General features: G+C 69.9%; 54 protein-coding genes (2 of these 54 cut by a window edge). 26 read left to right on the forward strand and 28 right to left on the reverse strand.

Annotated features, from left to right (window positions below; genetic code table 11):
• On the forward strand, window positions 1–1,302 hold the 3' portion of the coding sequence (locus IMZ11_RS01235; protein ID WP_228636851.1) for a cystathionine beta-synthase. The gene continues 69 nt to the left of window position 1, outside the view; the window shows 1,302 of its 1,371 coding nt (coding positions 70–1,371); the start codon falls outside the window, past its left edge; it ends in the stop codon at window positions 1,300–1,302.
• A gap of 29 nt (window positions 1,303–1,331) precedes the next feature.
• Window positions 1,332–2,471 (forward strand): cystathionine gamma-synthase, encoded by a 1,140-nt coding sequence (locus tag IMZ11_RS01240; RefSeq protein WP_228636852.1) that lies wholly within the window; start codon window positions 1,332–1,334, stop codon window positions 2,469–2,471.
• Between the two features lie 33 nt (window positions 2,472–2,504).
• Here IMZ11_RS01240 and IMZ11_RS01245 read toward each other — a convergent pair whose 3' ends face one another.
• Together IMZ11_RS01245 and IMZ11_RS01250 are read right to left on the reverse strand one after the other, a co-directional pair.
• Window positions 2,505–2,942, reverse strand: a complete 438-nt coding sequence (locus IMZ11_RS01245) for a hypothetical protein (RefSeq protein ID WP_061258247.1) — start codon at window positions 2,940–2,942, stop codon at window positions 2,505–2,507.
• Between the two features lie 51 nt (window positions 2,943–2,993).
• Window positions 2,994–3,239 (reverse strand): hypothetical protein, encoded by a 246-nt coding sequence (locus tag IMZ11_RS01250; protein WP_228636853.1) that lies wholly within the window; start codon window positions 3,237–3,239, stop codon window positions 2,994–2,996.
• 200 nt (window positions 3,240–3,439) lie between these two features.
• Here IMZ11_RS01250 and IMZ11_RS01255 point away from each other — a divergent pair, with 200 nt between their 5' ends.
• From IMZ11_RS01255 to IMZ11_RS01265, 3 genes are all read left to right on the forward strand, one after another.
• Window positions 3,440–4,222 (forward strand): GntR family transcriptional regulator, encoded by a 783-nt coding sequence (locus IMZ11_RS01255; RefSeq protein ID WP_228636854.1) that lies wholly within the window; start codon window positions 3,440–3,442, stop codon window positions 4,220–4,222.
• On the forward strand, window positions 4,219–4,848 hold the full coding sequence (locus IMZ11_RS01260; RefSeq protein ID WP_228636855.1) for a hypothetical protein: 630 nt from the start codon (window positions 4,219–4,221) through the stop codon (window positions 4,846–4,848). Before IMZ11_RS01255 ends, IMZ11_RS01260 begins: the two co-directional genes overlap by 4 nt.
• 62 nt (window positions 4,849–4,910) lie before the next feature.
• Complete coding sequence (locus IMZ11_RS01265) at window positions 4,911–5,315, forward strand: DUF6292 family protein (RefSeq protein WP_228636857.1); 405 nt, start codon at window positions 4,911–4,913, stop codon at window positions 5,313–5,315.
• A gap of 47 nt (window positions 5,316–5,362) precedes the next feature.
• On the opposite strand, the gene IMZ11_RS01270 is transcribed toward IMZ11_RS01265, so the two are convergent.
• The 3 genes from IMZ11_RS01270 to IMZ11_RS01280 form a co-directional block, all read right to left on the reverse strand.
• Complete coding sequence (locus IMZ11_RS01270) at window positions 5,363–7,345, reverse strand: VWA domain-containing protein (protein ID WP_228636859.1); 1,983 nt, start codon at window positions 7,343–7,345, stop codon at window positions 5,363–5,365.
• Between the two features lie 9 nt (window positions 7,346–7,354).
• Window positions 7,355–8,224 carry a hypothetical protein gene (locus IMZ11_RS01275; protein WP_228636861.1) on the reverse strand — a complete coding sequence of 290 codons (870 nt, stop codon included), beginning with the start codon at window positions 8,222–8,224 and terminating at the stop codon, window positions 7,355–7,357.
• Between the two features lie 92 nt (window positions 8,225–8,316).
• Window positions 8,317–9,726, reverse strand: a complete 1,410-nt coding sequence (locus IMZ11_RS01280) for a sigma 54-interacting transcriptional regulator (RefSeq protein WP_228636863.1) — start codon at window positions 9,724–9,726, stop codon at window positions 8,317–8,319.
• A 174-nt stretch (window positions 9,727–9,900) separates the two neighbouring features.
• Between IMZ11_RS01280 and IMZ11_RS01285 the strand changes: the two genes are divergently transcribed.
• Window positions 9,901–11,070: an FIST N-terminal domain-containing protein gene (locus IMZ11_RS01285; RefSeq protein ID WP_228636865.1), complete on the forward strand. Its 1,170-nt coding sequence runs from the start codon at window positions 9,901–9,903 to the stop codon at window positions 11,068–11,070.
• A 35-nt stretch (window positions 11,071–11,105) separates the two neighbouring features.
• Here the strand turns inward: IMZ11_RS01285 and IMZ11_RS01290 are convergent, their stop codons facing one another.
• The gene (locus IMZ11_RS01290) at window positions 11,106–12,470 is read right to left on the reverse strand and encodes an aminotransferase class V-fold PLP-dependent enzyme (RefSeq protein WP_228636867.1); all 1,365 of its coding nucleotides are present in this window, start codon (window positions 12,468–12,470) and stop codon (window positions 11,106–11,108) included.
• A 327-nt stretch (window positions 12,471–12,797) separates the two neighbouring features.
• Here IMZ11_RS01290 and IMZ11_RS01295 point away from each other — a divergent pair, with 327 nt between their 5' ends.
• The 3 genes from IMZ11_RS01295 to ilvA all read left to right on the forward strand — a co-directional run bounded on the left by IMZ11_RS01295 (window position 12,798) and on the right by ilvA (window position 15,366).
• Window positions 12,798–13,370, forward strand: coding sequence for an RNA polymerase sigma factor (locus IMZ11_RS01295; RefSeq protein ID WP_228636869.1), 573 nt, complete (start codon window positions 12,798–12,800; stop codon window positions 13,368–13,370).
• A complete protein-coding gene (locus tag IMZ11_RS01300) occupies window positions 13,367–14,050 on the forward strand; it encodes a hypothetical protein (RefSeq protein ID WP_228636871.1) in 684 nt (227 codons plus the stop codon). The genes IMZ11_RS01295 and IMZ11_RS01300 overlap by 4 nt, the downstream gene beginning before the upstream one ends.
• Before the next feature lie 101 nt (window positions 14,051–14,151).
• The gene (gene ilvA / locus IMZ11_RS01305; RefSeq protein ID WP_228636872.1) at window positions 14,152–15,366 is read left to right on the forward strand and encodes a threonine ammonia-lyase; all 1,215 of its coding nucleotides are present in this window, start codon (window positions 14,152–14,154) and stop codon (window positions 15,364–15,366) included.
• 90 nt (window positions 15,367–15,456) lie between these two features.
• Here ilvA and IMZ11_RS01310 read toward each other — a convergent pair whose 3' ends face one another.
• From IMZ11_RS01310 to hppD, 3 genes are read right to left on the reverse strand one after another with little or no spacing between them, the layout of a single operon-like run.
• A complete protein-coding gene (locus tag IMZ11_RS01310) occupies window positions 15,457–16,923 on the reverse strand; it encodes a M1 family metallopeptidase (protein WP_228636874.1) in 1,467 nt (488 codons plus the stop codon).
• A gap of 58 nt (window positions 16,924–16,981) precedes the next feature.
• Window positions 16,982–17,491 (reverse strand): RDD family protein, encoded by a 510-nt coding sequence (locus tag IMZ11_RS01315; RefSeq protein ID WP_228636876.1) that lies wholly within the window; start codon window positions 17,489–17,491, stop codon window positions 16,982–16,984.
• Between the two features lie 54 nt (window positions 17,492–17,545).
• Window positions 17,546–18,637: a 4-hydroxyphenylpyruvate dioxygenase gene (gene hppD / locus IMZ11_RS01320; protein ID WP_061258263.1), complete on the reverse strand. Its 1,092-nt coding sequence runs from the start codon at window positions 18,635–18,637 to the stop codon at window positions 17,546–17,548.
• A gap of 96 nt (window positions 18,638–18,733) precedes the next feature.
• Between hppD and IMZ11_RS01325 the strand changes: the two genes are divergently transcribed.
• Together IMZ11_RS01325 and IMZ11_RS01330 are read left to right on the forward strand one after the other, a co-directional pair.
• Window positions 18,734–19,204, forward strand: coding sequence for an Lrp/AsnC family transcriptional regulator (locus tag IMZ11_RS01325; RefSeq protein WP_228636877.1), 471 nt, complete (start codon window positions 18,734–18,736; stop codon window positions 19,202–19,204).
• A 229-nt stretch (window positions 19,205–19,433) separates the two neighbouring features.
• A complete protein-coding gene (locus IMZ11_RS01330; protein ID WP_228636879.1) occupies window positions 19,434–21,656 on the forward strand; it encodes a transglycosylase domain-containing protein in 2,223 nt (740 codons plus the stop codon).
• A 9-nt stretch (window positions 21,657–21,665) separates the two neighbouring features.
• On the opposite strand, the gene IMZ11_RS01335 is transcribed toward IMZ11_RS01330, so the two are convergent.
• The 3 genes from IMZ11_RS01335 to IMZ11_RS01345 form a co-directional block, all read right to left on the reverse strand.
• Complete coding sequence (locus IMZ11_RS01335; RefSeq protein WP_228636881.1) at window positions 21,666–23,651, reverse strand: thioredoxin domain-containing protein; 1,986 nt, start codon at window positions 23,649–23,651, stop codon at window positions 21,666–21,668.
• Between the two features lie 69 nt (window positions 23,652–23,720).
• Complete coding sequence (locus IMZ11_RS01340; RefSeq protein WP_228637100.1) at window positions 23,721–24,224, reverse strand: nucleotidyl transferase AbiEii/AbiGii toxin family protein; 504 nt, start codon at window positions 24,222–24,224, stop codon at window positions 23,721–23,723.
• A 9-nt stretch (window positions 24,225–24,233) separates the two neighbouring features.
• A complete protein-coding gene (locus IMZ11_RS01345; RefSeq protein ID WP_228636883.1) occupies window positions 24,234–24,836 on the reverse strand; it encodes a type IV toxin-antitoxin system AbiEi family antitoxin domain-containing protein in 603 nt (200 codons plus the stop codon).
• A 119-nt stretch (window positions 24,837–24,955) separates the two neighbouring features.
• Here IMZ11_RS01345 and IMZ11_RS01350 point away from each other — a divergent pair, with 119 nt between their 5' ends.
• On the forward strand, window positions 24,956–26,116 hold the full coding sequence (locus tag IMZ11_RS01350; RefSeq protein ID WP_228636885.1) for a hypothetical protein: 1,161 nt from the start codon (window positions 24,956–24,958) through the stop codon (window positions 26,114–26,116).
• Here the strand turns inward: IMZ11_RS01350 and IMZ11_RS01355 are convergent, their stop codons facing one another.
• Genes IMZ11_RS01355 through mca form a run of 3 tightly spaced genes read right to left on the reverse strand, consistent with a single transcriptional unit; the run spans window position 26,117 to window position 27,466 of the window.
• A complete protein-coding gene (locus IMZ11_RS01355; protein WP_228636887.1) occupies window positions 26,117–26,395 on the reverse strand; it encodes a GNAT family N-acetyltransferase in 279 nt (92 codons plus the stop codon).
• 3 nt (window positions 26,396–26,398) lie between these two features.
• Window positions 26,399–26,575: a hypothetical protein gene (locus IMZ11_RS01360; RefSeq protein WP_228636888.1), complete on the reverse strand. Its 177-nt coding sequence runs from the start codon at window positions 26,573–26,575 to the stop codon at window positions 26,399–26,401.
• A gap of 9 nt (window positions 26,576–26,584) precedes the next feature.
• Window positions 26,585–27,466 (reverse strand): mycothiol conjugate amidase Mca, encoded by an 882-nt coding sequence (gene mca, locus IMZ11_RS01365; RefSeq protein ID WP_228636890.1) that lies wholly within the window; start codon window positions 27,464–27,466, stop codon window positions 26,585–26,587.
• A gap of 117 nt (window positions 27,467–27,583) precedes the next feature.
• Here mca and IMZ11_RS01370 point away from each other — a divergent pair, with 117 nt between their 5' ends.
• From IMZ11_RS01370 to IMZ11_RS01380, 3 genes are all read left to right on the forward strand, one after another.
• Window positions 27,584–28,048 (forward strand): DUF4307 domain-containing protein, encoded by a 465-nt coding sequence (locus tag IMZ11_RS01370; RefSeq protein WP_228636892.1) that lies wholly within the window; start codon window positions 27,584–27,586, stop codon window positions 28,046–28,048.
• Between the two features lie 75 nt (window positions 28,049–28,123).
• Window positions 28,124–28,624: a transcription elongation factor GreA gene (gene greA, locus IMZ11_RS01375; protein ID WP_061258269.1), complete on the forward strand. Its 501-nt coding sequence runs from the start codon at window positions 28,124–28,126 to the stop codon at window positions 28,622–28,624.
• A 155-nt stretch (window positions 28,625–28,779) separates the two neighbouring features.
• Window positions 28,780–30,054: a C40 family peptidase gene (locus IMZ11_RS01380; protein ID WP_228636893.1), complete on the forward strand. Its 1,275-nt coding sequence runs from the start codon at window positions 28,780–28,782 to the stop codon at window positions 30,052–30,054.
• Between the two features lie 124 nt (window positions 30,055–30,178).
• Here IMZ11_RS01380 and IMZ11_RS01385 read toward each other — a convergent pair whose 3' ends face one another.
• Together IMZ11_RS01385 and IMZ11_RS01390 are read right to left on the reverse strand one after the other, a co-directional pair.
• On the reverse strand, window positions 30,179–30,904 hold the full coding sequence (locus IMZ11_RS01385; protein ID WP_228637102.1) for an ABC transporter substrate-binding protein: 726 nt from the start codon (window positions 30,902–30,904) through the stop codon (window positions 30,179–30,181).
• A 291-nt stretch (window positions 30,905–31,195) separates the two neighbouring features.
• Window positions 31,196–31,828 carry a TetR family transcriptional regulator gene (locus tag IMZ11_RS01390; protein ID WP_228636894.1) on the reverse strand — a complete coding sequence of 211 codons (633 nt, stop codon included), beginning with the start codon at window positions 31,826–31,828 and terminating at the stop codon, window positions 31,196–31,198.
• A 218-nt stretch (window positions 31,829–32,046) separates the two neighbouring features.
• Between IMZ11_RS01390 and IMZ11_RS01395 the strand changes: the two genes are divergently transcribed.
• From IMZ11_RS01395 to IMZ11_RS01415, 5 genes are all read left to right on the forward strand, one after another.
• Entirely contained in the window at window positions 32,047–32,565 is a 519-nt protein-coding gene (locus tag IMZ11_RS01395) for a hypothetical protein (RefSeq protein WP_305075843.1), read from the forward strand.
• Window positions 32,566–32,834: 269 nt separating this feature from the next.
• Window positions 32,835–34,631, forward strand: a complete 1,797-nt coding sequence (locus IMZ11_RS01400; RefSeq protein ID WP_228636897.1) for a phosphoenolpyruvate carboxykinase (GTP) — start codon at window positions 32,835–32,837, stop codon at window positions 34,629–34,631.
• A gap of 269 nt (window positions 34,632–34,900) precedes the next feature.
• Window positions 34,901–35,437, forward strand: a complete 537-nt coding sequence (locus tag IMZ11_RS01405) for a hypothetical protein (protein WP_228636899.1) — start codon at window positions 34,901–34,903, stop codon at window positions 35,435–35,437.
• Between the two features lie 39 nt (window positions 35,438–35,476).
• Complete coding sequence (locus tag IMZ11_RS01410; RefSeq protein WP_061258278.1) at window positions 35,477–36,250, forward strand: isoprenyl transferase; 774 nt, start codon at window positions 35,477–35,479, stop codon at window positions 36,248–36,250.
• 198 nt (window positions 36,251–36,448) lie between these two features.
• Entirely contained in the window at window positions 36,449–37,753 is a 1,305-nt protein-coding gene (locus IMZ11_RS01415; RefSeq protein WP_228636903.1) for a PhoH family protein, read from the forward strand.
• A gap of 18 nt (window positions 37,754–37,771) precedes the next feature.
• Here IMZ11_RS01415 and IMZ11_RS01420 read toward each other — a convergent pair whose 3' ends face one another.
• From IMZ11_RS01420 to IMZ11_RS01430, 3 genes are read right to left on the reverse strand one after another with little or no spacing between them, the layout of a single operon-like run.
• Window positions 37,772–38,341, reverse strand: a complete 570-nt coding sequence (locus IMZ11_RS01420; RefSeq protein WP_228636905.1) for a hypothetical protein — start codon at window positions 38,339–38,341, stop codon at window positions 37,772–37,774.
• Window positions 38,342–38,385: 44 nt separating this feature from the next.
• Entirely contained in the window at window positions 38,386–39,816 is a 1,431-nt protein-coding gene (locus tag IMZ11_RS01425; RefSeq protein ID WP_228636907.1) for a sensor histidine kinase, read from the reverse strand.
• Window positions 39,813–40,487: a response regulator transcription factor gene (locus tag IMZ11_RS01430; protein WP_082777222.1), complete on the reverse strand. Its 675-nt coding sequence runs from the start codon at window positions 40,485–40,487 to the stop codon at window positions 39,813–39,815. The genes IMZ11_RS01425 and IMZ11_RS01430 overlap by 4 nt, the downstream gene beginning before the upstream one ends.
• A gap of 371 nt (window positions 40,488–40,858) precedes the next feature.
• On the opposite strand from IMZ11_RS01430, the gene IMZ11_RS01435 reads away from it, so the two are divergent.
• The gene (locus tag IMZ11_RS01435) at window positions 40,859–41,452 is read left to right on the forward strand and encodes a lytic transglycosylase domain-containing protein (RefSeq protein ID WP_374461946.1); all 594 of its coding nucleotides are present in this window, start codon (window positions 40,859–40,861) and stop codon (window positions 41,450–41,452) included.
• Window positions 41,453–41,536: 84 nt separating this feature from the next.
• On the forward strand, window positions 41,537–43,465 hold the full coding sequence (locus IMZ11_RS01440; protein ID WP_228636910.1) for a glycosyltransferase family 2 protein: 1,929 nt from the start codon (window positions 41,537–41,539) through the stop codon (window positions 43,463–43,465).
• On the opposite strand, the gene IMZ11_RS01445 is transcribed toward IMZ11_RS01440, so the two are convergent.
• The 5 genes from IMZ11_RS01445 to IMZ11_RS01465 all read right to left on the reverse strand — a co-directional run bounded on the left by IMZ11_RS01445 (window position 43,447) and on the right by IMZ11_RS01465 (window position 50,152).
• A complete protein-coding gene (locus IMZ11_RS01445) occupies window positions 43,447–44,457 on the reverse strand; it encodes an alpha/beta fold hydrolase (protein ID WP_228636912.1) in 1,011 nt (336 codons plus the stop codon). The genes IMZ11_RS01440 and IMZ11_RS01445 overlap by 19 nt on opposite strands.
• A 48-nt stretch (window positions 44,458–44,505) precedes the next feature.
• On the reverse strand, window positions 44,506–45,849 hold the full coding sequence (locus IMZ11_RS01450) for an MFS transporter (RefSeq protein ID WP_228636915.1): 1,344 nt from the start codon (window positions 45,847–45,849) through the stop codon (window positions 44,506–44,508).
• 78 nt (window positions 45,850–45,927) lie between these two features.
• On the reverse strand, window positions 45,928–47,781 hold the full coding sequence (locus tag IMZ11_RS01455) for a helix-turn-helix domain-containing protein (protein WP_228636918.1): 1,854 nt from the start codon (window positions 47,779–47,781) through the stop codon (window positions 45,928–45,930).
• A 1-nt stretch (window position 47,782) separates the two neighbouring features.
• A complete protein-coding gene (locus IMZ11_RS01460) occupies window positions 47,783–48,577 on the reverse strand; it encodes a 3-hydroxybutyrate dehydrogenase (RefSeq protein WP_228636920.1) in 795 nt (264 codons plus the stop codon).
• Window positions 48,578–48,760: 183 nt separating this feature from the next.
• On the reverse strand, window positions 48,761–50,152 hold the full coding sequence (locus IMZ11_RS01465) for an aspartate ammonia-lyase (RefSeq protein ID WP_228636922.1): 1,392 nt from the start codon (window positions 50,150–50,152) through the stop codon (window positions 48,761–48,763).
• A gap of 143 nt (window positions 50,153–50,295) precedes the next feature.
• Between IMZ11_RS01465 and IMZ11_RS01470 the strand changes: the two genes are divergently transcribed.
• From IMZ11_RS01470 to IMZ11_RS01475, 3 genes are all read left to right on the forward strand, one after another.
• On the forward strand, window positions 50,296–51,357 hold the full coding sequence (locus IMZ11_RS01470) for a ThiF family adenylyltransferase (RefSeq protein ID WP_228636924.1): 1,062 nt from the start codon (window positions 50,296–50,298) through the stop codon (window positions 51,355–51,357).
• A 67-nt stretch (window positions 51,358–51,424) separates the two neighbouring features.
• Window positions 51,425–51,556 carry a hypothetical protein gene (locus tag IMZ11_RS44950; RefSeq protein ID WP_255705887.1) on the forward strand — a complete coding sequence of 44 codons (132 nt, stop codon included), beginning with the start codon at window positions 51,425–51,427 and terminating at the stop codon, window positions 51,554–51,556.
• A 128-nt stretch (window positions 51,557–51,684) separates the two neighbouring features.
• Window positions 51,685–52,278, forward strand: a complete 594-nt coding sequence (locus IMZ11_RS01475; RefSeq protein WP_228636926.1) for a DUF6879 family protein — start codon at window positions 51,685–51,687, stop codon at window positions 52,276–52,278.
• An 8-nt stretch (window positions 52,279–52,286) separates the two neighbouring features.
• On the opposite strand, the gene IMZ11_RS45885 is transcribed toward IMZ11_RS01475, so the two are convergent.
• A complete protein-coding gene (locus IMZ11_RS45885) occupies window positions 52,287–53,798 on the reverse strand; it encodes a serine/threonine-protein kinase (protein WP_305075844.1) in 1,512 nt (503 codons plus the stop codon).
• Window positions 53,799–53,840: 42 nt separating this feature from the next.
• Complete coding sequence (locus IMZ11_RS01485) at window positions 53,841–54,980, reverse strand: serine/threonine-protein kinase (protein ID WP_061258302.1); 1,140 nt, start codon at window positions 54,978–54,980, stop codon at window positions 53,841–53,843.
• Window positions 54,981–55,231: 251 nt separating this feature from the next.
• Here IMZ11_RS01485 and IMZ11_RS01490 point away from each other — a divergent pair, with 251 nt between their 5' ends.
• The gene (locus IMZ11_RS01490) at window positions 55,232–56,170 is read left to right on the forward strand and encodes a Yae1 family protein (RefSeq protein ID WP_228636928.1); all 939 of its coding nucleotides are present in this window, start codon (window positions 55,232–55,234) and stop codon (window positions 56,168–56,170) included.
• A 185-nt stretch (window positions 56,171–56,355) separates the two neighbouring features.
• On the opposite strand, the gene IMZ11_RS01495 is transcribed toward IMZ11_RS01490, so the two are convergent.
• Window positions 56,356–56,782, reverse strand: the 3' end of a protein-coding gene (locus IMZ11_RS01495) for a fumarate hydratase (protein ID WP_228636930.1). 1,229 nt of this gene lie beyond the right edge of the window; only the last 427 of its 1,656 coding nucleotides appear in the window; its start codon lies off the right edge, out of view — the gene reads right to left on this strand; it ends in the stop codon at window positions 56,356–56,358.

Consider the following 56,782-nt stretch of genomic DNA (forward strand, 5'->3'; position numbering starts at 1 on the left):
GCGGGTTTGCCCGCCCAGGTGCTCGCGAAAGTGGAATATTTCAACCCGGGCGGTTCGGTCAAGGACCGGATCGCGCTGCGGATGGTCGAGGCCGCCGAGAGGAGCGGCGCGCTGAAGCCCGGCGGCACGATCGTCGAGCCGACCTCGGGGAACACCGGTGTCGGGCTGGCCATCGTGGCCCAGGAGCGGGGCTACAAGTGCCTGTTCGTCTGTCCGGACAAGGTCGCCCAGGACAAGATCGCGGTGCTCAGGGCGTACGGCGCGGAAGTCGTGGTCTGCCCGACCGCCGTCTCGCCTGACCACCCCGACTCCTACTACTCGGTGTCCGACCGGCTGGCCCGCGAGACGCCGAACGCCTGGAAGCCCGACCAGTACTCCAACCCCGACAACCCCGAGAGCCACTACCACTCGACGGGCCCGGAGATCTGGGAGCAGACGGAGGGGCGGATCACCCACTTCGTCGCCGGCGTCGGGACGGGCGGCACGATCAGCGGCACCGGGCGCTACCTCAAGGAGGTCTCCGGCGGCCGAGTGAAGATCATCGGGGCCGACCCCGAGGGGTCGGTCTACTCCGGCGGCACGGGCCGGCCGTACCTCGTCGAGGGCGTCGGCGAGGACATCTGGCCCGCGACCTACGACACGACGATCTGCGACCAGGTGATCGCGGTCTCGGACAAGGACTCGTTCGGGATGACCCGCCGTCTCGCCCGCGAGGAGGCGCTGCTGGTCGGCGGGTCCTGCGGCATGGCCGTGGTCGCCGCGCTCCGCGTCGCACGGGACGCGCGGCCGGACGACGTCGTGGTCGTGCTGCTGCCGGACGGCGGCCGCGGCTACCTGTCCAAGATCTTCAACGACGAGTGGATGGCCGACTACGGGTTCCTGACGACGTCGAGCGACGAGGGTCTCGTCGGCGACGTGCTGGGGCGCAAGGGCACCAGACTGCCGGAGTTCGTGCACGTCCACCCGCACGAGTCGGTCGGTACGGCCATCTCCATCATGCGGGAGTACAGCGTGTCGCAGCTCCCGGTCATGAAGGAGGAGCCGCCCGTCATGGCGGCCGAGGTCGTCGGCTCGATCATCGAGCGCGACCTGCTCGAAGGGCTCTACCGCGGCAAGGTCGCCGCCGAGGACCCGCTGGGCGACCACATGTCCGCGCCGCTCCCGATGATCGGTTTCGGCGAGCCGGTCGCACGCGCGGTCGAGGCGCTGGAGAAGGCGGACGCGGCCGTGGTCCTCGACGACGGCAAGCCGGTCGGTCTCCTCACCCGCCAGGACCTGCTCGCGTTCCTGGCGTCGAATTGAGCGGCTCTCGGGAAGGTTACGCTCAGGCTATGAACGAAGGCTTCGAGACGCTGGCCATTCACGCAGGCCAGGAGGCGGATCCGCACACGGGTGCCGTCGTGCCGCCCATCTACGCCGTGTCCACGTACAAGCAGGACGGCGTGGGCGGGCTGCGCTCGGGTTACGAGTACAGCCGGTCGGCGAACCCGACCAGGACGGCCTTGGAAGAGTGCCTCGCCGCCGTCGAGGGAGGCGCCCGCGGCCTCGCGTTCGCCTCGGGGCTGGCGGCGGAGGACACCCTGCTTCGCACGGTGTGCGCCCCGGGTGACCACGTCCTGATCCCGGACGACGCCTACGGCGGCACCTTCCGGCTTTTTGCGAAGGTGCTCGAGCGGTGGGGCGTGTCCTACGACCCGGTGCCACTCGGCGACGTGGACGCGGTCCGCGCGGCGGTGCGCCCCGAGACCAAGGTGATCTGGGTCGAGACGCCCACCAACCCGCTGCTCGGGATCGCCGACATCGCCGCGCTGGCGTCGATCGCCCACGACGCGGGCGCGCTGCTGGTCGTGGACAACACGTTCGCCTCGCCGTACCTGCAGCAGCCGGTCGCGCTCGGCGCGGACGTGGTGGTCCACTCGACGACGAAGTACGTCGGGGGCCACTCGGACGTCGTCGGCGGCGCGCTGGTGGCCGCGTCGGCGGAGCTGGGCGAGCGGCTCGCCTACCACCAGAACGCCATGGGCGCGGTGGCCGGGCCCTTCGACGCCTGGCTGACCCTGCGCGGCCTCAAGACCCTTGCCGTACGGATGGACCGGCACTGCGACAACGCCGAGCGCGTGGTCGAACTGCTCGCGTCCCACCCGAAGGTGACCCAGGTCCTCTATCCGGGGCTGCCCGAGCACCCGGGGCACGAGGTCGCGGCGAAGCAGATGCGGCGCTTCGGCGGGATGGTGTCGTTCCGGGTCGCCGGAGGCGAGGAGGCCGCCGTCGAGGTGTGCAACCGGGCGAAGCTGTTCACGCTCGGCGAGTCGCTCGGCGGGGTCGAGTCCCTGATCGAGCACCCGGGGCGGATGACCCACGCGTCGGCCGCCGGCTCGCCGCTGGAGGTGCCCGCCGATCTCGTCCGGCTCTCTGTCGGCATCGAGACGGTCGGCGACCTGCTCGCCGACCTCTCCCAGGCGCTCGGCTGACCGGTCCTCGGCTGGCCGGCCCTCGCTGACCGGTCAGGGAGTCGGGTCGAAGAAGACCATCAGGAACAGGATCACCAGCCAGATCACGGCGGCGATGCCGCCCATGGCGGCGATCCTGCCGATCTGGACCCTGGCGTCGTCCTCCGTGCTCTCGCTCGACAGAGCGCGGATGGCGGCGCCTTCGTCGCGTTCGATGAAGACCATGAGCACGGCGGCGACGACGAACAGCGTCATCGACGCCGAGAGGTACGGCGCGCCCAGCTTGCTGCCGCCGAGGATGAGCCCGGTGATGAACACGCCCAGCGTCAACACGCCGAAGAGCCGGGTGCTCCGCCGGAGATAGCGCAGGACACCGAGGTCGCGCGTGCGGATGTAGCGCGGGACGGCACTGGTCACCGCGGTCAGGGGGCCGATGGCGAAGATCGCGAACCCGATGTGCAGCCACAGCAGCACCTTGCCGAGAAACGACATGTGGCCGAGGTTATCGCCTGGCTGATCGAATCGGGAGCACGGCCGATTCCCTCAGTGGTTCGCGGAGGCGCGACGGCACTTCGGGCAGTCGTGCCGAGGGTTGCTCACGTACCGGCAGGCCGTGTGGTCCACATAGAGGCCGAGGAGCCACCGTGTGCCCGAGGCGAGGTAGCCCGATCCGGGGTCCGTGGCGGATCCGCGCCGGTCCTCGACTCGGATGCCGATCACGATGACCGCGAACACGCCGATGATCCCGCCCATGATGATCAGCACTCCGACGGCCAACACCTGAGGCATCCCGTCCTCCCTTCCCGGTGATCTCGCGAGTCTTGACACGGAAGCGGTGGCACCGGTCCCGCGTCGTGAACTACGCTTTGTTCCTTCTGAGCCTGCTCACCGGTCTCATACCAATGAGTGGGCTCTGTATAAACGGGTACGGCAGTTTTGGACCGGAAAATCTAACCGGTGAGTAACCTTTGGGGAAGGGGAGGTGCGACGTGCCCCAGCCGCTGTACCGGCAGGTGGCAGACGCGCTCCGTCAGGAGATCAGCAGCGGTGAGCTGCAGCCCGGCGCGCAGCTTCCCTCCGAGCCGGAGCTGGAGAAGCGTCACGGGGTCTCACGCAACACCGTTCGGCTGGCCCTCGCGGCGCTGGCGAACGAGGGCCTCGTGGAGCCGCGCCAGGGGCGCGGGACCTTCGTGCGGGACCGCACCACCTTCATGGTGCTCGCTTCGGCCGAGGAAGGCGGCTCCGCGCGCGACGACAGGGACGCGTTCGTCGCCGCGGTCACCGTCGCGGGGCGCAACCCGGAGCAGGTCGACTTCCGGATGGAGGTCCGCACCGCGTCCTCCGAGGTGGCCGCTCGCCTCCAGGTCGACGAGGGGTCCCCGGTGGTCGTGCGCAGCATGCGCCGCCTGATCGACGGCCGCCCCTGGTCCATCCAGGAGTCCTTCTATCCCATGGACGTCGCCCAGGGGACGCGCCTCATGTCGCCCACCGACATCCCGTACGGAACGATCACCGAGATGGCGCGGCACGGTCACGCGCAGGTGGGATATCGCGACGAGGTGCTGAGCCGCATGCCCACCCACACCGAGGCCGCGTTTCTCGGCGTGGGAACGGGGGTTCCGGTGCTGGAGATGTTCCGCACCGCCTATTCGGCCCAGCGTGCGATCCGCCTCACGATCAACGTCTACGCCGGTGACAGCACCCAGTTGGCCTACGAGATCGGCGATGTCACGGCCGGCCAGGAGCCACCGCCCACCACGGAGCGGTCATGAGCTTCCGCCTGCGGCTGGCGCGCCGCGACGACGTCGACGACCTCATCTTCCTCCGGGACGAGGCCGCCACCTGGCTGCGTAAGAAGGGGTCGGACCAGTGGGCCGCGACGTGGCGAGGGGACGCCGACCACCGGCGCAGGCTCCTCGTGGGCGTCGATCTGCGCGCGACCTGGCTGGTGACGCTGGGGAACCATCCGGTCGCGACCGTCACCGTCTACGACGAGGACCATCCGGGAATCTGGCGACGGGCGCCGCATGGTCACGAGCCGGCGTTCTATCTGCACCGGCTGATCGTCTCCCGGCAGCCCGACGACTGCCGCGGCCTCGGAGGCCGTGTCCTCGACTGGGCGGCGGCCTGCGCCGAACTGGCCGGTGCCGGATGGCTCCGGGTCGACGTGTGGACCACCAACACCGGGTTGCACGACTACTACAAGGGCAAGGGGTTCGCCCCGGCCGGGCTGATCCCGATGGACGTCCTCGACGGGCTCGGGTGGAGCGACTATCCGTCGCGGGCGTTGTTCCAGCGAAAGCTGGCGCCGCGGAAAGATCCAAATTTCGCCATGGATGAGGCACGCGCCGCCCACCTCTGGGACGGCATGGGTTTCGAAATATCCAAATCCGGATAAAACGTCATTCAGACAATGAGGTCTGACTTGGTCCTGTCCACGGGCAGATCGGGAGGCCTGCCGTGACACAAACCCCGGAGCCGTACAGCCAGGAGTGGCTGAGGCTTCCCGTTTCCTATGTCCGTCAGGTCGCCGAGGCGCTGGGGGAGCGCGTCGCTCGCTGGTGGGACGACCCGTTCGATCCACGTGACGCGACGATCGAGCTCGCGGACGGCACCGCCCTCGTCTGGGACGAGGAGAGCGGCTGGCGGCACGGCCGGTTCGTCTCGGGCGAGCAGGGTGTGCGCACCGAGTTGGCCGACGTGCGCTATCTCGGCGGCGGTGTGCTGCCGGCGCCCACGCGCGTGGTGACCCTCCTCGACGACCCGGCGTACGGCGGTGCCTCGTGTCCGGAGTATCGCCGCCACACACACCTGGACGACGGATTCGACCAGGCGCTGGCGGGCTTCGTCCCGATCACCGCCTGACCCGACGGTCACCGCCTGACCCGACGGTCACCGCCTGAGGCGGCAGCTCACCGTCTGGTGCGGCGGCTGCGCAGGAAATCGCTGACGACGTACTCGCCGAGGCGCTCGGCGCTGGGGGAGAAGACCCTGCCCCCGTTGCGCCGGGCGACCTCGTCGACGAAGTCGCGCAGCCGTTCGTCGGCGGCCAGCATGAACACGTTGATGGTCGCTCGTCGCCGGGTCATCTTGTCGACCTCGGCGAGGGTGAGTGCGAGGGTCTCCGGCGACGGCGGCCAGTCGAAGCGTGGCACGCCGTTGCGCAGCAGGTGGGCCGTGGGCTCACCGTCGGTGACGACCAGGACCACCGGCTCGAAGTCCGGATGCCGGTCCAGGTGGCGGCCGGCGATCAACAGCGCGTGGTGCAGGTTGGTGCCCTGGACCATGTCCCACTCCAGACCGGCGAGCTCGTCGGCCCGGAGCACCCGCGCGTAGTTCGAGAATCCGATGATCTGCACGGCGTCCTGCGGGAACTTCGAGGTCACCAGCGCCTGGAGGGCGAGCGCCGTCTGCTTGGCCGCCGCCCAGGTGCCCCGCAGCGCCATGGAGTACGACAGGTCCACCAGGAGGCAGACCGCCGCGGCGGACCGCCGTTCGGTCTCCACGATCTCGAAGTCGTCGACCGAGAGGGTGACCGGGGCGCCGCCGCCACGCCGTACGCCGTTGACGATGGTGCGGACGACGTCGATGGGCTGCTCGTCGCCGAACCGCCAGGGCCGGGTGGACCCGGTCAGCTCGCCCGCGGCTCCGGCGTCCCGCTGGTCGTGGTCGCCGCGGCGGCTGGATTCGAGTGAGGAGAACGCCCGGCGGAGCGCGGTCTCGCCGAGCCGGCGCACGGCCTTCGGGGTGAGTTCGAGCTTGCCGCGGTGGCGACGGAGGTAGCCCTGGGCCTCCAGTTCGCGTTCGATCCGGCGGAGGGCCTCCAGGTCGTCCACGGCCGATCGGCCGAGCGCCCGGCGGATCGCCGCCTCGTCGATGTCGTCGAGCCGGGCTCCGGGGTAGTCCTGCCGGAGGGCGGATTCGAGCTCGCCAAGGTCCGCCAGCTCCTGCAGGGCGGTCACGGCGTCGCCCATGCCCATGGGGTCCTCGCCGGACAGTCGCTCGGGGGTCTCCCAGGCGAGATCGGGTCGCCGGGCGTACAGGCTCTCGCCGAGGCGGCGCATCTGCTCGGCCAGCCCGGCCTGTTCCAGCGTCTGCTCGATCAGCCCGGCCAGCTCGGCCCGCTGCTCCGGGGTCAGTGACGCCAGTAGCCGCTGCGCCGCCGCGGCCCGGCGGGCGAGCTGGTCGACGAGTTCCTCGAGATTCTGCGGATTCTCCGGGAACATGTCCCCGTATTTCCGCATAAATTCGGCGAAATCATCCGGGGTGTGTTCGCCGCGGGCGTCCCGATCGAGCATCTCGTTGAGATCCGTCATCATCTGGCGGATCCGCTCCATGGCGGCGGGGTCGGGGCTCGCGAGCGCGTCCCGCATGCCGCGGAACTGGCTGTCCAGGACCTCCCTGCGCAGCAGGTCGCGCAGTTCCTCGAACGTCCGGCGGGCGGCCGGCGACCGCCAGTCGTAGGAGCTCAGCTCCTGGATCGCCCGGGAGGTGTCGGAGGGAAGCGCGTCGAGCATCGCCTCCCGGAACCTCGCGTCGTCCGACGGATCGGGAGTGAGGCTCCCCGCGGGAGGATCTCCGGTCTCCCGCCGAAGCTCGGCCCGCTCCTGCCCGATCGCCTTGTCCAGCAGGGCGCGGGCCTGTTCCAGGGTCCCGTCGAGCCGGGTGTTCGACCGCAGCTCCCGGCGGCGCTGCCGTACCTGACGGAGCAGGTCGTCCAGCCCCCGGTGGTCGGGGGCTCCGGGGAGACCGCGTCTCAGCAGGTCGCGCAGCGCGTCCAGTGGTGTCGACCCGGACAGGATGGCGTCGCCCATGCCGTCCAGAGCCTCGCGCACGTCGTACGGCGGGGCCAGTGGATCAGGCCCGTCGTGATACTCCCCGTACAGGTAAGCCACGGGACCACGCTACCCGCATATATCGCCCTGACAGGGATAGACTTCGTGGATCTCCATGACCTCACCGCTCGCCGCGAGGTAGTCCACCTTCACCTGCATCTCCTTGAGCGCGTCGAGCGCCCCGGCGAGGTCGGTGGACGAGCACTGCCGCATCCCGATGCCGTCACGGTCGGTGCTGGTGGGCTGGACCGAGTTGTCTCCGCAGGAGCGTCCGACCCTGAAGAAGATCATCGTTCCGGTGTACGGCAGGGTGATCGGCGCGCCCGACTTCTTCGTGAAGGAGTACCCCATGCTGGGGACCCGCTTCACCGCGTACGGCGTGAACTGTACGGCGCCCTTGCCCGCGGGCGCGATCGTGCCGAACGCCGTCCGGGGGTCGTCCGGCGGATAGAGGAACTCCTGGGCCTGTACGGCGGCGCCCGAGGCCGGGTCGTACGTCACCCTGACGGGGACCGGGCCGAGGCTGAGCGTGAAGTCGAGGTCGTTCGCGGTGCAGCGGGTCGCGCCGAGCGCCTTGGCGTCGATCGCGATCTTCCCCTCGGTCTCCTTGAGGTCGCACGCGACGGTGATCCTGCGATAGTCCAGCGACGGGGCGAAGGTCACCCGGACGTCCTCGGCCGACCGGATCGCCTCGACGCGGTAGCGATTCTTGTCGCGGGTCGCCCTCCTGGGGCTGATGATCATCGTGCCGGGGCCGTCGGCGCGGGCGAAGCCGTACACCGTGCTCGCCGGCCGGGACGGCACGGCCGCCGGCGTCGTGGTCGTCATCGAGGACGCGGCGGCCGGGGACGAGGCGCCTTCGGCCTCCTGGCCGCATCCGCCGAGTGCCGCCACGGCCAGGGCCGCGAGGGCGAGCGAGGCGGGACCGCGCGTGATCATGATGGGTTCCCCCCGTGCTGGTAGCCGTTCGATGCACCCGTTCAGATGGGCCCACCGGACGAAAGGTTGCGCGGGGGAAGGTCACGATCCGGTCATGTCCTGTAGACGGCGCCTCCGGCGAGCTCGTCCTTGGAGAGGCGGCGCATGAGATAGAGCCCTTCGAGCGCGAACTCCAGCGCGGCCGCGGCGTGGCCGGGCGACTCGTCGCCCTCGCCCATGCCGAGCGTCGACATGATCTTGGCCAGGCCGTCCACCCGGCCGATGCGGCGCAGCAACTCGGTGGCGGGCACCAGCTCGCCCGACTCCACCTGGGCACCCTCGGAGAACCGGCCGAGCAGCCCGGTCAGGTCGGCGCCGCCCAGCGAGCCGCGGAACGTCTCGGCGGTCGCCCGGCGCAGGAGATGGGCGAGGACCTCGACCTCGCGTCCCTCCTCGCTCACCTCGAACTCGACCTTGCCGCGCAGCGTGTGCACGATCCCCGGGAGGTCGCACACCCGGACCACCGCGCGCTCCTCGCCCGCCAGCGCGGCCCGCCGTACGGCCGAGGCGGCGGCGGTCTCGGCGGCGGCGATCGAGAACCGCGCGGAGACGCCGGAGCGGCCGTCCACCGCCGTGGACTCGCGGACCAGCCGGGTGAACCTGGCGATGACCTCGACGAGGTGGTCGGGGAGGTCGGCGTTCAGCTCGTGCAGCGCGGCCTCCTGCCGGATCAGGACCAGCTCGTCGGCGATGCTGCGGGGATAGTGCGTACGGATCTCCGCGCCGAAGCGGTCCTTCAGCGGCGTGATGATGCGGCCGCGGTTGGTGTAATCCTCGGGGTTGGCGCTGGCGATCAGCAGGATGTCGAGCGGAAGACGCAGGTTGTAGCCCCGGACCTGGATGTCGCGCTCCTCCAGCACGTTGAGCAGCGAGACCTGGATGCGCTCGGCGAGGTCGGGCAGTTCGTTGACCGAGAAGACGCCCCGGTTGGTCCGTGGCACGAGGCCGTAGTGAACGGTCTCGGGGTCACCGAGCGTGCGGCCCTCGGCGATCTTGATCGGGTCCACGTCGCCGATGAGGTCGCCCACCGAGGTGTCCGGCGTGGCGAGCTTCTCGCCGTAGCGGTCGTCGCGGTGCCGCCAGGTCACGGGCAGGTCGTCGCCGTGCACGGCGGCCAGCCGCCGGCACCGTACGCAGACGGGGGCGTAGGGATGGTCGTTGATCTCGCAGCCCTTGACCACCGGCGTCCACTCGTCGAGCAGCCCGGCGACGGTGCGGATCAGCCGGGTCTTGCCCTGGCCGCGCTCGCCGAGGAGGACCAGGTCGTGGCCCGCGATGAGGGCGCGTTCCAGGTGCGGCAGCACGGATTCGTCGAAACCGACGATGCCGGGAAACCGGGGCTCTCCCGAACGCAGCCGGGCGAGGAGGTTCTCGCGGATCTCGGCCTTCACGGTCCGATGGACGTGTCCACTCTCGCGCAGCTCGCGCAGAGTGCTGGGAGCGGGTGCGGGCGATTTGTGCACGGAGACGAGACTACGTCGCCATCGGAAGATCCGGCACCTCGGTACGCATGGGGATCTTGACCATTGTGTGACGCCCGTTGTGCGTCGATCCCCCCTTAGTGGGGAGAATCGGGGCAAGAGGGCAATTAGCGACTCAGTAGTGACCCAGCAGTGTCGACAGGAGGAGGCGAGACGATGGCGGTTTTGACAAGCCGGTTCGCCGATGGTCTCGCCGTGGGCACCGATCTCGTGGAGACGGCCGAGGCCGCGATCCGGCAGGCCCTGGCCGGGCTTTCCGGACGCCCCGACCTCGTCTGCTTCTTCATCTGCGGAGACGATGCCGACGACGTCACGCGGGCCGGGCAGCGCGCCATGTCCCTGGTTTCCGGCGCACACGTGATCGGATGCAGCGCCACCGGGGTGATCGGGGACGCGCAGGGTGTGGAACTCAGACCCTCGGTCAGCGCGTGGGCCGCGTCCCTGGGCGACGCCGAGGTGACGACCTTCGCGCTGGAGACGCTCCGCACCGAGGACCGCTTCGTGGTCATCGGCCTGCCGGAACGGGGCCCGGAGGACAGGGTCGCCGTCCTGCTCGCCGATCCCTACACGTTCCCGACGGACGCGTTCGTCGAGCATTCGGGGGAGGTGCTCGGCAATCTGCCGATCATCGGCGGCCTGGCCAACGCGCTCGCGGGCCGCGACTCGGTACGGCTCTTCGCGGACGGCGAGACGTACACGGAAGGCGCGATCGGCGTCATCCTCGGCGGCTCGCTGAACGTGAGCACCGTGGTCAGCCAGGGCTGCCGCCCGATCGGACCGACGATGGTGGTCACCCGGTCAGAGGACAACCTGCTGCTCGAACTGGCCGGCCAGCCCGCGCTCGCCCGTCTCGAGGACATCGTGAGCGGGCTCGGCGAGGCGGACAGGGAGCTCGTCGCGTCCGGGCTGCAGATCGGCCTCGCCATGGACGAGTACGCGGAGCGTCACGAACGCGGAGACTTCCTCATCAGGGGTGTGCTCGGCATCGACCCCGAACGGGAGGCCGTCGCCATCGGAGACGTGGTGGAGATCGGCAGGACCGTCCGCTTCCAGGTGCGGGACGCCGAGACCGCGGACGAGGACCTGTACGAGCTGCTCGACGACTACGTCAACCAGGGCGGCCGGGTGGACGGCGCGCTGCTGTTCTCCTGCAACGGGCGTGGCTCCGCCATGTTCGGCTCGGCCGACCATGACGCCCTCGCCGTACGCGACACGCTCGGACCCATCGGCGTGGCGGGATTCTTCGCCGCAGGAGAGCTCGGACCGGTCGCCGGGCAGAACCACGTGCACGGGTTCACCGCGTCGATCCTGGTCTTCTCCTCCTAGCGCCGCTCCCGGCGCGGAGGCCGCTCGTTCCGAGGTCACGGGCGGGCGAGCTGCTCCAGCCGCTGGTGCAGGTGATCCACATAGTCCTCGGACTCGGGCTTCATCAGGACGCTGCGCAGGATCCGGGCCCCGTCCGCGTCCTGGATGATCTTCGGGTGCCGGGCGTCCATGGCGGCCGCACCGACCCGAAGCGTGCTCAGGAAGACCGGGTCCTCGGCGTCCGTCATCCCCGCCTGGAGGATCCTGGCGCTGGCCTCGTCGATCCGGCTCAGTGTGGCCGGCTCGGACACCGGGAAATAGCTGACGATGTCGAGCTCGGGCCGCTGGTACAGATCCAGGTGCTCGGACTCCTCGATCAGCTCGGCCCAGCGCACCGCCGCGCGCCGCCCGGCGGCCAGGACCTGCCCCAGGCCGTCCCGCGTCGATGGAAGAAGCTGGAAGGTGAGCCACAGGGCCGCCGCGGCGGCGCCGGCCCGGGAGCACTCCAGGCTGATCTCCCCGAGGTGCAGCTCCTCAGAGGTGAAGTAGGTGTACGGGGAGTCGTGGAGATAGAAGCGGCCCACGGCCGGGTCGCGGAACAACACCGCGCCGCAGCCGTACGGCTGGAGCCCGTGCTTGTGCGGGTCCACCACCACGGAGTCACACCGCGCGATCGCCCGCCAGGGCGCCTCGGGCAGTCCTTCCGGCCCGTCGGACCCGGCCAGCAGCGTGAAGAACCCTCCGTAGGCGGCGTCCACGTGGATCCGTACGTCATAGCGCTCGCGCAGGGCCAACGCCTCGTGGACGGGGTCGACCACGCCCAGGGCGGTGGTGCCCGCGGTGAGGACGACGGTGCCGACGCGTCCTGTGCGCAGCAGCTCCTCCAGCGCGTCGAGGTCCATGGCGCCGCGGCCGTCCACCGGCACAGGATGTCCCTCGATCCCGAGGACGCCGCACATCCGGCTGTGCGTGTAATGAGCCTCGGCGCTGTAGGCGACACCCCGGCCAGGGTGGAGTTCCCTGGCGACGAAGAGGGCCTCCAGATTGGCGATGGTGCCGCTCGTGGTGAGGTGCCCGAGATGGGGCTCGAAACCGAACATCGTCGCCAGCTGCGCGACCACCTCGCGCTCCATCGCGGCGGTGGCCGGGCCGCCGTCCAGCGCGTGGTTGTTGGGGTTGATCAGCATGGCTGTCAGGTAACCCACGACGGCCGCCGGGTGCGGCGGCTTGAGCATCTGCCCGGCATATCGCGGATGGAAGAACGGGTAGTTGTCCCGCAGCCGCTCAGTGAGCAGGCCGAACGCCGTACCGAAGCGCTCGTCGTCGATCCGCAGCGACGGATGCTGGGTGAACTGCCCGAACGTACGTGACCAGGTCTCGTTGGCGGTCACGGCCTCGTCGAGCCAGTGTCGCAGGTCCATGGGATGAGCTCCTGAGGGTCGGATCGGAGGGGCCGCTCGGGCCGGGCCCTCGCCGCACAGGCCGGACAATTCATTTGACGCCAAACAAAATACGCGCGCTCGGTCGGAACGCGCCAGAACCGGAAGGCGCCGGATCAGCCGGCGGCCCCGGTCGCCGCGAACTCCGCCGTCTCGGGGATCACGTTGGCGACCACGCCGGCGGCGGGAGCCTGACCCCGGAGAGGGCGGCCGCCGAGAACTGAGAGCGCTATGGGGGTGCGTGTAACGCTCGATCCCGGTCCGTCCAAGCAAGGGTGTATTCGGACGGACGACCAAGGAGCGACACTGGTGCGCCTGAGACAGACGGGATTGGCGGACATCGCCGATGATCCCGTGGCATTCGAAGCCTTCTATCGGCGCCATTTCGAGGCCGTGACCCGGTTCCTGGCACGGCGGGTGGGGGACCCGCACGCCGTGGCCGACCTGACGGCCGACGTGTTCCTCGCGGTGCTCGACTCGGCGCACACCTACCGGCCCGGCAAGGGCAGCGAGATCGCCTGGTTGTACGGCGTGGCGCGCAACACGATGCTGGCCGAGCGCCGCCGCTCGGCCAGGGAGTCACGCGCGAACAGCCGGATAGCGGGGCGGCGGCTGCTCGAAAGTGACGACGTGTCCCGGCTGGAAGACCGGATCGATGCCGAGTCTCCGGCCAGGCGGGCCATGGAGGCGATGGCCGGACTTCCCGAGAACGACCGGGCTCTTCTGGAGCTGGTGGCCGTCGACGGCCTCAGCCCGGCGGAGGCCGCCGCCGCGCTCGGCATCCGGCAGGGAACCGCCCGAGTCAGGCTCCACCGCGCGCGCCGCGCGCTCCGGCAGATCCCCGGCGTCGTGCCGCCCCTCGTGATGGAAGGACACCGATGAACGACACTTTCGAAGACCGCCTGCTCGCGGCGCTCAAGGCCGAGATGGCCGCCCGGCCGGAGGCGAGGCCCGTCGCGGCGGCGCGCCGGATGACCGGTCGCAGAGTCCTGACGGGGGCCGCCGTCCTCGGCGTCGCCGCCACCGCGGCCGTCGCCGTGCCGATGGTGATCGGCGCGCAGACCCCCGCGTACGCGCTGACGAAGAACGCCGACGGCTCGATCAACCTCAAGATCAACGACTTCCGGGATCCGGATCAGGTCGAGAAGGACCTGGCCGACATGGGGGTGCGCGCCGACATCACGTACCTGCCCCTGGGCAAGCGGTGCGCCGACGGCCGGGCGCCCTTCGTGGACGGCGACCGCACCGCCACGACCGCCGAGGAACTCCGGAGCAAGGAACCGGCCGTTCAGGAGGAACTGCGGAAGAGGGTGGAGAAGACGGCGTCCTCCAAGGCCATCCGGCCCAAGAACGGGATCACGATCTATCCCAAGCACATCAGGCCCGGCCAGATCGTGATGATCGAGGTCGCGGAGAATCCCGTCGAGCCGACGGTGGACAAACCGGGGGTCGCCTGGCAGTTCAGCGGCAGGCTGACGGAGGGGCCGGTCGAGCCCTGCCAGGTCGTCGACCAGCCCGGTGCGTTCGAGATCGGCGACGCCACGCCGCCGCCCGGCAGCTGACGCACGCCAGCGTCCTGACTCCATTGCGAGCCGTGGGCGCGGGTGCGGTTCGCGGCGGGCATTGGGGAACGTGGACGCCCGCGAGTGGGAGACTTTCGGGCATGGGTGCTCCACAGGTGACGTACGACGATGTCGTCGCCGCACGTGAACTTCTCGCCGGTGTGATCGTGCAGACTCCGGTCGTGCACTCCAGAGTGCTGTCCGAAATGCTCGGCGGCCCGGTCCATCTCAAGTGCGAGAACCTCCAGCGCGCCGGATCCTTCAAGGTGCGCGGGGCGTACGTCCGGATCGCGCGGCTCACCGACGAGGAGCGGGCCCGTGGTGTGGTCGCCGCCAGCGCGGGCAACCACGCCCAGGGGGTGGCGTTCGCCTCGGGGCTGCTCGGGGCGAAGTCGAGGGTCTACATGCCAGAGGGCGCCCCGCTGCCCAAGGTCGAGGCCACCCGCGCGTACGGCGCGGACGTCGTCTTCGCGGGGCACACGGTCGATGTGGCGCTGCAGGCGGCCAAGGACGACGCGGAGCGGTCGGGGGCGGTGTTCATCCACCCTTTCGATCACCCTGACGTGGTCGCCGGGCAGGGGACGATCGGGTTGGAGATCCTGGAGCAGTTCCCCGAAACCGGCACGATCGTCCTCCCCATCGGGGGTGGCGGGCTCGCGGCGGGCGTCGCCCTCGCGGTGAAGTCGCTCCGCCCCGGCATCAGGATCGTCGGCGTCCAGGCCGAACGCGCGGCGGCCTATCCGGTGTCACTCGCCGCCGGCCATCCGGTCATGGTGGAACCCACCTCCACGATGGCCGACGGCATCGCGGTCGGACGCCCAGGTGAGCTGCCGTTCGAGCTGATCCACTACCTGGTGGACAGCGTCGTCACGGTGTCGGAGGAGACGCTGTCCCGGGCGCTGCTGCTCTGCCTCGAACGCTCGAAGCTGGTCGTGGAGCCCGCTGGTGTGGCCGGGGTGGCCGCCCTGCTCGACCACCCGCACGCGTTCGAGCCGCCGGTGGTGGCGGTGCTCTCGGGCGGCAACATCGATCCGCTGCTGCTCTCCAAGGTGCTGCGGCACGGTCTCGCGGCGGCGGGGCGCTATCTCGCCTTCCGCATCCGGCTGACCGACCGGCCCGGCGCCCTGGCGGCGCTGCTCGCCAGGCTCGCGGACCTCGGCGCGAACGTGCTCGACGTGGTGCACGAGCGGGTCGCGCCGAGGCTCCATCTCGACGAGGCCGAGGTCCTGCTGCAACTGGAGACCCGTGGGCCCGCGCACTGCGACGAGGTCCTCGGCGCCCTGCGCCGCGACGGCTACAAGCTCAGCTTCGGCTAGCCTCGCCGCTCGGCGCTCGGCCGGCCCCGCCGCTCGCCGCTCGCCGCTCGGCGAGGCCGAGGCCGAGGCGGACGCGGCCGAGTGCTCAGGTCAGCCGAGCGCGGGGCGGGTGGGCTGGAAGAGCCAGGCGTCGAAGAGCGGGCCCAGCTTCTTGCCGGACGTCTTCTCCGCCATGGCGATGAACTCGTCCGTCGTGACATTTCCGTACTTGTAGGTCGCCGCCCACTTCTTGATCAGGGTGAAGAACGCGTCGTCGCCGATCTCTTTGCGCAGGGCGTGCAGCGTCATGGCGCCGCGCGTGTAGACGGAGTCGTTGAACAGGTCGTCGCGCTGGGCCTTGCCGGGCGGGTAGCTCCACATCGCGTTGGCCGTGTCGGCGTACGACTTCTGGAACATCTGGTCGGCGGTCGAGCCGCCCGAGTGCTCGGACCACAGCCACTCGGCGTACGACGCGAAGCCCTCGTTCAGCCACAGGTCCTGCCAGCGCTTGATGCTGAGGCTGTCGCCGAACCACTGGTGTGCCAGCTCGTGGGCGATGATGCCCGAATCGGGCGCGAAGCCGCCGTAGATGGGCTTGGTCTGGTTCTCCAGGGCGTATCCCGCCTCGTAGGCGTCCACCACGCCGCCGGTCGAGGAGAACGGGTACGGCCCGAACACCGTCGTCCAGTAATCGGTGATCTGGGCGGTCTTGGTGTAGAGGAGGTCGAGCGTGTTGCGGTACTTCGGGTCCGTCGCGGCGTAGACGGGGATGCCGCCCGGCGAGGTTCCGGTGCGGACGTCGAACTTCCCGGTCGTCATGGTCGCGAGATAGCTCGCCATGGGGTGCTTCTCACGCCACACGAACGTCGTCTTGCCGCCGCTGGTCGTCGGCTCGCCGACCTGCTCGCCGTTGGCGATCGCCGTCAGGCCCGCGGGGACGGTGATCTCGAAGTCGTACGTGGCCTTGTCGGAGGGGTGGTCGTTGGACGGGAACCATGTCTTGGCCCCGTCGGGCTCCGCGGTGACGAACGCCCCGTCGGGCGTCGGGATGAACCCGTAACTGCCCAGGTTGGAGGAGTTGCGTACCGGATCCGGCACGCCGGAGTAGTCGACGGTGACGGTGAAGGGCGCGTCCTTCGCGATCATCTTGGGCGCCGTGACGACCAGCTCGTCGCCATCCCGGGTGAACGTCGCGTCGGAGTTCCCCACGGTCACCCGGCTCACCGTGAACCCGTGCAGGTCCAGATCGAACCGTGACAGGTCCTGTACGGCTTTCGCCTGGATGGAGGTGCTGCCGGCGAGCATCTTGGACGCGGGATCGTAGGACAGCTTCAGCGTGTAGTGCCCAACGTCGTATCCGCCGTTGCCGTCCAAGGGGAACGTCGGATCGCCGATCCCGGGGGCACCGACCGTATCGGAACGGTCCACGCCGGAGCCGGGCGAGGCGGCGGCGTGCCCCGGTGCGGACGTGCTCCCCCCGCCAGGGCCGGTGACCGCGCCCTCGGAGGGCGCGCAGCCGATCACGGAGATCAGGGCGAGCGCGGCGAACGTGGTGGTCAGTCGGCGTGCGGCCATCATCAAGCCAGACTATGCGAGGTGGTCGGCGCCACTCTCCACGTGTCCCCACGCATCCGGCTCAGGCGTCGACGACGAGCGTCCCCGCGGCCTTATCGTGCAGCGCCTGCTTCCTCCCGTCGAACACGATCCATCCGAGGTCCAGGATCCAAAGGCAGCACAGCCAGGCCAGCACGACTTCCGTGAGCTGCCGGACGGCGGCCTGTCCCACCCCGATGCGCTGCCCGTTCTCGCGGACCACCCGCATCCCGAAAATCTTCTTTCCGGGGGTCTGGCCGTTCCAGAACGCATGGAACAGCCAGTAATAGAGGAAGCCGACGATGCTCGCGAGATAGGTGTGCGTGACGTCCACGAGGGTCACCGTCCCGGTCGTCGGCTCCTTGACGATCCGCCACGACGTCCAGACGAGCGGCGACGAGATGATGGCCACGATGACGATGTCGAAGATGCCGGCGAACAGGCGGCGCCAGCGGCCGGCGAGCGAGGGAGCCGCCGGCCCAAGGGGCGGCGGCTCCCACGGCGTCCGCGGGCCTGGTCGCGGTTCGCCTTCAGGCGGAAACGGTGGCTCCATGACCTTTTGGTCACCGGGCACCGGCCACCCGAAAGCCGCCGCCGCGCAAAATCGCTAAAGGTTTCCGCGTAGCTCCTGCTCGCGCTCGATCGCCTCGAACAGGGCCTTGAAGTTGCCCTTGCCGAAACCGAGGGATCCGTGCCGCTCGATCAGCTCGAAGAACACCGTGGGGCGGTCCTGGACCGGCTTGGTGAAGATCTGCAGCAGGTAGCCGTCCTCGTCCCGGTCGACCAGGATCCGCCGCTTCTTCAGCTCCTCGACCGGCACCCGGACCTTGCCGATCCGCTCACGCAGCTCGGGGTCGTCGTAGTACGAGTCGGGCGTCTCCAGGAACTGCAGCCCGGCCTCCCGCATGCGGTCGACGGCCGAGAGGATGTCGTTCGTCGCGAGCGCGATGTGCTGGACGCCCGGCCCGCCGTAGAACTCGAGGAACTCGTCGATCTGCGACTTGCGCTTCCCGGGCGCCGGCTCGTTCAGCGGGAACTTGACCTTGCGGCTGCCGTTGGCGACCACCTTCGACATCAGCGCGGAGTACTCGGTCGCGATGTCGTCGCCGATGAACTCGGCCATGCGGGTGAATCCCATGACCCGCTCGTAGAACTCGACCCACTCCTCCATGCGCTCGACGTTGCCGACGCAGTGGTCGATCGCCTGGAACATCCGGTCCCCGGGCTCGACGATCGGCTCGGCCGCGACATATCCAGGCAGGTAGGGCCCCGAATAGTTGGACCTGTCCACGAGCGTGTGCCGGGTCTCCCCGTAGGTCGCGATCACCGCGAGCATCACCTTGCCGTGCTCGTCCTCGATCCCGTACGGCTCGGTGATGCCGGTGGCGCCACGCTCCAGCGCGGTCCGGTAGGCGCTCTCCACGTCCGGTACGTCGAGCGCCAGGTCGATCACGCCGTCACCGTGTTCGGCGACGTGCCGGGCCACCGGAGTGCCGGGCCGTACGGCGCCGCGGAGTTCGAACCGGGCACCTCCGGACGTCAGCACGTAGGCGACCTCGTCGCGGCTGCCGTTCTCCGGGCCCCGGTACGCGACCAGGCGCATCCCGAAGGCGGTCGAGTAGTAGTGGGCCGCCTGCTTGGCGTTTCCCACGGCGAAGACAACCGCGTCCATGCCATGCACAGGGAACATATCGCTCATGCCGTCACTGTCGGACTATCTAGCCAAGGTGTGCAACACATGGAAAAATCAGTAGACAATCTGCCCAGTTATCGACCCTGAACCTGGGAGAACGTTGTGACCATTGATCAGCTGGATGTACGGCTCATCTCGATGCTGGCCGCCGAGCCCCGCATCGGCGTGCTGGAGTGCTCGCGGCGTCTCAACGTGGCGCGCGGCACCGTCCAGGCCAGGCTCGACCGCATGGTGGAGCGCGGGGTGATCACGGGGTACGGCCCCGACATCGATCCGACCGCGATCGGATACGGCGTGACGGCCTTCGTGACCCTGCAGATCAGGCAGGTCGGCGGGCACAGCCCGGTCGTCGATCGGCTCGCGCTCGTGCCCGAGGTGCTGGAGGTCCACACCATCACCGGCGGCGGTGACATGCTGTGCCGGGTGGTCGCCCGTAGCAACGCCGACCTCCAGCGTGTCATCGACCTCATCGTCGACGTCGACGGCGTCGTGCGCACCTCGTCGGTGATCGCCTTGGACACGCCCGTGCGGTACCGGACCCTGCCGCTCGTCGCGGCGGCGAACCGGAACTGATACCGGGACCGCCCAGGGGCCGCACCGGGACCGGATCGGGAACCGCGACCGAAACGGGATCCGGAGCCACGGCCGGGGGCGTGAACAAGGCGCTGAAACCGGAACAGGGGCCGGAACTCAGAAAGAAGCGGCCCGCAGCACGCCAAGCATCGTTATCCCTCGTTTACCTTTGAATGGTTCGCCCAGGCGTCGCGAGGGCAGCGAGAGCGTGAGCAACCGGGGGTAGCGCGTGGAGACCGACGAGATTCCGGAGCAGCCGTCCGGGCCGGAGCAGCCCTTCGGCGCGGAGTCGCCGTCCGAGCCGAAGCGAAAACGGCCGAGGAGGCGGCGGCTCCTCAGGATCGCGTTGATCGCGTTCGGGGTCTGCGTGGGCGCGGTGGTCGGCCTGTTCGGCGTCATCTGGGTGATGACGCCGATCCCCGACACGACGCAGGACCTCGCGACCGCGCAGGGGTCGGTCATCTACTACAGGAACGGCAAGAGCGTCCTGGCCACCCAGGGCACCAACCGCAAGAACGTGCCGCTCAGCGAGGTGCCCGAGCCGGTCAGGCAGGCCGTCATCGCCGCCGAGAACCGGACGTTCTACAACGACCAGGGCGTTTCCCTGTCGGGCACCGCGCGGGCGGTGTGGTCGACGGTCACCGGGCAGCAGCTCCAGGGCGGCTCCACGATCACCCAGCAGCTGGTCCGCAACTACTACAGCGGGCTCAGCCAGGAGCGTTCCGTCGAGCGCAAGCTCAAGGAGATCATGATCGCCCTCAAGGTGGATCGTTCCAAATCCAAGGACTGGGTCCTGGAGCAGTACCTCAACACCATCTACTTCGGTCGCGGCGCGTACGGCATCCAGGCCGCGTCCCAGGCGTACTTCGGCAAGAACACGCGGGACCTCACCCCGGCCGAGGGCGCCTACCTCGCCGCGGTGATCCAGCAGCCGTCCCGCTTCGCCAACCCCAAGGGCACCGATCTCGACGCGGCCAAGAGCCGCTGGCAGGCCGTCGTCGACGGCATGGTCCAGACCCGGGCGATGACGGGTGAGCAGGCCGCGGCCCTCACCTTCCCCACGCTGGCCAAGCAGAAGGCCCCGCTCACGCTCGACGGCCAGAACGGTTTCATGGTCGCCCAGGTCACGGCCGAGCTGAACCGGCTGGGCTACACCGACGAGGACATCAGCCAGGGCGGCCTGAAGATCACCACGACGTTCGACAAGAAGCTGATGAAGCTCGCCGAGCGGTCGGTGAAGTCGGTCCTGCCCGACAACATGCCGCAGAAGGTGCGCACCGGCCTCGCCGCCGTCGATCCCGCCACGGGCGAGGTCCTCGCGTTCTACGGCGGCAGGTACGAGTCCAACCAGTACGACAACGCCTTCTCCGCCAAGGTCCAGGCGGGATCGACCTTCAAGCCGTACACGCTGGCCGCCGCGTTGGAGAACGGCTACGGCCTGACCAGCCGGGTCAACGGCAACTCGCCGATGCGGATCGCCTCGGCCACCATCCCGAACTCCGGCGGCCAGTCGTACGGCTCGTCCATCGACCTCGTCCAGGCCACCCGCAACTCGGTGAACACCGCGTTCGTGGACCTGGGGCAGCAGGTCGGCCTCGGCAAGGTCGCCGACGCGGCCGAGGCGGCGGGCATTCCCGCGGATCAGCTCACCCAGCACCGGGCCGCCGCCACGTTCCCCCTCGGCGTCGCCTCGGTGAGCGCCGTCCAGCAGGCGTCCGGGTTCGGAACGTTCGCGGCGCAGGGCGTCCATCACGACGTGCACGTGATCCGCTCGATCACCGACGCCGACGGTAACACCCGGAAGATCACCGCGCCGGGCAGGCGGGCGTTCAGCGAGGACACCGCCGCCGACACGACGTACGCGCTGGAGCAGGTGGTGCGGGGCGGCACCGGCACCGGGGCGCAGCTGTCCGACCGGCCGGTCGCCGGAAAGACGGGGACCACCGACAAGTCGGCCGCCGTCTGGTTCACCGGTTACGTGCCGCAGCTCTCCGTCGCGGTCAACATGTTCCGCGACGACAACAAGGCGGTGGAGGTGCCCGGATACGGCGCCTTGTACGGCGGAACGCTGCCCGCGCAGATCTGGAAGCAGTTCATGTCGGAGGCGATGGACGGCAAGCCCGTCAAGGACTTCCCCGATCCGTCGTCCTACTACTACGGCGGATACGACTCCTACGATCCGTACGGGTCGTATGGCGGCTACGACCGCTACGGCGACCGCTACGGTGACCGGTTCAACCGGGACAACGGCGGTGGCGGGAACGCGTCGCCCAGCCCGCAACCGTCCGCCACCGATCCGGGGACCCCGGACCACGGAAGGCCCGGCGGGGGTGAGACCACCGGACCCGGCCGGCCCGACGGGGACGGCGGGACCGGCGGCACGGGAGGCTCCACGGAGCCGCCGGGGAACACCGACCACACCGAGGCGCCGCCCGACCAGCCGACGCAGTGACCTGACTCCTCAGCGAGCCAGCTCGGCCTTCAGTTCCGCTGGGGTCGTGACCGGCGCCCGGCAGGTGAAGCGGCGGCACACGTAGGCCGCGGGGGCGCCGTCCACCATCGGCCGCCCTTCGAGCAGCGGGACCTCCCGCTCCTGCCCGTCCCGGGCGTCGCCGAGAGCGATCACCAGACCGGGAACCGTGGACATGAGGGCGGCCCGGTGCAGCGCCGCCGTACGCGGATCGTCGGACGGGCCGACGATCGCCACCTCGGCCGGGCCGTGCAGGGCGGCCTCGGCCACCGCGAGCCCCCAGCCCGCGAACCTGGCGTACTTGCCGGCCAGCACGGTGACGGTGCCCAGCGCCGCCTCCGCGGCCTCCCTGTGCCGAGCCGATCCGGTGAGCGCGGCGTAGGAGAGCAGTGCCCCGGCGGCCGCGAACTGCCCGGACGGCACGGCGTTGTCCGTCGGATCCTGCGGACGCTGGAAGAGGCGCTCGCCGTCGTCCGCTGTATCGAAGAACCCGCCCGACCCGTCGGCGAACCTGGTCAGCAACGTTTCCAGCAGCTCACCGGCGAGGCCGAACCACCGGGTATCGCCGGTCACCCCGTAGAGGGCGAGGAAACCCTCGGCGACGTCCGCGTAGTCCTCGAGCACGCCGGCGTTCTGGCCCGTACGGCCGTCCCGTGACGTGCGCAGCAGCCGCCCGCCGTCCACATGCAGCCGGGCGAGTAGCTCGGCCGCCGCCGTGGCCGCCTCGACCAGGTCGGGCCGTTCGAACAGCGCCCCCGTCTCGGCCAGCGCGGCGATCGCCAGCCCGTTCCACGCCGCCACCACCTTGTCGTCCCGCCCGGGGCGCGGCCGCTCCTCACGCGCCGCCAGCAGTGCCGTACGGACGCGGTCGAGGCGGGCCCGGTCATCGGGGTCGGCGAGGAGTCGGAGCACGGAGGTCCCGTGCTCGAAGGTGCCGGTGACCTCGAAGACGGAGGCCGCCCACGCGCCGTCGTCGTCTCCGAGCACCTCGCGGAGCCGGTCGGGCGTCCAGACGTAGAACAGGCCCTCGCCGTGCCGGCCGTCCGGACCCGTGCTGTCGGCGTCCAGGGCTGAGGCGAAGCCGCCCTCGGGCGTGCGCATCTCGCGGAGCAGCCACTCCGCCGTCTCCAGTGCCACCCGCCGGGCGAGCGTCGAACCGGTCGACCGCCACCAGTGGGTGTACACGCGCATCAGGAGCGCGTTGTCGTACAACATCTTCTCGAAGTGGGGGACGACCCATCCGGCGTCCACGGAATATCGCGCGAAGCCCCCGCCGAGCTGGTCGTACATCCCGCCCCTGGCCATCGCGTCCATGGTCTTCTCGGCCATGGCGAGCGCGTCGGGCGTCCCGTGCCGGAGCAGGAACTCCAGCACCATGGACGGTGGGAACTTGGGCGCGCCACCGAACCCGCCCGCGCGCGGGTCGAAACCCCCGGCCAGATCGCGTACGGCCTGCTCCAGGGTCGCGGCCATGGGCAGCGGACCGGACGGCAGCCGGCTCTGCTCGTTGAGGGCGTCGACGATTTTCGAACCCTGGAGTACGACGGTGTCGCGGTCGTTCTGCCAGGCCTGCGAGACGCCGTGCAGCAGCCGCTGGAACTGCGCGCGGGGAAAGTACGTCCCGGCATAGAACGGGTGGCCGTCCGGAGTGGCGAAGACCGTCATGGGCCAGCCGCCCTGCCCCGTCATCGCCTGGGTGGCGCTCATGTAGACCGCGTCGACGTCGGGCCGTTCCTCCCGGTCGACCTTGACGCTGACGAACCGCTCGTTCATCAGCTCGGCGGTCCCCGAGTCCTCGAACGACTCGTGTGCCATCACATGGCACCAGTGGCAGGCGGAGTACCCCACACTGATCAGCAGAGGGATGTCTCGCCTGCGCGCCTCGGCGAAGGCATCGGCACCCCACTCGAACCAGTCGACGGGGTTGTCCGCATGCTGCGCCAGATAGGGACTTGTGGCGTTTTTGAGCCGATTCATGAAGATCCCCCCAGCTTGGGCGTCGCGGCCGTCTCCTGCCCAGTAAACAGCCTCCGTGTCCGCCGTGATTCACGACCACGAACGTCGCGAGCAGTTCCACTGGCTCACATCGGTGGTGTCATCCAGAAGCGGATCAGCGAAAGCGATCACGTCATGGACCACCGTGGAGAAGCTCTGTGGGTATCCCGCTCCGTCGACGCCCTGCTTGGTGCGCCAGATGCTGTACGGCAGTTGCCGGGACACGGCGAGGTTCCCGACCAGCCGGCTGAGCGGCTCCAGCGTGAGCTGACGGTGACCGGCGGTCGCCTTGAGAGCCTGGAGCACTGAGGCGGCGGCCAGGTTGTGTCGACCAGTCAGGCGCCAGATATCCGCGTAGTCGCGATCTCTGGTGTTCCGATGGGAACGTTCCACAGCGGTGATGATCTTCTCTGTCGGCACGGTTTCCACGGGGTAGCCCAGCAGCGGGAAGCTGCCGCCGCTCACAAGCTCGGGATAGTCGATCAGGCGTGGTGCGGGTGTGACGGGGTCGCCGAAGCTGATGTCGAGCTGGAGGCGGATGTGTCGTTGGGGGATTGGGGGACATTACGCAAGCACCACCTCGATCGCCTGTCCTATGGGGCCTTCGACGTCGAGCAACCGTGCGAACCGCATGAGTTCTCGGCTGGTTGTTCCTCGGCGCCGAAGGTAGGAGCGAAGTGCTCGTAGGGCGACTTCATCACCTACTCGGTGTCGAAGGCGCATACAGTCGACTACGCTCCGTGCGGGACTGTAGATCCGTATGTGCTCTCCAGGGGCGACTTCGCGCAATTCCAGTCCTTCTTCGAAGGACGCGATGTTGAAGCGGTGCGCGATGACCGGCGGGTATGCGACGCGGGGGAGCCCGGCGTTTCTGGGAACGGCGACGTTGACGACCGCCGGGATCTCGTCGGTCAGTTCGTGGACGGACAACGCGGTTTCGAGGCAGAAGATGCCGCGTGGAACCCGCGCCGCGACCGCGATCAGGTCAAGGAATACGCTCTCGGCGGCATCGGCGCGCCGATAGACCCCACGCGACAACTCGTGGATCGCATCGTGCTGGAGGAGCCGCGCCATGGCGCGTGAGGACAGGCCCGCGCGCCGTGCCTCGCCCGTTGTGAAGGTCGGGCCCAGACGGTCCGGGATCTCCGGCTGCGTGTGCTCACCCATTGATGCACCAAATTACTACCAGCTCGCCTTACCTGGTAGTACTTCGATACGCGATCTTCCCTGGCGTTTCCGGGGTGGGGGATGTGTTCCCGGGGCGGCACGGCGTAGGCTCCGGGGGCGTGAGCTTGGATTTGGACTACGCCGTCAGGCACGCGGGCCGTCCGGCGGCTGAGTTGACGCGGCGTGACGTGGCCCGGGTGCTGTTGGCGGTGCCGTCGGGGCAGGCCCTCGTCTCTCTTCCCGATCTGAGGCGTGAGCTCCTGGCGGCGGGCAATCCGCTGTCCGTCCCGTTCTGGGACTCGGCCAAGGCGACCCTTTCCAGCATCGAGTCCGGTGTGGCGACGGTCGGTGACGTGCAGCGCTGGCTGGAGTCCACGGGGAGCGAGCCGATCCTGCTCACCCGCAGCTACTTCGTCTGGCCGGAGGAGGGCGAACGCGGGCCGGTCGCCACCGAGATGCACGCCAGGATGGTCGCGTTCCTTGAGGAGCGTGTCGCGTCCGGCCAGATCGACGTGGACGCGCTGGCCGCGGGCGACTCCGACGCCCGGCACGCGTACGAGGAGTTGCAGGAGCGCTGGCTGGGCGCGCCGCTGCCCGACGGCCGGGTGCCGGGCGCGGCGGTCAGCGACGAGCAGGACGAGGAGCTCTACGCCGCCTGGGACGAGGAGGAGGCGTTCGCGCTGGGCGAGCTCCGCCGGATCCTGGCCGAGTTGCCCGAACCGCCGCTGCCCGCCGGAGATCTGCGCTCGGCCGCCCTTCGGCTCCGCGTGACGCTGACGGAGAACGGCTATCCGGGGAACGTGCTGCGGGCCTGCGCCGGACTCGACGAAGACGCGCTACCGGAGCGCGACGAGGACCTCTGGCTGGCCGTCGCGGCCGGCATCGCGTCGCCGATCTCGGATCTGCCCGACGAGGAGGACGCGGCCCGGTTCTTCGACATGGAGGGGGAGCTGAGCCACGAGGACTCCATCCTCGCCTCGCTCTGCGCCATCAACCACGCCGACTGGCTCGCGGCGGTGACCACGCTGGCGAAGTACGGCCCCGGCGCGCTGGCCTCGCCGGAGCGGATCGCCCGGTTCATCGCCGACTCCGAGGACGTCGATCTGGACGCGGAGGACACCCTGGCCGAGCCTGAGGACCTTGAGGCGACGGAGATGCTGTTCACCGCGGTCACCCCGCTGTGGGCGCATCTCGGCATCGTGGACAAGGCCGAGGTGTTCACCGCGCTCGGCTGGTGGGGCCTGCCCAAGGCGCTGGAGCGTGCCTGGTCGGCGGGCTGATCACTCCGCCAGCAGGTCGCGGTACTCCGGATGGCGCTCGATGTACCGGGCGACGAACGGGCACTTCGGCACCACGGTCCGCCCGGTCTCCCGCACCTGGTCGAGGGCGCCGCCCACGAGACGGCTGCCGAGGCCCTTGCCCTCGAACTCCTCGCGGATCTCGGTGTGGGTGAAGACGATCGTGTCGTCGCTGAGACGGTACTCCGCGAACCCGGCGACCTCACCGTCGAGCAGGAGCTCGTACCGTGAGGCCGCCGCGTCGTGGACTATCTCGGGCACTCTTCAACCCTCACGCACGGGGATGGCGGGGTGCTCGCGCTCGTGCGGCAACTCGATCTTCGACATCTGCCTGTTCATCGACTTGATCAGGAAGAACAACGCGAAGCCGATGGCGGCGACGATGATGAAACCGAGAAGCCCCGGACCGATGCTCGGGTCGGTTGCGGTGGTGGAGTTCACGCTTCCAGCTTACGAGCAGGCAGGGGTGACCTCCGCGTGGATCCCCGTGAAGAGGTCGTCCTCGGGAAGCGAGGTGTCCATCAGGGACCTGGCGAGGTGGTAGTCCTCCGTCGGCCAGACCTCCTGCTGGATCTCACGCGGGCAGACGAACCAGAACCCGTCGGGGTCGACCTGGGTGGCGTGCGCGATCAGGGCCAGGTCGCGGATCTCGAAGTAGTCGGCGCACGGCACCCTGGTCGTGACGTCCCACTTCTCCGGGCGGTCCTCCCAGCGCGCGATCCAGTCGGCGTACGGTGAGCCCATGCCGCGCTCGTTCATCGCCTCGTGCAGCGCCTCGAACCGCTCCTTGCTGAAACCCATGTGGTAGTAGAGCTTCAGCGGCTGCCACGGCTCGCCGGTTCCGGGGTACTTGTCGGGGTCGCCGGCCGCCTCGAACGCCTCGATCGAGATCCGGTTGGTCATGATGTGATCGGGGTGCGGGTAGCCGCCGTTGTCGTCGTACGTGAGGATCACGTGCGGGCGGAACTCGCGGACCAGCGCGACCAGCGGCGCCGCGGCCACCTCGATCGGCTGTACGGCGAAGCATTCGTCGGGAAGCGGCTCGGTCTCGTCGTCGGGGAGCCCCGAGTCGACGAAGCCGAGGAAACGCTGCTCCACGCCGAGGATCTCCCGCGCCCGCTCCATCTCCAGGCGGCGTACCTCGCCGATGTTCTCCAGGACGTCCGGCCGGTCCATCTTGGGGTTCAGAACGGAGCCGCGTTCGCCGCCGGTACATGTGGCGACGAGGACGTCCACACCTTCTCTGACGTAGCGGGCCATCGTCGCCGCGCCCTTGCTCGACTCGTCGTCAGGGTGCGCGTGAACGGCCATCAGCCTCAGCGGTGCACTCACGGCTCTCCTCAATGTGTCCAGTCAGCTCCTCGAAGAGGTTAGCTTCTGGAGGGGGCGAGACCCCCGGGTTGGACAATTGTTTCGGACAACACCGTAAGACCCCAGGGAGATTCCGCCATGGCCGCCGAATCCAGTAGCAGGCCCGGCACGAGGGCCGGCGACGCCGGTGACAGGACCGGCGCGCTCGACGCTCCCATCCTCGGCACGCCCGACGACTATCCCGCGCGGCCCCAGGGGCGCCGGAGCGTCCTGGCGTACGTCGTCATCGGTCTGCTCGTCGCCGTGATCGCGGGCGGCTGGGGATACGTGATGATGGCCGCGCGGGGCAACCCCGAGGTGCGGGCCGACGTGGTGAGCTACAACGCCGACGCGGCCGACTCCGCCGAGGTGACCTTCTTGGTGCACAAGCCCGCCGACAGTGTGGCGAGCTGCCGGGTGCGTGCCGTCGACGTCCTTCACACCGAGGTCGGCAGCAAGGAGGTCACCATTCCGTCCGGCAGGTCGGACCTCACCGTGACGGAGCGTCTGAAGACGAGTTCCCAGGCCACGAGCGTGCTCGTTCAGTACTGCAATCTCGTATAGTGGAATCTTTGGGGAAGCGTTCGAAGGCGTTAACTTGTAAGCCTTTCGAGTCACTTAGAGGAACAAGGAGAGCCCGTGGCCGTCTCCCAGAACGACAACGTCACCTGGCTGACGCAAGAGGCGTACGACCGCCTCAAGGAGGAGTACGAGTACCTTTCCGGCCCGGGTCGCACGGATATCGCGAAGAAGATCGAAGCCGCCCGTGAAGAGGGCGACCTCAAGGAGAACGGCGGCTACCACGCCGCCAAGGACGAGCAGGGCAAGATGGAGGCCCGGATCTTCCACCTCCGCCAGATCCTGGACAGCGCCAAGGTGGGCGAGGCACCCCGCACCGAGGGTGTCGTCGGTCCCGGTATGACCGTGACGATCCGTTTCGTGGGTGATGACGAAGAGGTGACGTTCCTGCTCGCCTCCCGCGAGGAGAGCGGAGCGCCCATCGACGTCTACTCGCCGAACTCGCCGCTCGGTTCCGCGATCAACGGCAAGAAGATCGGCGACAAGGCGATGTACACCATGCCCAACGGCCGCCAGAACGAGGTCGAGATCCTCGAGGCCGTGCCGTACATCGGCAACTAGCCACCCGATCACACGTGCGTCGACCCGCTGGTATGTCTTCGTGCCGGCGGGTTTCGGCATGTGCGCCGATTGCGGTATTCGCCCCCGTACGGCAGTCTCGTTGATCGGGCTCGCCGATCCGAACGCGCTGCGGGCCTACGGGGAGATGGGGTGGGATGGTGCTCGACGGGCGTGCGCGTTCCTCGTTCCGGACGAGCGTCGCCCGCGTGGTGTCCGAGACCCGGCAGGACCTGGCCTACAGCCCGAGGGTGTCTCCCCGCAGGCGGATGCCCCGCGCGGCGGTCCCCGTCATCGCGGCGCTCCTGGTCTCCGTTTTCACCGCCGACCTGGTCGTCCTGAGCCGCGATCCCGCCACTCCGCCCGTACGGCGGCAGGCGACGGGGGCCGGTGCCGACGAGCACGACCGGCGGGTGGCGTCCGCCGAGCAGATCAAGGCGACGAATCCCGCGGTGGCGCCGCTCAAGGAGCTGCGCGACCCGCACCTGTTCGTGGTGGCGCGGGGGCCGCTCGCCCCGGACGTCGTGGCGAAGGTGCGCAAGGCGAAGGGCGTGGCGGCGGCGGAGGTGACCGACGCCGCCGACGTCATGGTGGACGGCAAGCGGGTGCAGACCCTGGGCGTCGAACCGTCGACGTTCCGCCCCTTCACGCCGAAGACGACGGCCAGATCCGACGCCCTCTGGAACAACGTCGCAGCCGGTGAGGTGGCTGTCTCCTTCGACCTGGGCCAGGACGGCGGCATCAAGCTGGGCTCGACGGTGACCGGAGGACGCCTCCAGCTGCGCGTGGGCGCGTACGCCACGATGGGCATGGGCTCGATCGCCGCCGTGGTGTCCCGGCAGACCGCGCGGAACCTGGGCATCCCCGAGGGCAACGCCCTGGTCGTCAGCGCTCCCAAGGTGGATTCGGGGAAGCTGCGCAGGAAACTGCTGAAGATCCTGCCGAAGGGCAGCCAGGTGGCCACGATCAACCCGGTGGTCGTCGTCCCGCGCGGCCGGACCACACAGCAGAAGACCTGGCCGGTGACCGCGTTCATGTCGGTCGACCAGCTCAAGGTCGCGCTCACGGCCGCGGTCGGCAAGCTGGGCCGCCCGTACGTGTGGGGCGCCGAGGGCCCGAACACCTTCGACTGCTCCGGCCTGGTCCAGTGGGCCTACGCCCAGGCGGGCGTCCGGATGCCTCGGGTCACCCACCAGCAGTGGGCGACCGGCCCGCAGGTGCCGCTCTCCCAGGCGCAGCCGGGCGACCTGCTGTTCTGGCGGAACGACCCGACCAACCCCAACTACATCTCGCACGTCGCGATCTACTGGGGCAACGGCAAGATGCTGCACGCCCCGCGTACGGGCGACGTCGTCAAGATCGCCCCGGTCTACACCCGGAACCTGGCCGGGGTGGTCCGGGTCAGCCCCTGGGTCGCCGCCCGCGTCCGCTGACCCACGCGAGCGGGGGCCTCCCGGCGACGGTCGCGTGGCATCCACCGACCTCACGGGTCCGCTGGATGCCATGACCTCAACCGTCCGGCCTTCAGGAACCCGGCCGAGGTTTCCGGTGAGAGGGCTACGCGAGCTTGAGGGTCAGCGGGTCGATCGTCCCGAACGGCGTGAGCTCGACCTTGGCGATGCGGTCGGAGCGCCAGGTCAGGTCACCGTAGAACCAGAGCGGGATGGCCGGGAGATCCTTGACGAGCAGCGCTTCGGCTCGCTGGTAGAGCCTGATCGCCTCGGCAGAGGACCGCTGCCGGTCCGCCGCGTGGAGCAGCGCGTCGAACTTCTTGTTCCGGTACACCTTGTCGTTGTAGGCACCGTCAGACGCGTACATCGGGCCGACGGCGTTCTGGATGTAGGGGAAGTCGAGCTGCCAGCCCGACCGGAACATCCCGTTCAGCAGCCCCGCTCTCTTCGCCTTGTCGAAAGAGGTGAAAGTCGCCTTCGCCTCGGGGACGAACCTCACCTTGCCCTTGAACACCTTGTTCAGGTCCGCCACGAGCGGCTTGATCCACTCCAGGTGGACGCTGTCGGCGTTGTAGTACACGGGAAGCACGGCCGGTGGCCGGAAACCCGACGCGAGGGCCTTGGTCAGGTATTCGCGCGCCTTGGCCGGGTTGTACACGCACACCTGTCCGCAGGGGTCACGCCAGCTCCTCTCGGTGAGGGGAGGGACGAAGGAGTGCGCCGGAATCCGTGAGCTGTCGAAAGCCTGCTTCGTGATCGCCTCGCGGTCGATCGCCATCGAGACGGCCCTACGGAAGTCCGCGTTCGCCGCGATCTTCTCCGGGAAAGAGATGGCCTGAAGTACGAGATTCCGGCCAGTGCCTCACCCCGGCACCCGTCGTCATCCGCCAAGGTGACCTCCACGTACGGCGCGCAGGTCGCGACGGTGATCTCCGGCGCGCTGTCGGCGTGCGCCGTGCCCGCCACGGCCGTGCAGGGGAGCAGGGCAAGGGCCGCGATGGCGGCGCGTCTCTGTCGAGACATGTCCGACCTCCAGTGGCGAGGTTTTGTAAAAATCAGGTAGATCGCCATATGGGGCAGGTCGGCGCATCGCCCCGGCAACGGGCTGCGGCTTGATCACGATTCAGACGGGCAGGCCGTCCTCAAGGAGACCGAGAGCCTCGTCGACCAGGTCGGGCAGGGAGCGGGTGCCGTCCGCGGCGGCCCAGCTGTACAGCGCCGGGAGCATCGCCCCCAGCACGGCCCCGGCGAAGGTCCGCACGGCGGGGGCGGACCGGTCGCGGCCTGAGCGCTCGGCGACCACCCCGGCCAGCAGGTGCACCGTGGTCAGCAGGTTGTCCAGGCTGCGGGCGCGTACGGCAGGGACGCTCATCATCAGGCTCATCCGGACGCGGACCCCGTCCAGTCCCTCAGGAGGAATCTGCGCGAAGGCCGTGTGCAGCGCCCGCCGGATCGCGGTGAGCGGGGGCAGCTCAGGCGGCTGGGCCCGCATCTCCGCAAGCAGTATCGGGTCGTAGTCGTCCTGAACGATCAGGTCTTCCTTGGTCGGGAAGTACCGGAAGAGCGTGCTCGGAGACACCTCGGCCGCCTCCGCGATCTGCTCGACGGTGGTGGCCTCGTAGCCCTGCTCGGTGAACATCCGCAGCGCGTGCTCCTGGATCGCCCGCCGGGTCTTGGCCTTCTTGCGCTCGCGCAGGCTCAGGACGGCCCGCTGCGTCGAGTCGGCGTTCCGGTCAGCGCGCTGAGGGGAGCTCATGCCCCGATTTTGCCGTCTCCCCGCACCTCTGGGAAGGAAGATCAACATCGGCGGGGTAATGACCGGGGCCGCGGCCGGCGTGGACAGTGGAAAGGAGGCTGCCGAGGTGGGCCGATCGCGCCTCGCGGGACACGCGGCTCCGGAGCGAAAGCAACTCCCGGAAGAGTGTCACTGTCGACACATGGCCCGCTGGGGGAAGCGGATGTAATCTCGATTACATGGATACAGAGGAGCAGTTGCGGGGCTGGTTCGCGGGACGCCTGCCCGAGGGCTGGTTCGCCGAGGTGCCCGAGGTGGTGGTCGATCGCGAGGAGATCGCGGTCGTCGGCGTCGTCCCCCCGCTGACCGTGGCGCGCGGGTTGCCCGACCTGGAGCGTTCCGCCGCACTGGAGGGCTATGTCGAGAGGTTCCGCGAGGAGACCAGGGAGCGCCGGATCGAGATCGCCCGCGAGGCCGAACGGCGATTCCGCAGGAAGGTTTCCTGGGGGATCGTCGTCGAGGGCGAGAGAGTGATGTTCACCACGTTGTCGGTGCCCGTCATGACGCGGTTGCGGCAGCCGGAGCGTCAGGTCCTCGACACACTCGTCGCCGCGGGGGTCGCACGCAGCCGCAGCGACGCCCTGGCCTGGTGCGTCCGTCTGGTGGGGCGGCACACCGACACCTGGCTCGCTGACCTGCGGGATGCCCTCCAGCACGTGGATCGGGTCCGCGCCGCCGGGCCGGATCACGTGGACTAAACCAATTGAAAAAATGGTCTGGACCACTTCGGATGGCCTATACCAATATTGCCGGACGGGAGTGATCTGACACTCGGAACTCGTTTCTTTGAACCGCTTTCTACTGGGTAGGCTCCACGAACCGTCACGGCCCCTGCCTGGCCAAACTCCATTCCGGAGCCGTGTGGACCCGAGTGCCGCCGGATATGGGCGTGGTCTACGCCAATTGGATTCGTCGGCCATTCGTCGTCAATGATGATTTGGTCCTTCGAGAAAAAGGAGCCGGTTCCGTGTCCGTATCAGCAGAGGTACGCGTTCCGACGACTCACCCCGAGCTGGCCGCCTGGGTCAGGGAGATCGCCGAGCTGACCCAGCCTGACAGGGTCGAATGGTGCGACGGCTCCGAGGCGGAGTGGACCCGCTTGACGAACCTGCTCGTCAAACAGGGCACTCTCACCCGGCTGGCCAAACGGCCCAACAGCTTCCTTGCGACCTCGGACCCGAGTGACGTCGCCCGGGTCGAGGACCGAACGTACATCTGCTCGGAGCGGGCCGAGGACGCGGGGCCGACGAACAACTGGATCGCCCCGGCCGAGATGCGGCGGACGTTCGGTGAGCTGTTCAAGGGATGCATGCGCGGTCGCACGATGTACGTCGTGCCGTTCTGCATGGGCCCCCTCGGCGGCACCATCTCCCAGCTCGGCGTGGAGATCACCGACTCGCCGTACGTGGCCGTGTCCATGCGGGTCATGACCCGGATGGGTGAGGAGGCGCTGCGCCTGATCGAGGAGCGCGGCGACTTCGTCAAGGCCGTCCACTCCGTGGGCGCCCCGCTGGCCGAGGGCCAGGAGGACGTTCCCTGGCCGTGCAGCGACACCAAGTACATCAGCCACTTCCCGGAGACCCGCGAGATCTGGTCGTACGGCTCGGGCTACGGCGGCAACGCCCTGCTCGGGAAGAAGTGCTACGCGCTGCGCATCGCCAGCGTCATGGCCAGGGACGAGGGCTGGCTGGCCGAGCACATGCTCATCCTCAAGCTCACACCGCCGCAGGGTGAGGCGCGGTACGTCGCCGCGGCGTTCCCCTCGGCGTGCGGCAAGACCAACCTCGCCATGCTCCAGCCGACGATTCCCGGCTGGAAGGTCGAGACGATCGGCGACGACATCGCCTGGATGCGGTTCGGCCCCGACGGCCGCCTGTACGCCATCAACCCCGAGGCGGGGTTCTTCGGCGTCGCGCCGGGGACCGGCGAGTCCACCAACGCCAACGCGATCGAGACCCTCTGGGGCAACAGCATCTTCACCAACGTCGCCCTGACCGACGACGGCGACGTGTGGTGGGAGGGTCTCACCGACGAGCCGCCGGCCCACCTGACGGACTGGAAGGGCCGTTCCTGGACGCCGGAGTCCGGCGAGCCGGCCGCGCACCCGAACGCGCGCTTCACCACCCCGGCCGGGCAGTGCCCGACGATCGCGCCCGAGTGGCAGGACCCGGCGGGCGTGCCGATCTCGGCCATCCTGTTCGGCGGACGCAGGGCGACCGCGGTCCCGCTGGTCACCGAGTCCCTGAGCTGGCAGCAGGGCGTCTTCCTCGGCGCCAACGTCGCCTCGGAGAAGACCGCGGCGGCCGAGGGCAAGGTCGGTGAGCTGCGCCGCGATCCGTTCGCGATGCTCCCGTTCTGCGGCTACAACATGGGCGACTACTTCGCCCACTGGATCAGGATCGGCCAGCAGGCGGACCCCGCCAAGCTGCCGCGGATCTACTACGTCAACTGGTTCCGCAAGGACGCGAACGGCCGGTTCCTGTGGCCGGGCTTCGGCGAGAACAGCCGGGTCCTCAAGTGGATCGTCGGCCGGCTGAACGGCCAGGAGGACGCCGTGCCGAGCGCGATCGGCAACCTGCCCGTCGCGCTGGACACCGAGGGCCTGAACGTCTCTGAGAGCGACATGGCGGAGCTGCTGAGCGTCGACCCCGAGGTGTGGCGTGAGGAGGCGGCGCTCGTGCCGGCCTTCTTCGAGACCTTCGGCGACCACCTGCCCAAGGAGCTGTGGGACGAGTACAACGCCCTGGTCGACCGCCTGAGCTGACCTGGCCACTCCTGAGCCACCGTACGGGCCTCGGATCGTCCGCTGGACGCCCCGGGGCCCCTTCGGCTTTCGCCTATTTTCGACCGGCTCCGGTCATAACCTGGCGGAGGAAACCCGTCCACGGTCCGGCCTGTGGGCCCGTCTGATGCGCCGGGTCCACTAACGCGGACTTGCCCGTTTTGGGGTGTTAGCGGCGAGTTGTCGCGGCTAGCGTGTGAACCGTGCAAGGGTTACCGTGCGTAGACGGATCATACCTTACCGTTAATCCGGTGCCGTGCCGGGACAGACTGGGCGTGCCGTACGAGGTCACGTTGGAGCTGTACCGGGACGGCGTGCCGTACGGAACGGTCGGGGAGCGGTGCGGCTGGTTCCTGGCCAGGCTGGCCCGGGTGATCGCGGACGCGAGAGCGGACGGCGGTCCCCAGGCCGGCGGCTGGCCGGATCCGGAGGACCGCTTCCCCGGCGGCGACGAGGGCGAGATGTTCGCCCTCCGCTACCGGAGCAGGATCGACGTGGTCGGCGGCGGTGAGCTGCGCTGCCAGGTGCGGACCATGCCGTCGTGGATCCCCGCCCGGCGGCGCGGGGGCGTCGCTCCGCTGGGCGAGTGGCGGCTCACCCGCAGGGCCTTCCTGGAGGCATGGGGCGCGAGCGGCGTCGGCCTGCGCGCGGAACTGACCTCCGGCCGCCTGGCCGCCTTTGTTGAGGGTCTCGTCGGCGACGCCGAGGAAATATTGGGGGGTTCGTTCGAGATGGAACGCAACAGCAACCTCACGAACGGAGCAGTCAGGGTGTCGCGGCCCCGATAATTGACCGGAGCCACCGGGTCGCGAGGGAAGAGGACTTGCATGGGCGTGCGCGATCTCGTGTACAAGCTGTACGAGCGCAGGCTCGAGCGGAAGCTCTCCGGGTCCCGCGAGGCGGACCTGATCCCCCGGCATGTGGGCGTCATCGTCGACGGCAACCGGCGATGGGCCAGGGCCATGGGCCTGCGTGACGTGAGCCGCGGGCACCAGAAGGGCGCCGACAAGATCACCGAGCTCCTGGAGTGGTGCCGGGAGGCCGGGGTCGAGTACGTGACGCTGTGGCTGCTCTCCACCGACAACCTCTCCCGGGACCAGGCCGAACTCCAGCCGCTGCTCCAGGTGATCGAGGGGCTGGTGCAGGACCTCGTCGAGCAGGGATGGCACGTCAGTCCCATGGGGTCACTGGATCTGCTGCCCGATCACACCGCTCGTGTCCTGAAAGATGCAAAAGAAACCACATCACACCGCCCTGGCCTGATTGTGAACGTGGCCGTTGGGTATGGAGGAAGACGTGAGATCGCTGATGCGGTGCGCTCTCTCCTCCAGGAGCACGCCAGCAAGGGCGCGAGCATCGAGGACCTCGTCGAGGTCCTCGACGTCGAGCACATCGCGGAGCATCTCTACACGCGCGGACTGCCCGACCCCGACCTCGTCATCCGGACGTCGGGAGAGCAGCGACTCTCCGGTTTCCTGCTCTGGCAGAGCGCCCACTCCGAGTTCTACTTCTGCGAGGCCTACTGGCCTGACTTCCGCAGAGTCGACTTCCTGCGGGCGCTCCGCTCGTACGCCGCGCGGCACCGTCGGTACGGTTCCTGAAACGGCACGTGAACGCTCCCTTTCGGTCACGGTCCAGCTATTGGGATCAAGGGGAACGTTACGTACCGTAGTGGGAGAGGGCCTGTCCTTGATCGTGAGGAGGGCCGGAATCCCGGTCCACTTCGTCAGGGCACGGGTCCGGTCCGTTCACCACCATTCACGGCAGGGTGCCCTTTCCAGGCGCCCGGGGGAGAACGCGTGGCACAGTCCTCGAGTAACCCGACCCGCACCTACATCCTTGACACCTCCGTCCTGCTCGCCGACCCGGCGGCGATGAGCCGCTTCGCCGAGCACGAGGTCGTCATCCCGGTCGTCGTCGTCACCGAGCTGGAGGCCAAGAGGCAGCATCCTGAACTCGGCTACTTCGCCCGCGAGGCACTGCGCTTCCTCGACGACCTCAGGGTGCGGCACGGTCGCCTGGACGAGCCCATGCCGATCGGCGAGGGCACCATCCGGGTGGAGCTCAACCACAGCGACCCGTCGGTCCTTCCGGCCGGGTTCCGCCTCGGTGACAACGACACCCGCATCCTCACGGTCGCGCAGAACCTCGCGGCCGAGGGCTGCGACGTGGTGCTCGTCTCGAAGGACCTGCCCATGCGCGTCAAGGCCGCCTCGATCGGCCTCGCCGCGGAGGAGTACCGCGCCGGGATGGTGGTCGAGTCGGGCTGGACCGGCATGGCCGAACTCCAGGTGACCACCGAGGACGTCGAGGCGCTCTTCGAGAGCGGCAACGCGGACCTGGAGGAGGCCCGCGACCTTCCCTGCCACACCGGCCTGCGGCTGCTGTCCAGCCGCGGCTCCGCGCTCGGGCGCGTCATGCCCGACAAGTCCGTACGCCTGGTCCGGGGCGACCGTGAGGTCTTCGGCCTGCACGGCCGGTCGGCGGAGCAGCGGATCGCGCTCGACATCCTCATGGACCCCGAGGTGGGCATCGTCTCCATGGGGGGACGCGCGGGCACCGGGAAGTCGGCCCTGGCCCTCTGCGCGGGCCTGGAGGCCGTGCTGGAGCGCCGCCAGCACCGCAAGGTCATCGTCTTCCGCCCGCTGTACGCCGTGGGCGGCCAGGAGCTCGGTTACCTCCCGGGTTCGGAGAACGAGAAGATGGGCCCCTGGGCCCAGGCCGTCTACGACACGCTCGGCGCGGTGACCACGCCCGAGGTGATCGAAGAGGTCCTGGACCGCGGAATGCTGGAGGTCCTCCCGCTCACGCACATCCGCGGCCGCTCGCTCCACGACGCGTTCGTCATCGTGGACGAGGCCCAGTCGCTGGAGCGCGGGGTGCTCCTCACCGTGCTGTCGCGGATCGGGGCGAACTCGCGGGTGGTGCTCACCCACGACATCGCCCAGCGCGACAACCTCCGTGTCGGCCGGCACGACGGTGTGGTCGCGGTGGTCGAGAAGCTCAAGGGGCATCCGCTGTTCGCGCACATCACGCTCACCAGGTCGGAGCGGTCGCAGATCGCCGCCCTGGTGACCGAGATGCTGGAGGACATCACCTTCTGATCCCCGGCCTGCCGGGGGTCAGGGCGGGAGATGGCCGTTCTGCGGTGCCAGATCCCAGTACTCCCGGCAGGTGTGGATCTTCAGGGTCTCGGCGTCGCCCTGCGCGATCTCCACGGCCCAGATCTCCGGGCGCAGCCGCGCCGTACAGGTGATCTGGGCCATCGCGATCCTGGACATCTTCGGCCCGCTGACGAACACCCGGAGCCGCAGGCCCACGCTGTCCGGATCGTTGCGGCTGCTCGGATCGGGCGTGTACCGCATGAGCTGGACCTGGGCCAGCCGCATGCGGCTCAGGGCGGTGCCGACGCCGCTGGGCGGGCGCCGCCCGGCCCCGAACAGCGCGGAGAGAACATCGTTGACGTGCGAGGACGTCGCGGCCACGCTGGTGGGCTCAAGCCGTCCCGACCGGACGAGGTAGACGCGCACGACCGTCGAGGCGCCGCTGATCACCGGAGGCGGGCCGCCGTCGTTGACCCTCGTCGGCTCCACCCCGCATCCCGCGACCGCGGCGAGGAGCAGCGCGACCCCGGCCAGCCGGCCGAGCACGGCACGGCCCAGCACGGCACGGCCCGCGGTGACACGGCTCATGACGCGGCTCATGACGCGGCTCACGGCGCGGCTCACGGCGCGGCTCACGGCGCGGGGATCCACAACGTGAAAAGGGTGCCGGGGTCGCATCGTCGTACCTCGATCGTGCCGCGGTGCAGTTCCGCGTTGGCCTTGGCGATGGCCAGCCCCAGGCCGCTCCCGACGCTGCGCGCCCGGCCCGCACCGGCCTTGTAGAAGCGCTCGAAGACGTGGGGGAGGGACCGCTCCGGGATGCCCTCTCCGTGGTCGCGTACGGTGACCTGGAGGCCGCTGGGCCGTACTCTGGCGCTCACCAGCACCGGCTGGGCCCCGTGGTGCAGGGCGTTGCCGACGAGGTTGGCCACGATCACGTCGAAGCGCCGGGGGTCGAGGGAGAACATCAGCCCGATCGGGACGGTGAGCTTCACCTGGTCGCCCCAGCCGCGTACCTCCAGGCAGTCGGCCAGGGTGTCGCCCACGTCCACGTTCTCTCTGCGCAGTACGGCGGCGCCGGAGTCGAAGCGGCTGACCTCGATGAGGTGCTCCACGAGGATCTTGAGCCGGTCGATCTCGTGGAGCACGATGCGCACCGCCTCGCCCGCGTCGTCCGGCAGGCCGTCCGCCTCCTCGGAGAGCATGTCCGTCACCGCGGTCATCGCGGTCAGGGGCGTGCGCAGTTCGTGCGAGACGTCGGCGACGAAGCGCCGGGACATCGCCTCCAGGGTGCGCAGCTCGGTCACCTTCTCCTCCAGCGCCTCCGCCGTCTCGTTGAAGATGGCGGTGAGCTCGGCCAGCTCGTCCTTCCCGCGTACGGGGAGCCGGATGTGCAGCTCGCCGGCGCCGAGCATGCGCGCGGCGGTGCCGAGCCTGCGCACGGGGAGCAGCACCTGCCAGGCCGACAGCAGGGCCACGGTCAGCGCGATCGCCAACGTGATCCCGCCCGCCTGGAGGAGCGATCCCCGCAGCCGGTTGAGCACGCCCTCCTCGTCGCTCAGCGAGACGAAGACGTACGCGCTCAGGCCGGTGCCGCGCACGACGCCGTTCTGGTTGGCGCGGTGGATCTGGGTGGCGACCAGCAGCCACGGCCGGTCGTTCAGCCTGAGCCGCTGGAACACCAGGCGCCGGGTGGCCTGCCAGCGGAGCTGGTCGGGCACGTCGGTCATGGTGAAGGGCGAGCCGCGGCTGATGCGCCGGTGGCCGCCGTAGGTGACGATGACCGCGCGGTCGGGCCCGTTGAGCGCGTTGACGAGGTCGCCCAGGTCCTCGTCGGTCACCGTGGAGTCGCTCGGCCACACGACGTCGCTGGCGCCGACGGGCAGGGCGACCCGGGACAGCGTGTCGCGGATGTCGGAGACCGAGACCCGCTGCACCCGGTCCAGCAGCTCCCTGCGGACGAGTTGGTAGCCGAGCCCGGCCACGGCCACGGAGGCGATGATCGCCACCAGCAGGAAGGTGATCACCAGCCGGCCGCGCAGACCGGTGGGAACCCAGCTCATGGCGGGCTGAAGCGGTATCCGAAGCCGCGGACGGTGTGGATGAAGACCGGCTCGGCCGGCACCGGCTCTATCTTCGCCCTGATCCGCTGCACGCACGCGTCGACCAGTCGCGAGTCGGCGACGTGGGAGTGGTCCCACACGGTCCTGAGCAGGTAGCGGCGGTTGAGGACCTGGCCCGGATGGCGGACCAGTTCGAGCAGCAGGCGCAGCTCCGTCGGGGTGAGGTGGATCTCGCGTCCCTTGTGCGTCACCTTGAGCGCGCCCCGGTCCACCAGCAGGTCGCCGAAGCTGATCCGGTCGGAGGAGGCGGACTCCAGGCGCCGCAGGACGGCCCGGATCCGCGCGTCGAGCACCCGTGGCTCCACCGGCTTGACCACGTAGTCGTCGGCGCCGGCCTCCAGACCCACGACCACGTCGAGGTCGTCGCCCCGCGCGGTGAGCAGGATGACCGGCAGCGAGTCCAGCTTGCGGATGCGGCGGCACACCTCGACCCCGTCGATGCCCGGGAGCATCACGTCGAGGATCACGATCTCCGGGCGCCGGGCCCGTACGTGGGCCAGGGCCTCTTCCCCCGTCGCGTACGCCGTCACGGAGTGGCCCTGGCGGGTGAGCGCGAGCTCGAGCCCCATGCGAACGGAGGGGTCGTCTTCGACCAGGAGGATGCCAGCCACGCGGACATTATGGACTGTATGTCGGGAATTCCTGAGGGTGTCATGAAACCGTAACGCGGCGCGCACCTGGTCAGGACGAACGGCGTGCAAGCTCGCGAAAGGGTCCTCCCTTCGGCGCGGGGGTCCGAGGGGCGGACCCGTGTGATGAATATCACATGTTTCAGGAAAGCCCACGTACCGGGCGGTTAGGGCAAAGAATTCACCAACGGACTTTATTGTTTGGGTTGCGCGACACCCCCGGGTACAGGGCAAGCTCATAGGTCGTGAGTTCTGGTCAGCAGCTGAGAGAGCGCCCGTCGCGTTCCCGTTCCAAGCGTCGGTCGGGTCCGAGCCTGCTGACCCCCAAGCGCGTCATCATCATCGGCGTGACGTTGGTCCTGGTCGGCGGGGCCACCACGCTCCTCGTCCGTACGGCGATCGAGAACGCGAACACCCCGCCCAACCCGGTGTCGCTTCCCGAACTGCTCGCCGGGGACCCCTCCGTCGCCAATCCCGCGATCGACGCGATGAAGGCGCAGGCCGCGCAGTCGCTCAAGGAGGCCCGGCTGAAGGCGAGCCGGGACACGCCCAAGGCCGACCTCGACCCCGTCAAGATCCCGAAGCAGGCGCCGGGCGGCGGCGGCTTCAACCCGGCGGACTTCCCGCCCGGCTCCAAGCCCGACCCCGGCAGCAACAAGGCGCTGGGCAGGGAGATGGCCGCCGCGCGCGGCTGGGGCGACTCCGAGTGGGGCTGCCTGGAACGGCTCTGGGACAAGGAGAGCCACTGGAACGAGCGGGCGATGAACCGCTACAGCGGCGCCTATGGCATCCCCCAGTCCCTGCCCGGCAGCAAGATGGCGAGCGCCGGGTCCGACTGGCAGACCAACGCCGCCACCCAGATCAAGTGGGGCCTGGGCTACATCGCCGGCCGCTACAAGACCCCGTGCGGCGCCTGGGGCCACTCCCAGGCCACCGGCTGGTACTGAGCGCGTCCCTAGCCCTGGTCAGGTTTGGTCGACCTTTCGGCAAGACCGCGGAGTCCGCCCCGTTCGCCGGGCACCCTTGGCGTCATGGGTGTGAAGGTCAGTGTTGTGGTCTCCGTCTGCGATCCCGGGCCGGCGGACGACGCCTTCGACGCGTGCGTGCGCTCCCTGCTGGAGCAGTCGCTGCCCGCGGAGCAGTACGAAGTGATCTTCGCGGACGACGGTTCCACGGACGGCACCCGCGAGCAGCTGGACACCGTGGCCGGCGTGCGCGAGAACGTCCGGGTGCTCCACCTGGACCACAGCGGCGGTCCCACGAGAGGCCGTAACGTCGCCCTCTCCGTCGCCCGCGGCGACTACGTGTACTTCATGAACCAGTACGACCGGCTGGAGCACAGCGCCCTCCAGAACATGTACGGCATGGCCATGCGGTCCGGCGCCGACGTGCTCGTGGGAAGGCTGGCGGGGGAGGGGACGCCGCTTTCGGCCTTCACCGGCAGCAGGGAGCGCGCGGACGTCCTCCGTGACCGCCTGCTGGGCCTGCCGACGGCGCACAAGCTGTTCCGGATGGGCTTCCTCGCCGAGAACCAGATCCGCTTCCCCGACCGTCCGCTGGCCGAGCAGGCGTTCGTCACCCACGCCTACCTCGCCGCGCGGGCCATCGCGATCCACGCCGGGCAGATCTGCTGCCAGGTCGCCACCCCCCGGGAGGACGGGCAGGAGGATCCCGCCGCGCTGGTCGCCGGGCTGCGGACCATCCTCGAGATCGTCGAGGCGTACACGCCGCCCGGGCAGCGGCGCGACCGGATCCAGGCCCACTGGTTCCGCGTGCTCGGGCTGCGCCGGCTCGGCGGCGCCCGGTTCGAGGCGACCGGTGACCACCACCGGACGGTCCTGTTCGCCCGGCTCAGGGAACTCGTCCAGGAGCGCGTGCCCGCGCGGCTCGACGCGTACCTTCCGGTGCACCTGCGGGCCCGTGCCGCGCTGCTGCGGGCGGGCCGCCAGGAGGAACTGGCCAGGCTCGCCGCGGCGTCACGCGGGACCCGGTTGCGCGCCGAGCTGCAGGAAGTCCGCTGGGACCAGAGCGTGCTCACCATGGACCTGGCCGTCGAGATCGTCGACGCGGGCGGCGCACCGCTGCGGTTCCACGCGGAGAACGGCCGCCTGTACTGGATGCCGCCGACTCCCATCGAGGGACTGCTCGCCCCCGAGATGGCCGACGTGACGGAGGCGGCGCGGCGGGCGCGGATGGAGGTCTACGTCCGGGACGCGCAGACCGGCGTCGTCTACTTCCTCCCGGTGACCAGCACCGTCCAGCACGGTCGCGACGGCGACGGGGTCCGGGTGTGGGCTGTCGGCCAGGCCCGGCTCGACGTGGGATCCGCCGCGCTCGGGCGCCCGCTGCGTCCCGGCCTGTGGGAGGTGCACGTGCGGATGCGCGGTGTCCACCCGGCCCGCACCAGGGTCGCCAGGGCGGAGGCGCCGATGAACTGCGCGGGCGTCCTCGCGGACTATCCCCGGCGGCTGGTCATGCCGTGCTGGTCGGGGAGGGGCGAGCTCAGCGTCTGCGTAGAGCCGCAGTCCTTCCCCGAGTCCATCGCCCTGGTGTCGCCCCGCGCCTCGGTCACCCACAGCGACGACGACGTGTACGTCGTGGTGCCGGTGCCGTACGTGCCGCCGAGCGGCGGTCCCGCGGTCGAGCTGGTGCTCCGCCAGATGGGCGGCCGGGGGCGGGGCATGACGGTCCCCGCCCTCGTCGAGCCCGGCGTGCCCGGACGGCTGGCCGGCCAGTTGATCGCGAAGGTGCCCGTACGCAGGCTGGGCGGCGAGGGCTGCCTCGGCCCCGGCGCGTGGCGGCCGGGGCTTCGGACGGAGGGCAAGGACGTCGATCTGCGGTTCACGCTGGAGGTGGGTTTCCGGGGGCACGTCAGGGTGCGGCCGGCCGGTACGCGGCCCACCCCCTCGTTGTTCCGGAGGATCGCCGCCAGGATCCCGGGCTACGCCGCGCTCAGCTGAGCGGTGAGCGCCGCGCGGAACTCGGCCGGCTTCTCGATGTGCGGGCTGTGGCCGCAGCCGGGGATCGCGACCTCCCGGTAGTTCCCGTAGCGGTCGAGCGCCGCCCGCGTCTGGGTGACCATCGGCTGGGCGGGCGTGCCGTCCCAGCCGGGTACCACGCCGATCGCCCCCAGATGGACCAGGTCGAACAGCGACGTGTCGGAGACGATCACGTCCTCGGTGCCCCTGATCCACAGGATGGGCGGCTTCGGGTCGACGGTGTGCAGGTCGTCGATCCGGAAGTAGGTCGGCGCCATCGTGTTGAGCACGCCGCGCTTGCCCGGCGCGACGCCCGGCCAGGCGGCCGCGGTCACCGTGTCACCCGGATAGTGGTCGTCGCCCAGCCGGGTGGACAACATCGACTCGACGAAGGCGTCCTCGTCGTCGCCCAGATCGGCTCCCGGGACCACGTAGGCCGTGCGGAGCACCGTACGCGGCGACACCGGGGAGTCCGCAGACCGGTCGCCCGCCCGCAGAGCCGCCACGAAGTCGGGATTGGCGGCGCCGCCGCCGGCGCCGGTGCCGTCCGGGTGCGTCAGGACGCCGTCCGGCCCCGTCGTCCCGCCGAACCCGTACGGCGAGACCGGGTTGACCAGTGTGGCGCTCCTGACCGCTTCCGGCCGGTCGCGGAGCGCCTGGAGGACGACGCCGCCGCCCATGCTCCAGCCCACCAGATGGGCGGCGCCGATCACGTCGAGGAGCGACAGGACGTCGTCGGAGTAGTCGCGCAGTCCGCGGGTCGCGTCCACCGGCGCCGGGTCGGAGTCGCCGAACCCGCGCAGGTCGACGGCGAGCGGGCGGAAACCGGCGGGCAGCGCGAGCATGGTCGAGCGCCAGAAGGCACTCGACGACACGTTCCCGTGGACGAACAGCACGGGTTCGCCGGTGGTCCCCGGCACGGAGAGGACGTTGAGGGTCGAACGCGCGGTGCTGATGCGCTCGGCTGAGATCATGGTGCGGCTCCAGGTAGGCGGGGTCGGGGTGTCACATCGTCACGTTTCTCAGGTCTCTTGGCCGACGCGGGCCGTGGAGGCCCGTCGTGACCCGGAGGTCGGCTCGACGGCGGTGAGGTCACGGTCGCGGGTCTCCTTGGCCGCGACCACGGCGATCACCGTGACCACCGCCGAGACGGCGACGTAGATGGCGATCGGGACGCCGGAGGCGTACTCCTTGAGCAGGGCGACCGCGATGATCGGGGCGAGCGCCCCGGCCACGATCGAGGCGAGCTGGTAGCCCACGGACACGCCGGAGTAGCGCATCCTGGTGGCGAACAGCTCGGAGAAGAACGCGGCCTGCGGGCCGTACATCGCCCCGTGGAAGAGCAGGCCGACGGTCACCGCGACCGTCGCCAGGGCGAACGACCCGCTGTCGACGAGCGGGAAGAAGGCGAACGCCCAGAGGCCGACGCCGACCGCGCCGATCAGATAGACGGGACGGCGGCCCAGCCGGTCGGAGAGCGCCCCCCACATCGGGATGGTCACGAAGTGGACCGCGGAGGCGATCAGCACCGCGTTGAGCGCGGTCTGCTTGGGCATGTCCGCGGCGGTGGTGGCGTACACGAGGACGAACGCCGTGATCACGTAGTAGGAGACGTTCTCGGCGAGCCGCGCGCCGATCGCCACCAGGACGTCACGCCAGTGATGGCGCAGCACATCGACGATCGGGGCCTTCTGCTCGGGAGCCTGGTTGGCCAGCGCCTCCTTGAACACGGGCGACTCCGTGACGGTGAGCCGGATCCACAGTCCGACGAACACCAGAAGGCCGGAGAGCAGGAACGGGATCCGCCAGCCCCAGGCGAGGAACGTCTCGTCGGACTGGACGGCCGCGAGGATCGCGAGCACCCCCGTGGCCAGCAGGTTTCCGCCTGGCGCGCCGGCCTGGGGCCAGGAGGCCCACAGGCCGCGCCGCTTGGGGTCGCCGTGCTCGGAGACCAGCAGGACCGCGCCGCCCCACTCGCCGCCCAGGGCGAAGCCCTGCACCAGCCGCAGCGCGGTGAGCAGCAGGGGAGCCGCCGCGCCAAGTGTCGCGTAGGTCGGCAGGCAGCCGATCAGGACGGTCGCGCCGCCCATCATCAGAAGGCTGACCACGAGCAGCCGCTTGCGGCCCAGCCGGTCGCCGTAGTGACCGAAGATCAGGCCGCCGATAGGCCGGGCGGCGAAACCGACGGCGTACGTGAGGAACGCGAGCAGCGTGCCGGTCAGGGCGTCCTCGGCCGGGAAGAACAGCTTGTTGAACACGAGTGCGGCGGCCGAGCCGTAGAGGAAGAAGTCGTACCACTCGATCGTGGTGCCGATCAGGCTGGCGCTGACGACCTTGCCGATCGGGGTCCGTGTTTCGTTGGCCACGGGGAACTCCTCGGGTGGGGGGTGCGGCCAAACATATGGTGTGACGCATGTCACTCCTATGGCCGGTCGGCACATACCTCACCCGTCGGTTATGTGGCTCCGGAGGCGGTACAGGCGCAGGGCGAGCTGGATCTCCAGGGCGCGCTCCGGCTCCTGCCAGTCCGGTCCCAGGAGCTGGGCCACCCGGTCGAGCCGCTGCGTCACCGTGTTCACGTGGATGTGCAGGGCGTCGGCCGTACGCGACAGCGAGCCGCCCGCGCCGAAGTAGGCGGTCAGGGTCCTGATCAGCGCCGTCCCGCGCCGCCCGTCGTAGTCCAGGACCGGGCCGAGCGCGGACGTCAGGAAGCCCGAGGCGTCCCGCCCCTCGCCCATCAGCAGGCCGACGAAGCCGAGTTCCTCCGCGCTCGCGCCGTGCCCGGACCGCCCGAGCGCGATCAGGGCGTCCGCGCAGCGCTGCGCCTCGCGGTAGGCGGCGGACACGGCGGAGGAGACGGTCCCCGCCGCCCGCGCGGCCCCCGCGGTGGCGGGACGGCCGAGCGAGGAGCTCAGCTCGCGGGCGACGCGGCGCGCGACCGCGCCGGGTTTGTCACCCGGCAGCAGCAGCACGACCTCGTCCCCGCGCGTGGTGGCCAGACCGTGGGCGAGCGCGGCCTGCGACGACGCCCAGAAGGCGGCGCGCTCCCGCTGCCCCTCGTGGCGGGTGACGACGAGCACATGCGGCCGGTCGAGGTCCACGCCCAGCCTGCGCGCCCGGTCACCGAGCCCGGTGAGGTCGGGCCGGGAGATCAGGTCGTCGAGCAGCTCGCCGCGTACCCGGCCCTCGGCCTCGGCCACGCTGCGCCGGAACAGCAGCAGCAGCGCGGTGACGATCGCGGCCCGCTCCAGGATGCGCTGGTCGGCGGCGGCCACGAGCTGCTCGGTCCGCAGCACCAGCGTGCACAGCGGCGCCGCCCCCACGTCCACCGACGCCACGTAGGCGCCGCCCCGTTTGACCGTACGGCCGAGCGCGCGTGAGGACTGGGCGGCGTCGAAGACGCCGGAATCGAGGTCGGCGGCCTGGCCCACCAGCGGGCGGCCCTCGTCGTCGAGGACCGTGACGGTGCCTCCGAGCACCTCGGTGACGACCGCGGCGACGTCCTCCACGCCGCCGCCGCGAAGCACCAGCCCGGTCATCCGGTCGTGCGCGTCGGCGGCCCGCTCGATGGCCTCGCTGTGCGCGCTGATCACGGTGTTGGCGCCGCTCAGCTCGGCGAGGGCCGCCCGCGTCTCCTGGAGCAGCCGCGCGGTGTCGATCGCGACGGCGGCGTGCGCGGCCAGCGAGCAGAGCAGCGCCACCTCCTCCTGGACGAAGGGCCGGGCGCTGCGGTTGGCCGCGAACAGCACACCGATGACCTGCGTGCCGAGCCGCAGCGGCACGCCGAGGATCGCGACCAGGCCCTCCTCGTGCACCGCCTCGTCGATCGTGAGCGTGTGCCGCAATCGCTCGTCGGCGAAGTAGTCCGCCGTGTTGTACGGCGTGCCCGACTGGGCGACCAGCCCGCCGAGCCCCGCTCCCATCGCGAGCCGCAGTTCGCGGAAGCGCGCCGAGATGGAGCCGTCGGTGACCCGCATGCAGGTGTCGCCGCGCTCGGGGTCGTGCAGCGTCATGTAGGCGATGTCGGTGGACAGCAGCCGCCTGGCCCGCTGCACGATCGCCTCCAGCACGGCGTCGAGGTCGGTCAGCCCGGCCAGGTCGCCCGCGGTGTCGAAGAGTGCCGACAGCTCGGCCTCGCGCTTGGCCCTCCTGCGCAGCATGGCCCGGACCTTCAGGGCCGCTATCTTGTCCTCCTCGAGCGCGGTCGTGTCGAGGCCGGCCGCGCGGGCCTGGAGCACCGGCCCCTCGAACTCCACGGCCGAGGCCTCACGGGCGAGGAGTTCGAGATAGACGTTCACCTCAGCGTGCGCTCCATCCTCCGTCGAGCGGAATCGAGGCTCCGGTGATGAACGAGCCCTGTGGACCGCAAAGATAGGCCACCAGCTCGGCGACCTCATCCGGCTCCACCAAGCGCTTGATCGCCGCGGGGGCCAGCATGATCTGCTCGACGACCTCGTCCGGGCCGATCCCGTGCGTACGCGCCTGCGCCGCGATCTGGTTCTCCACCAGCGGGGTCCGCACGTACGCGGGATTGACGCAGTTGGAGGTCACGCCGTGAGGGGCGCCTTCCAGCGCGATGACCTTGGACAACCCCTCCAGCGCGTGCTTGGCCGTCACGTACGCGGACTTGTACGGCGAGGCGCGCAGGCCGTGAACGGAGGAGATGTTGACGATCCGCCCCCAGCCGCGCTCGTACATGCCGGGCAGGACGGCCCTGGCGATCAGGAAAGGCGCCTCGACCATCACCTTGAGGATCTTGGCGAAGATCTCCGGCGGGAACTCCTCGATCGGCGCGACATGCTGGAAGCCCGCGTTGTTGACGACGATGTCGGCCGTGAGGCGGACGTCCGGCGACGGCGCCTCCGGCGCCTGCCGGGTCGCCACGTCGTGCCAGGCGTGCAGGAAACTCGGGTCGGACAGGTCGACGGCGACCGGGGTGCCACCGACCTCGGCGGCGACCTCGGCGGCGCTCTCGGCGTTCATGTCGGCGACCACCACGCGCGCGCCCGCGGCCGCGAGCCGGAGGGCGCATGCCCGGCCGATGCCACTGCCCCCGCCCGTGACCAGGGCCGTCCGCCCCTCAAGGCTCGTCATGACGACCAACCCTAGGAATCACGAAGCGACCGGCCCATGGTGGCCATGGACATATATCGGTCCCCTTCTATGTGGTCGAGGCGCCGCGGCCGACGTGCCGTGGCGGGCGCAATCGTGGCGGGCGTGTCGTGGCGGGCGTGTCGTGGTCCGGCGCCGTGGTTCGCGCGGCGCCGCGGGTGCGGGTCACGCGGGCCGGGTCATGGACAGGACGTCGAGGACCTCGTCCAGCTGCTTCTCGGTGAGGGTGCCGTTCGCCACGTGACCGCGTTCGACGACCACCTGCCGGATCGTCTTGCGCTCGGCGAGGGCCTGCTTGGCGATCTTGGCGGCATCCTCGTACCCCAGGTAGCGGTTCAGCGGGGTGACGATCGACGGGGACGACTCGGCGTACTCCCTGAGCCGGTCCACGTTGGCGGTGATCCCGCGTACGCACCGCTCGGCCAGCAGCCGGGAGACGTTCGCGAGCAGCCGGATCGACTCCAGCGCGTTGCGGGCCATCACCGGGAGCATCACGTTGAGCTCGAACGCGCCGGAGGCGCCCGCCATCGTGATGGTGGCGTCGTTGCCGATCACCTGCGCGGCGACCATCGTGACCGCCTCCGGGATCACCGGGTTCACCTTGCCCGGCATGATCGACGACCCGGGCTGGAGGTCGGGCAGGTTGATCTCTCCGAGCCCGGCCCGCGGACCCGACCCCATCCAGCGCAGATCGTTGGCGATCTTGTTCAGGGACACGGCGATCACCTTGAGCGCGCCGGACAGCTCGACCAGGCCGTCCCTGGCGCCCTGCGCCTCGAAGTGGTCCCTGGCCTCGGTGAACGGCAGGCCGGTCGAGCGGCTCAGCTCCTCGATCACCGTGCCGGCCCAGGCCGGATCGGGCGTGTTGATGCCGGTGCCGACGGCGGTGCCGCCCAGCGGCAACTCGGCGAGCCGGGGGAGCACCGCCTGGATCCGCTCGATGCCCAGTTCCATCTGCGTGGCGTATCCGCGGAACTCCTGGCCGAGCGTGACCGGGGTGGCGTCCATCAGGTGGGTCCTGCCGGACTTCACGACGTCGGCGAACTCGACCGACTTCTCCTCGAGCGCGGTCGCGAGGTGCTCGAGCGCGGGGGTCAGGTCGTGGGTGACCGCCTGGGTGGCCGCGATGTGGATCGACGAGGGGAACACGTCGTTGGACGACTGCGCCGCGTTGACGTGGTCGTTGGGGTGGACCGGCCGGCCCAGCCGCTCCTCCGCGAGGGTGGCGATCACCTCGTTGGCGTTCATGTTGGACGAGGTACCGGAGCCGGTCTGGAAGACGTCGACGGGGAACTGGTCGTTCCACCGCCCGGCCGCGACCTCGTCCGCCGCCTCCCGTACGGCCCGCGCCATGTCCTCGTCGAGGATTCCGTACGCGGCGTTGACGGTGGCGCAGGCGGCCTTGATGTGGCCGAGCGCGGAGATGTGCGCGGGTTCGAGGCCCCGCCCTGAGACGGGGAAGTTCTCCACGGCCCGCTGGGTCTGCGCCCGCCATTTGGCCGCGGCGGGCACCCGAACCTCACCCATGGAGTCGTGCTCGATCCGGAAGTCGTCCATGTCCCAGTCCTATCAAGACCGCGGAGGACCGCTTCGCCCGGCTGGTGAAGGAACGGGTGATGTCCACGCCTTGTCATGTCATGACTTATCCGGCAAAGTCGCCTTGACTTCGCGAGCAAGGGGATGGTGACCGGGGAGGGCGGGTGCGACGTCCGCGGGTGAAGCCCGAACATCAGCCGTACCGCTCCGGCGAGCGCACGATCCGGATCGGAGGGGAGATCTACGGGCTGGCCTCGGAGATCTCCGACCCGTACGGCTGCGCCTGGGCGGCCCTGGAACTCATGGACGGCAGCAGGGACCGGCAGGAGGTCGTCGAGTGCCTCCGGCGGCGGTTCCCCGGGCGGGATGTCGAAGGGGTCGTGGACACGCTGCTGGCCTCCGGGCACGTCGAGGACGCGGACGCGCCGGTGCCCGAGCAACTCAACGCGCGGCAGCGCACGCGATACAGCAGGAACGCCGACTACTTCCGGTGGATCGACCTGCGGCCGAGGGAACATCGGTGGGAGCCGCAACTACGGCTGCGGCGGTCCCGCGTCGTCGTGCTCGGCATGGGCGGCACCGGCTGCCACGCGGCGTGGGCGCTCGCCGCGGCGGGTGTGGGCGCGATCCACTGCGTGGACCCCGACGAGGTGGAGCTGTCGAACCTGAACCGGCAGATGCTCTTCGGCGAGGCCGACATCGGCCGGGCGAAGGTGGAGGCCGCTCTCGCCCGCATGCGAGAGATCAATTCGGACATCGAGATAACGGGTGAGATCCGGCGGATCGGCAGCCAGGAGGAGCTGGCCGAGCTGATCGCGGGCTGCGACGTCCTCGCTCTGTGCGCCGACGAGCCGCGCGTACAGGGAGGGATCCGGCGCTGGGCGAACCGGGCGTCCGCGGCGGCGGGGATCCCCTGGGTCGGCGGGGGATATGCGGGGCCGCAGGTGTCGGTGGGGGTCTTCGCGCCGGGCTATCCCTGCTTCGAGTGCTTTCTCGCGGAAGGGAAGGAACGCGGCCACGTGACCGACTTCGCGTGGCCCGGCGTGATCGCCACGTCCGCCGGGATCTCCGGCCTCCTCGTCGCCCAGGGCGTGATCACGTTGCTCACCGGCGTGCCCGAGGTCCCTCCCGGCTATGTGCACGGCGTGAATCTGGTGGCTCCTGATGATCATGTCTACGTGCGGTATCCGTCCCGGGGCGACTGCGTCGTCTGCGGCCGCGACTAGATCTTGACTCACTTGTGGAATTTGCTGATCGTGAGTCTTGACGAGACTCCGAGAGAAGGGCCGTGCCGTGAAGTCGGACGACATCGTTCCCGATCTCCCCGACGAGGGCGAGAGCGAGAAGAAGGAACAGATCCTGATCCGCAGGCTCGACAAGATCGAGACGACGGGGTGGCCGGCCAGCAACGGTAACTCGAACTGACGGCCGTACGGATGGACGGTGGACACGCTGGAGGCCGGCGTGTCCACCGGCACGTTTCCGCCGGTTCGGGTTCCGGGGGAACGGCAGGAGTGGATCGGGGCCACGGGCCGTCGAGCCGAAGGGGAGACATGGATTTCGTCGACACGGTGCGGAACGCGCCGGCGCGAACGCTTTCCGTCGAGGTCTATCAGGCCGAGTTCGCCGAGGTGTACGCGTCGGTGGCGGAGCCGGCGATCAAGCTGGAGCGGGCCCAGCACTTCGACGAGGAGGACTTTCCGAGCTGGGTCGCGTTGCGGGAGGGCGACTGGGATCGCTCGCTCGCGCTGCTCAAGGAGACACGGGAATCACTGATCGAGTACTACCGCAGCCATGCCGAGTTCCGGCGGGTCCGGATCGTCGAGACCCCGCTCACGCCGTACATGCGATGGGAGATGCACGCGTTCGTCGAGCGGGTGGCGGCGGGTGAGCGGATCCGGGTGCTGTCCGGATCGGCGGTGGCCGAGATGGAACGTGCCGCACCGCTGCCCGAGCTGGTGATCCTCCGGGGGGACCGGATGTACGAGGTCCTCTACGACGAGAGCGGCGTGCACACGGGTGCCCGGCGCATCATCGACCCCGACGTGGTACGCCACACGCGCGCCGTGCTGTCCTCCCTCTTCGAGCGGAGTGAGGAACTGATGACCTTCTTCACGCGGGAGGTCGCCCCCACCGCGATGACGTAGAGCGTTCCCTAGCCGCTCAGCGCGGTCATGGCGAGGACGACCAGGACGAGGAACGCGACGACCGCGAGCCCCATCAGCAGGAGCACCCTGACCCGGCCGCCCCGATCGGGTGCCGGGGTGGCGTGCATGGCGAACAGGTCCGTGCCGAGGCCACCCCCCGGTACGCCTGACGGTACGCCTCCCGGTCCGGCGGCGGGTCCGGCGGCGGGTCCCTGGGGCAGGTGCGCGACGGGCATCTGGGTGGCGGGCGGCGGCGGGCCCTGGACGCGCGGCGCCAGGCCGGGCAGCCGGCCCGCGACGGTCGTGTCATCGCGTCCGCCCGCGTCCGCCGCGCCTCCGACCCGTCCCGCTGCCGGTCCCGCTGCCGGTCCGGGTCCCTGCCATGCGGGCCCCGGCTGCGCGGAAGGCGCCGGTGGTGCCGCGTGGGCCGAAGGTACCGGAGGCATCGGCGGTGCGGCGGGTGCGGGGCTCTGCGGCGGTCGGGCCGGTTCGGGGGCGGGCGGCCGCGCGGATCCCGGGCCGGGCGGCAGGCGGAGCCCGGCCTTGGGACGGATGACCACCATGGTCTGGTCGGCCTGGTACTCCTCGCCGGGCGGCTCGGACCCGGCGTCCTCGTGTCCCGCCGGGGCCTCCGCGTCCGTGCGCTTCCTGGGCCGCTCGCGCTCCAGCTGCTTCACCGGCGGGGTGGCGACCGGCATCGCGCCGACGGGTGTGTCGGCCACCGTGCGCAACATCGCCGCCGCGCGTTCCGGCGTGAGCCGTACGGTGTGGTCCTTCTCCAGCAGGCCGTCGAGAACGGGCCGGAGCGGCCCGGCCTGGGTGGGCGGGTCGGCGGACTCCGTCATCAGCGCGCTGAGGGTCTCGGCGACCGAGGCCCGCTCGTACGCCGGCCGGCCCTCGACCGCGAAGTACAAGGTCGCGCCGAGCGACCAGAGGTCGGACTCGGGCCCCGTGTGATCCCCGCGGGCCCGCTCCGGCGCGGTGTAACCGGGAGAGCCGATCACCATGCCGGTCTTGGTCAGGGCGCTGTCGCCCTCCGCCTTGGCGATCCCGAAGTCGGTCAGCACGACCCGGCCGGTCTCGGTGATCAGCACGTTACTCGGCTTCACATCCCGGTGCAGGACGCCCTGGAGGTGCGCCGCGCGGAGCGCGGCGAGCAGATCGAAGCCGACCTCGGCCACCAGCCGGGGCGGCAACGGCCCCTCGTCCTCGATGACCTGCTCGAGGGACCTGCCCTCGACGAGCTCCATGATGATCCACGGACTGCCGTCGACCTCGATCGCGTCGTAGATCGTGGCGACGGAGGGGTGGCTGACCCGTGCGGCGGCGCGGCCCTCACGGATCATGCGTTCTCGTAGCTCCCGCCGCTGCCCGGCGCTGAGCGACGGGTCCTGGCGGATCTCCTTGACGGCGACGTCACGCCCCAGCGTGCGGTCGAAGGCCCGCCAGACGGTGCCCATCGTGCCGCGTCCCAGCGTGGTGGTCAGTTCGTACCGATCGATGAGCAATCTGCTCCCCATGAGAAGAAAGATAGCGATTCCTCCTCGCGGAACGCTTTCTGGTTAGTTGAGAAAATTTCTCGGCCAGAAACGCCGGGGCAGGATCACCTGGATGACCGTGCGCAACCTCTGCGCCATCGAGTTCCGCGTCTTCGGGCGCTCGGACGGCTTCCGGTGGACGCCTTCGGTGGGACGGCGCCGCTGGGCGGGGATCCCGGTCATGTCCTCGCGGAGTTCGCGCGGGAAGCTGTGCGGGGACGTCCTCACCACGGGGCGCGACTCCGCGCGGTGCTGGCCCCGGTGCGTGGGCCTGCGGATCGCGGGCGGCAGGGCGGGCGGCGGCGAAGGCCGGACGGGCCGGTGCGTGATCGGCTCCTCCCCGGTGCCTCCCGCGGCGATGCGCGCGAGCGCCACCGCGGCCCGCACTCCGTCGAGCCTGGCGTCCGGGTCGATCTGCAGCAGGCCGCGCAGAACCGGCGCGAGGGGGCCGGCCCGCTCCATCGGGATCGGCGCGCCGCTGGTCAGCGCGGCCAGCGCGGCCGCGGCCGTACGGCGGCCGTGCAGCCCACGGCCCTCGACCGCGGTGTACAGCGTGGCGCCGAGCGACCACAGGTCGGCGGCCGGGCTCGCCTTGGCCCCCAGGACACGCTCGGGCGCGATATAACCGGCGGAGCCGAGCACGATGCCCGCCTGCGTGATGGAGACGTCCCCTTCGAGAGCGGCCAGCCCGAAGTCGGTCAGGACGGACCTGTCGTCGGTCACGAGCACGTTGCTCGGCTTCACGTCCCGGTGCAGGATGCCCTTCGCGTGGACGGCACGCAGGGCGCCGAGCACCTGCCGGCCGATCTCGGCCACCCGCTGGGGCGGCAGCGGGCCCTCCCGCCGGACGAGCTCCTCCAGGGACTGCGCACGGAGGAGCTCCATCACGATCCACGGCCGGTCGTCCTCGGTGATGACGTCGAAGACCGTGATGACCGACGGATGGGCGACCATGGCGGTCGCCCGGCCCTCGCGTTCGGTCCGCGCGCACAGCTCGGCCCGCAGGTCCTCGTCCAGGACGAGCGGGAGTCGTACCTCCTTGACCGCCACGTCACGGTCGAGCAGTTCGTCGCGTGCGCGCCAGACGGTGCCCATGCCGCCGCGCCCGACCGGCTCGACAAGCCGATACCTCGCGGCGAGCTGGTATCCGGACGGCGCACGCATGGGTGGCAGCTTACCGATTTGTGCAATGCGACCTGTAGAGACCATGCCGCGAATTTGTTGAGATCTTTTGTCAGATCTCCTGACTTGTGATTTGACGATCGTGTGAAGATGGCCGCGGTGAGGATGCCCCGCCTCGCGAGGGCTCTCCGGCCCCACTCCCAAGGGGAAACTTCCTCCCGGATGGAAAGGTGCCACCCCATCGCGACGGCACGAACAGTAACCGACCAACCCCTAAGGGTAATGTCCCGCCCATGCCGGGAATCGACCATGAGATGCCCATCGAGTTCATCCGCAACAGCCCCATGACCGCTGTGGAACTCCTCCGTGACGCCGCAGGTGTCCAACCACCCCCATTCGCCACCGCCGCCGTCGAAGCCGTCGACTGCACCCAACTCGTCCCAGTAGAGTTCCGCGCCGACTCTGTCGTCGTACTGCGCGACACCGGAGGCGCCGCCCAACTCGCACTGATCGTGGAGATACAGAACCGCCACGACGCAAGAAAGCGATTCAGCTGGCCGGTCTACGTCACCGCCCTCCGCGCCCGCCTGGAGTGCGCCACCGCCCTGATGGTCATCTGCCCCGATCCGCCGATGGCCCGCTGGAGCGAACGCCCCATCCCGCTCGGCCCCAGTGGCACCATCACCCCCCTGGCCGTCCACCCCGGCCGCATCCCACTGATCACCGACCCCGACCGGGCACGCAGCTGCCCCGAACTGGCCGTGCTGTCCGCCACCGCACACGCCGAACGACCTGAGATCGGGCTGGCACTGGAGGCCATGGTCGCGGCGCTGGAGACGCTGGACGAGGACCGGGCCAAGTTATATTTCAACTACGTGTTCTCCGTGCTACCCACTGTGGCGCGCAAGCACCTGGAGGAGATCGTGACCACGACGAGCCACGAATACGAGAGCATGGCCGGCCAGTACCTTTCCCACTGGATCGACCGGGGCCGCCAAGAGGGGCTTCAGGAAGGCCGCCAAGAAGGGCTTCAGGAAGGCCGCCAAGAAGGGCTTCAGGAAGGTCGCGCGGAGGGTGAGGCGGCGGCGATCCTGGCCGTGCTCGACGCCCGGGGGCTGGAGATCTCCCCTGACGCCCGCGACCGGATCACGCGATGCTCCGACCTCCACCAGTTGGAGACCTGGATCCGGCGTGCGGTGACTGTGACGTCCGCGGACGACATCTTCACCTGAGCCCGAGGACGCGGATGGCGCAAGGGCGCTGACGGTGGCGGAGCGTTTGGTCGCACGCCGCCGACAGGACGGCATGATCCCGCGCGTAGGCCCCTTCCTTGATCGGAAAGGGCCTACGCCCTGGAGTCGTCTCAGCGAGCCGGACCCCGGACCGCCACGTCAGTCATAAAGAGGTGGTGTCCGGGTCAGGCCCTCCGGCCGATGGACAGGACCGGACCGGTGGTGTCCTGGAAGAAGTCGTTGCCCTTGTCGTCCACGACGATGAAGGCGGGGAAGTCGACGACCTCGATCTTCCAGACGGCCTCCATGCCGAGCTCGGGGTACTCCAGGACCTCGACCTTCTTGATGCAGTCCTGCGCGAGGCGCGCGGCGGGGCCGCCGATCGAGCCCAGATAGAACCCGCCGTACTGCGCGCAGGCGTCCGTGACCTGCTTGGACCGGTTGCCCTTGGCCAGCATGACGAACGACCCGCCCGCGGCCTGGAAGCGCTCCACGTACGAGTCCATGCGCCCGGCCGTCGTCGGGCCGAACGATCCGGAGGCGTACCCCTCGGGGGTCTTGGCCGGGCCGGCGTAGTAGACGGCGTGGTCCTTCAGGTACTGGGGCATCTCC

It is taken from the genome of Microtetraspora sp. AC03309 (assembly GCF_020826795.1).
In the GTDB taxonomy this organism is placed as follows: Bacteria; Actinomycetota; Actinomycetes; order Streptosporangiales; family Streptosporangiaceae; genus Microtetraspora; species Microtetraspora glauca.

Coding starts and splice junctions, on each gene's coding strand:
- IMZ11_RS01250 (WP_228636853.1), bottom strand. CDS start 3,239: ATGCCTCAGGTGTTGGCCGTCGGAGTGCTGATCATCATGGGCGGGATC.
- IMZ11_RS01345 (WP_228636883.1), bottom strand. CDS start 24,836: ATGGGTGAGCACACGCAGCCGGAGATCCCGGACCGTCTGGGCCCGACC.
- IMZ11_RS45885 (WP_305075844.1), bottom strand. CDS start 53,798: ATGGGGAGCAGATTGCTCATCGATCGGTACGAACTGACCACCACGCTG.
- IMZ11_RS01465 (WP_228636922.1), bottom strand. CDS start 50,152: ATGGACGACTTCCGGATCGAGCACGACTCCATGGGTGAGGTTCGGGTG.
- IMZ11_RS01460 (WP_228636920.1), bottom strand. CDS start 48,577: ATGACGAGCCTTGAGGGGCGGACGGCCCTGGTCACGGGCGGGGGCAGT.
- IMZ11_RS01260 (WP_228636855.1), top strand. CDS start 4,219: ATGAGCTTCCGCCTGCGGCTGGCGCGCCGCGACGACGTCGACGACCTC.
- IMZ11_RS01420 (WP_228636905.1), bottom strand. CDS start 38,341: ATGAGCCGTGTCACCGCGGGCCGTGCCGTGCTGGGCCGTGCCGTGCTC.
- IMZ11_RS01425 (WP_228636907.1), bottom strand. CDS start 39,816: ATGAGCTGGGTTCCCACCGGTCTGCGCGGCCGGCTGGTGATCACCTTC.
- IMZ11_RS01380 (WP_228636893.1), top strand. CDS start 28,780: ATGGTGCTCGACGGGCGTGCGCGTTCCTCGTTCCGGACGAGCGTCGCC.
- IMZ11_RS01490 (WP_228636928.1), top strand. CDS start 55,232: ATGCCGGGAATCGACCATGAGATGCCCATCGAGTTCATCCGCAACAGC.
- IMZ11_RS01315 (WP_228636876.1), bottom strand. CDS start 17,491: ATGGAGCCACCGTTTCCGCCTGAAGGCGAACCGCGACCAGGCCCGCGG.
- IMZ11_RS01445 (WP_228636912.1), bottom strand. CDS start 44,457: ATGATCTCAGCCGAGCGCATCAGCACCGCGCGTTCGACCCTCAACGTC.
- IMZ11_RS01285 (WP_228636865.1), top strand. CDS start 9,901: ATGGCGGTTTTGACAAGCCGGTTCGCCGATGGTCTCGCCGTGGGCACC.
- IMZ11_RS01395 (WP_305075843.1), top strand. CDS start 32,047: ATGGATACAGAGGAGCAGTTGCGGGGCTGGTTCGCGGGACGCCTGCCC.
- IMZ11_RS01300 (WP_228636871.1), top strand. CDS start 13,367: ATGAACGACACTTTCGAAGACCGCCTGCTCGCGGCGCTCAAGGCCGAG.
- IMZ11_RS01410 (WP_061258278.1), top strand. CDS start 35,477: ATGGGCGTGCGCGATCTCGTGTACAAGCTGTACGAGCGCAGGCTCGAG.
- IMZ11_RS01240 (WP_228636852.1), top strand. CDS start 1,332: ATGAACGAAGGCTTCGAGACGCTGGCCATTCACGCAGGCCAGGAGGCG.
- IMZ11_RS01390 (WP_228636894.1), bottom strand. CDS start 31,828: ATGAGCTCCCCTCAGCGCGCTGACCGGAACGCCGACTCGACGCAGCGG.
- IMZ11_RS01290 (WP_228636867.1), bottom strand. CDS start 12,470: ATGGACCTGCGACACTGGCTCGACGAGGCCGTGACCGCCAACGAGACC.
- IMZ11_RS01485 (WP_061258302.1), bottom strand. CDS start 54,980: ATGCGTGCGCCGTCCGGATACCAGCTCGCCGCGAGGTATCGGCTTGTC.
- IMZ11_RS01310 (WP_228636874.1), bottom strand. CDS start 16,923: ATGATGGCCGCACGCCGACTGACCACCACGTTCGCCGCGCTCGCCCTG.
- IMZ11_RS01475 (WP_228636926.1), top strand. CDS start 51,685: ATGGATTTCGTCGACACGGTGCGGAACGCGCCGGCGCGAACGCTTTCC.
- IMZ11_RS01370 (WP_228636892.1), top strand. CDS start 27,584: ATGGCCGCCGAATCCAGTAGCAGGCCCGGCACGAGGGCCGGCGACGCC.
- IMZ11_RS01335 (WP_228636881.1), bottom strand. CDS start 23,651: ATGAATCGGCTCAAAAACGCCACAAGTCCCTATCTGGCGCAGCATGCG.
- IMZ11_RS01440 (WP_228636910.1), top strand. CDS start 41,537: ATGGGTGTGAAGGTCAGTGTTGTGGTCTCCGTCTGCGATCCCGGGCCG.
- ilvA (WP_228636872.1), top strand. CDS start 14,152: ATGGGTGCTCCACAGGTGACGTACGACGATGTCGTCGCCGCACGTGAA.
- hppD (WP_061258263.1), bottom strand. CDS start 18,637: ATGAGCGATATGTTCCCTGTGCATGGCATGGACGCGGTTGTCTTCGCC.
- IMZ11_RS01275 (WP_228636861.1), bottom strand. CDS start 8,224: ATGATCACGCGCGGTCCCGCCTCGCTCGCCCTCGCGGCCCTGGCCGTG.
- IMZ11_RS01245 (WP_061258247.1), bottom strand. CDS start 2,942: ATGTCGTTTCTCGGCAAGGTGCTGCTGTGGCTGCACATCGGGTTCGCG.